This window comes from Rhizobium sp. SG741 (genome assembly GCF_012275435.1).
Lineage (GTDB): Bacteria > Pseudomonadota > Alphaproteobacteria > Rhizobiales > Rhizobiaceae > Rhizobium > Rhizobium lusitanum.
In genome coordinates, this window is the sequence record NZ_JAAZQP010000009.1 from 229,137 (window position 1) to 286,807 (window position 57,671).

General features: G+C 59.5%; 41 protein-coding genes and 3 pseudogenes (2 of these 44 cut by a window edge). 22 read left to right on the forward strand and 22 right to left on the reverse strand.

The annotated features are described in order from the left end of the window. From FHT29_RS22890 to FHT29_RS22900, 3 genes are all read right to left on the reverse strand, one after another. Nucleotides 1–718: the 5' portion of an aldo/keto reductase gene (locus FHT29_RS22890; protein WP_168600186.1), read on the reverse strand. Its footprint begins 215 nt before the window's first position; the window shows 718 of its 933 coding nt (coding positions 1–718); it begins with the start codon at nt 716–718; its stop codon lies off the left edge, out of view. A 227-nt stretch (nt 719–945) separates the two neighbouring features. After that, nucleotides 946–2,496 carry an MFS transporter gene (locus FHT29_RS22895; protein WP_047640067.1) on the reverse strand — a complete coding sequence of 517 codons (1,551 nt, stop codon included), beginning with the start codon at nt 2,494–2,496 and terminating at the stop codon, nt 946–948. Then, a complete protein-coding gene (locus tag FHT29_RS22900) occupies nt 2,489–3,451 on the reverse strand; it encodes an HlyD family secretion protein (protein WP_348644877.1) in 963 nt (320 codons plus the stop codon). Before FHT29_RS22900 ends, FHT29_RS22895 begins: the two co-directional genes overlap by 8 nt. A gap of 1,230 nt (nt 3,452–4,681) precedes the next feature. Between FHT29_RS22900 and FHT29_RS22910 the strand changes: the two genes are divergently transcribed. Then, entirely contained in the window at nt 4,682–6,643 is a 1,962-nt protein-coding gene (locus tag FHT29_RS22910) for an elongation factor G (RefSeq protein ID WP_168600163.1), read from the forward strand. Between the two features lie 279 nt (nt 6,644–6,922). Here the strand turns inward: FHT29_RS22910 and FHT29_RS22915 are convergent, their stop codons facing one another. Then, nucleotides 6,923–7,795, reverse strand: a complete 873-nt coding sequence (locus tag FHT29_RS22915) for an SDR family NAD(P)-dependent oxidoreductase (RefSeq protein ID WP_168600164.1) — start codon at nt 7,793–7,795, stop codon at nt 6,923–6,925. A gap of 26 nt (nt 7,796–7,821) precedes the next feature. Between FHT29_RS22915 and FHT29_RS22920 the strand changes: the two genes are divergently transcribed. After that, nucleotides 7,822–8,799, forward strand: coding sequence for a LysR family transcriptional regulator (locus tag FHT29_RS22920; protein ID WP_047557273.1), 978 nt, complete (start codon nt 7,822–7,824; stop codon nt 8,797–8,799). Nucleotides 8,800–8,978: 179 nt separating this feature from the next. Here the strand turns inward: FHT29_RS22920 and FHT29_RS22925 are convergent. The 6 genes and pseudogenes from FHT29_RS22925 to FHT29_RS22950 form a co-directional block, all read right to left on the reverse strand. Then, a pseudogene (locus FHT29_RS22925) lies at nt 8,979–9,112 on the reverse strand (IS6 family transposase); the annotation flags it as partial. A 96-nt stretch (nt 9,113–9,208) separates the two neighbouring features. Next, entirely contained in the window at nt 9,209–11,146 is a 1,938-nt protein-coding gene (locus tag FHT29_RS22930) for a beta-galactosidase (protein WP_047557266.1), read from the reverse strand. 26 nt (nt 11,147–11,172) lie between these two features. After that, nucleotides 11,173–12,270, reverse strand: coding sequence for a sn-glycerol-3-phosphate ABC transporter ATP-binding protein UgpC (gene ugpC / locus FHT29_RS22935; RefSeq protein WP_047557263.1), 1,098 nt, complete (start codon nt 12,268–12,270; stop codon nt 11,173–11,175). 20 nt (nt 12,271–12,290) lie between these two features. Beyond that, on the reverse strand, nt 12,291–13,145 hold the full coding sequence (locus FHT29_RS22940) for a carbohydrate ABC transporter permease (protein WP_047557260.1): 855 nt from the start codon (nt 13,143–13,145) through the stop codon (nt 12,291–12,293). Between the two features lie 5 nt (nt 13,146–13,150). After that, entirely contained in the window at nt 13,151–14,062 is a 912-nt protein-coding gene (locus tag FHT29_RS22945) for a sugar ABC transporter permease (RefSeq protein ID WP_047557257.1), read from the reverse strand. Nucleotides 14,063–14,084: 22 nt separating this feature from the next. After that, complete coding sequence (locus tag FHT29_RS22950) at nt 14,085–15,317, reverse strand: extracellular solute-binding protein (protein ID WP_047557255.1); 1,233 nt, start codon at nt 15,315–15,317, stop codon at nt 14,085–14,087. Nucleotides 15,318–15,445: 128 nt separating this feature from the next. Between FHT29_RS22950 and FHT29_RS22955 the strand changes: the two genes are divergently transcribed. Continuing rightward, nucleotides 15,446–16,306: a helix-turn-helix domain-containing protein gene (locus tag FHT29_RS22955; RefSeq protein WP_047557252.1), complete on the forward strand. Its 861-nt coding sequence runs from the start codon at nt 15,446–15,448 to the stop codon at nt 16,304–16,306. A gap of 124 nt (nt 16,307–16,430) precedes the next feature. Continuing rightward, a pseudogene (locus FHT29_RS22960) lies at nt 16,431–16,946 on the forward strand (IS6 family transposase); the annotation flags it as partial. Nucleotides 16,947–17,037: 91 nt separating this feature from the next. On the opposite strand, the gene FHT29_RS22965 reads toward FHT29_RS22960, so the two are convergent. Next, entirely contained in the window at nt 17,038–17,634 is a 597-nt protein-coding gene (locus FHT29_RS22965) for a TetR/AcrR family transcriptional regulator (protein WP_047557250.1), read from the reverse strand. A 197-nt stretch (nt 17,635–17,831) separates the two neighbouring features. Next, entirely contained in the window at nt 17,832–19,139 is a 1,308-nt protein-coding gene (locus FHT29_RS22970; RefSeq protein WP_246703080.1) for an MFS transporter, read from the reverse strand. A 316-nt stretch (nt 19,140–19,455) separates the two neighbouring features. On the opposite strand from FHT29_RS22970, the gene FHT29_RS22975 reads away from it, so the two are divergent. From FHT29_RS22975 to FHT29_RS22990, 4 genes are all read left to right on the forward strand, one after another. After that, nucleotides 19,456–20,415: a hypothetical protein gene (locus FHT29_RS22975; RefSeq protein WP_168600165.1), complete on the forward strand. Its 960-nt coding sequence runs from the start codon at nt 19,456–19,458 to the stop codon at nt 20,413–20,415. A gap of 197 nt (nt 20,416–20,612) precedes the next feature. Then, a complete protein-coding gene (locus tag FHT29_RS22980; protein ID WP_246703081.1) occupies nt 20,613–22,421 on the forward strand; it encodes a ShlB/FhaC/HecB family hemolysin secretion/activation protein in 1,809 nt (602 codons plus the stop codon). Between the two features lie 10 nt (nt 22,422–22,431). Continuing rightward, nucleotides 22,432–31,257, forward strand: a complete 8,826-nt coding sequence (locus FHT29_RS22985; protein ID WP_168600167.1) for an MBG domain-containing protein — start codon at nt 22,432–22,434, stop codon at nt 31,255–31,257. Between the two features lie 92 nt (nt 31,258–31,349). Further along, a complete protein-coding gene (locus FHT29_RS22990) occupies nt 31,350–31,883 on the forward strand; it encodes an invasion associated locus B family protein (protein WP_168600168.1) in 534 nt (177 codons plus the stop codon). Nucleotides 31,884–32,102: 219 nt separating this feature from the next. On the opposite strand, the pseudogene FHT29_RS34595 reads toward FHT29_RS22990, so the two are convergent. Together FHT29_RS34595 and FHT29_RS22995 are read right to left on the reverse strand one after the other, a co-directional pair. Continuing rightward, nucleotides 32,103–32,243, reverse strand: a pseudogene (locus FHT29_RS34595) (HlyD family type I secretion periplasmic adaptor subunit); the annotation flags it as partial. A gap of 225 nt (nt 32,244–32,468) precedes the next feature. Further along, the gene (locus FHT29_RS22995; RefSeq protein ID WP_246703082.1) at nt 32,469–32,921 is read right to left on the reverse strand and encodes a GNAT family N-acetyltransferase; all 453 of its coding nucleotides are present in this window, start codon (nt 32,919–32,921) and stop codon (nt 32,469–32,471) included. Between the two features lie 489 nt (nt 32,922–33,410). On the opposite strand from FHT29_RS22995, the gene FHT29_RS23000 reads away from it, so the two are divergent. The 7 genes from FHT29_RS23000 to FHT29_RS23030 all read left to right on the forward strand — a co-directional run bounded on the left by FHT29_RS23000 (nt 33,411) and on the right by FHT29_RS23030 (nt 40,775). Next, nucleotides 33,411–34,697, forward strand: a complete 1,287-nt coding sequence (locus tag FHT29_RS23000) for an FAD-dependent oxidoreductase (protein WP_047557582.1) — start codon at nt 33,411–33,413, stop codon at nt 34,695–34,697. Nucleotides 34,698–34,774: 77 nt separating this feature from the next. Beyond that, nucleotides 34,775–35,656, forward strand: a complete 882-nt coding sequence (locus FHT29_RS23005; protein WP_112442495.1) for an ABC transporter permease — start codon at nt 34,775–34,777, stop codon at nt 35,654–35,656. Continuing rightward, a complete protein-coding gene (locus tag FHT29_RS23010; protein WP_052212245.1) occupies nt 35,653–36,471 on the forward strand; it encodes an ABC transporter permease in 819 nt (272 codons plus the stop codon). Before FHT29_RS23005 ends, FHT29_RS23010 begins: the two co-directional genes overlap by 4 nt. Nucleotides 36,472–36,499: 28 nt before the next feature. Continuing rightward, a complete protein-coding gene (locus FHT29_RS23015; RefSeq protein WP_052212243.1) occupies nt 36,500–37,573 on the forward strand; it encodes an ABC transporter substrate-binding protein in 1,074 nt (357 codons plus the stop codon). 65 nt (nt 37,574–37,638) lie between these two features. After that, entirely contained in the window at nt 37,639–38,250 is a 612-nt protein-coding gene (locus tag FHT29_RS23020) for a cupin domain-containing protein (protein WP_047557238.1), read from the forward strand. Further along, a complete protein-coding gene (locus FHT29_RS23025; RefSeq protein WP_047557235.1) occupies nt 38,240–39,325 on the forward strand; it encodes an ABC transporter ATP-binding protein in 1,086 nt (361 codons plus the stop codon). The genes FHT29_RS23020 and FHT29_RS23025 overlap by 11 nt, the downstream gene beginning before the upstream one ends. A 25-nt stretch (nt 39,326–39,350) precedes the next feature. Then, nucleotides 39,351–40,775, forward strand: coding sequence for an aldehyde dehydrogenase family protein (locus FHT29_RS23030; protein ID WP_047557231.1), 1,425 nt, complete (start codon nt 39,351–39,353; stop codon nt 40,773–40,775). A gap of 136 nt (nt 40,776–40,911) precedes the next feature. On the opposite strand, the gene FHT29_RS23035 is transcribed toward FHT29_RS23030, so the two are convergent. Further along, on the reverse strand, nt 40,912–41,604 hold the full coding sequence (locus tag FHT29_RS23035) for a GntR family transcriptional regulator (protein WP_052212240.1): 693 nt from the start codon (nt 41,602–41,604) through the stop codon (nt 40,912–40,914). Nucleotides 41,605–42,031: 427 nt separating this feature from the next. Here FHT29_RS23035 and FHT29_RS23040 point away from each other — a divergent pair, with 427 nt between their 5' ends. The 5 genes from FHT29_RS23040 (at nt 42,032) to FHT29_RS23060 (ending at nt 49,015) form a co-directional block, all read left to right on the forward strand. Beyond that, a complete protein-coding gene (locus FHT29_RS23040; protein WP_047557228.1) occupies nt 42,032–43,858 on the forward strand; it encodes an ABC transporter ATP-binding protein in 1,827 nt (608 codons plus the stop codon). A gap of 44 nt (nt 43,859–43,902) precedes the next feature. Beyond that, nucleotides 43,903–45,438: an ABC transporter substrate-binding protein gene (locus FHT29_RS23045; protein ID WP_047557226.1), complete on the forward strand. Its 1,536-nt coding sequence runs from the start codon at nt 43,903–43,905 to the stop codon at nt 45,436–45,438. 62 nt (nt 45,439–45,500) lie between these two features. Then, nucleotides 45,501–46,424 (forward strand): ABC transporter permease, encoded by a 924-nt coding sequence (locus FHT29_RS23050; protein ID WP_047557222.1) that lies wholly within the window; start codon nt 45,501–45,503, stop codon nt 46,422–46,424. Nucleotides 46,425–46,429: 5 nt separating this feature from the next. Next, the gene (locus FHT29_RS23055) at nt 46,430–47,278 is read left to right on the forward strand and encodes an ABC transporter permease (RefSeq protein WP_168600169.1); all 849 of its coding nucleotides are present in this window, start codon (nt 46,430–46,432) and stop codon (nt 47,276–47,278) included. Between the two features lie 6 nt (nt 47,279–47,284). Next, the gene (locus tag FHT29_RS23060) at nt 47,285–49,015 is read left to right on the forward strand and encodes a M14 family metallopeptidase (RefSeq protein WP_168600170.1); all 1,731 of its coding nucleotides are present in this window, start codon (nt 47,285–47,287) and stop codon (nt 49,013–49,015) included. Here the strand turns inward: FHT29_RS23060 and FHT29_RS23065 are convergent. After that, nucleotides 49,012–49,884 carry a LysR family transcriptional regulator gene (locus FHT29_RS23065; RefSeq protein WP_047557215.1) on the reverse strand — a complete coding sequence of 291 codons (873 nt, stop codon included), beginning with the start codon at nt 49,882–49,884 and terminating at the stop codon, nt 49,012–49,014. The genes FHT29_RS23060 and FHT29_RS23065 overlap by 4 nt on opposite strands. Before the next feature lie 99 nt (nt 49,885–49,983). Here FHT29_RS23065 and FHT29_RS23070 point away from each other — a divergent pair, with 99 nt between their 5' ends. Next, nucleotides 49,984–51,222: a YbfB/YjiJ family MFS transporter gene (locus FHT29_RS23070; RefSeq protein ID WP_168600171.1), complete on the forward strand. Its 1,239-nt coding sequence runs from the start codon at nt 49,984–49,986 to the stop codon at nt 51,220–51,222. Between the two features lie 17 nt (nt 51,223–51,239). After that, the gene (locus tag FHT29_RS23075) at nt 51,240–51,722 is read left to right on the forward strand and encodes a nuclear transport factor 2 family protein (protein WP_092576368.1); all 483 of its coding nucleotides are present in this window, start codon (nt 51,240–51,242) and stop codon (nt 51,720–51,722) included. Between the two features lie 544 nt (nt 51,723–52,266). On the opposite strand, the gene FHT29_RS23080 is transcribed toward FHT29_RS23075, so the two are convergent. The 6 genes in view from FHT29_RS23080 to FHT29_RS23105 are tightly spaced (at most 25 nt apart) and all read right to left on the reverse strand, a layout consistent with a single transcriptional unit that may run on beyond the window. Further along, entirely contained in the window at nt 52,267–52,989 is a 723-nt protein-coding gene (locus FHT29_RS23080; RefSeq protein ID WP_245297599.1) for an Asp/Glu/hydantoin racemase, read from the reverse strand. Between the two features lie 25 nt (nt 52,990–53,014). Continuing rightward, entirely contained in the window at nt 53,015–54,445 is a 1,431-nt protein-coding gene (locus tag FHT29_RS23085) for an amidase (protein ID WP_168600172.1), read from the reverse strand. A gap of 24 nt (nt 54,446–54,469) precedes the next feature. After that, complete coding sequence (locus FHT29_RS23090; RefSeq protein ID WP_168600173.1) at nt 54,470–55,240, reverse strand: aspartate/glutamate racemase family protein; 771 nt, start codon at nt 55,238–55,240, stop codon at nt 54,470–54,472. Next, nucleotides 55,240–56,223, reverse strand: coding sequence for an ABC transporter ATP-binding protein (locus tag FHT29_RS23095; RefSeq protein ID WP_168600174.1), 984 nt, complete (start codon nt 56,221–56,223; stop codon nt 55,240–55,242). The genes FHT29_RS23090 and FHT29_RS23095 overlap by 1 nt, the downstream gene beginning before the upstream one ends. Then, nucleotides 56,220–57,182, reverse strand: coding sequence for an ABC transporter ATP-binding protein (locus tag FHT29_RS23100; protein WP_113102550.1), 963 nt, complete (start codon nt 57,180–57,182; stop codon nt 56,220–56,222). Before FHT29_RS23100 ends, FHT29_RS23095 begins: the two co-directional genes overlap by 4 nt. Continuing rightward, a protein-coding gene (locus FHT29_RS23105; RefSeq protein WP_112442474.1) for an ABC transporter permease crosses the window boundary here: on the reverse strand, nt 57,179–57,671 show its 3' portion. It continues 383 nt past the right edge of the window; only the last 493 of its 876 coding nucleotides appear in the window; its start codon lies off the right edge, out of view — the gene reads right to left on this strand; its stop codon occupies nt 57,179–57,181. The genes FHT29_RS23100 and FHT29_RS23105 overlap by 4 nt, the downstream gene beginning before the upstream one ends.

The window sequence follows — 57,671 nt, forward strand, 5'->3', positions numbered from 1 at the left end:
GCGTCTTATTGACGCGGTCGGCGATCCCGGTGATGACAGGGTCTGTAAGCAAGTTGGGCTCCATCGCATGGCCCAGTGGCGCAAACGCCAGCAGCACGATCCCATTGGCCTGGCAATAGTCGAGCAGCTCCCATTCGGGCAAGTAGGGATGGGATTCCACCTGTACGATGGCGGGCATGATGCGTGCGTTCGCGACGATCTCCTTCAGCTTGTCCGAGGTGATGTCAGATAAGCCTATCGACCGACAACGACCGCTTTCCACGAGCTCCTCGAGCGCGTGCCAGGTTTCGATCAAGCTGATCCCGGCATCATAGATGACCTGACCGTTCTCGTCTCGCGGATCCAGTTCCTCGCCCGGAAGAAAAGCATAAGGCGTATGGATGAGATAGGCGTCCAGGTAGTCGAGCTTAAGACGTCGAAGGCTTGCTTCAAGCGCCGCTTTCACCCGTTCCGGGCGGTGGTTTGTATTCCATAGCTTCGTTGTGACGAACAGATCCTCGCGCTGAACCGTTCCATCCGCGATCGCCTCGGCAATTGCCTCTCCGACTGCCTCTTCGTTGCGATATCGTTCAGCGCAGTCGAAATGGCGAAACCCAACAGATAGAGCCTTTGCAACGGCCCGCTTCGTCGTGGCCGGGTCGGGGATGAGGGTACCGAACCCAACGGCAGGCATTTCTTTGCCGCCTGTGGCAAGGGGGATTGTCCTGTGGCGCAGCATATAGGGGGCTTCCATCGGCCTACTCCTTTGACTTGAGAACAAAATTGAATGGCTGTGATCGTTTGCCGCTCTGCAAGAGCTGATCAAATAACGATCGCATGTTGAGATCCTTTGATTGGAGAGCGATCGGCTATTGGCCAACTGTAACACGATATCGACGGGTCTTGACGTCACGTTCGAAACCGAGGCGCTACGCGCCGCGATCGGCAAATTGTCGTGACCTTACATCACGCGGTCAGCGGATGCGCAGGGGAGGGCTTCATGAGGGCAACTACGATCAATCCAGCGACCGCGGCCGCGAACGTAATCCAGTACCCGTCGATATAGGCCGCGACATTGGCTTCGCGCTGCACGATCGTGGTTAGAACGCCGATCCCGCGCTTGGCAACGTCTGCTTTCGATTCCATCCCCATGCTGGACGCAAGTTGCGACAGCGTGGTTCCCCATCCGGGCGTCGTCCCGGTGACGTGGAGGCCGATAAGATAGGAATGCAATTGCTCGCGCTGTCTGATCCAGGTCACCATGATTGCCGCCACGGTTTCCGAACAGATCAATCTCATAACCTGCACGTAGGCCGTCAACGATATGGCTCGCGCGGGGTCTACGTTGCTGAAGAGGGTTGCGACGGCTGCAAGGAAGACGATTTCCTCTCCGAATGTCTGGAGGATCGTGATCAGTCGAAATTCGGGCAGTGACCACTGGCTCGTCAACTGGGTTCCAATCCAGGCGGACAGCAGGAAACATGTAAAGCCTATCGTCAGGGCGGCGCGCTGCTTGAGTTTCCGCACGAGCGCCACGGCAGTGAAGGTCGCGCCTGCAAGCAGAAGGATCGCATACGGCGCCTCGAAATCCCCAATCTGCTCAGGCCGCAATCGCGCCACCGAAGCAAGGAAGTTCGGCTCGATCAGCGAACTGCCGAGGCTTGTTGTCATGAAACACGCAATGGCGGCGAACCCGAGCGCTATGTTTCGCGTGCGAAGAACCGAGACATGGGCCCAGGGATGTTCGACCCGAGACTCGTGCCACAGAAACGCGCATATCAGAAAAACAGCCGAGGCAAGCAAGGACACGATGAGGCCAGACTGAAACCAATCAAGCCGATTGCCCTGATCAAGCGCGAAATACAGCGTCGTGAGCGCCGAGCCGAACAGTGCCATACCGCCCCAATCAGCACGCCTGAGAAGGGCATGGTCGATTCCAGCCGGTTTGGTCCCATACCAGAAGAGAATGCCGATCATCGGGGAGACAATAGCACCTTGCCAGTACAGCCATTGCCAGCCGATCGTCTGGGAATAGCTGCCGGCCGTATAGAGGCCGAGATTTTGCGCGAACGGGATCCGCAGGACGTAGAAGGAAAGAGCGATGATCCAATACCTGCGGTCAAGATTGCGGAAAGCAGTTAGCAGCGTTGCGCCGACGAACATGCCGAGGAAAACGGCCCTTAAAGCATGCAGCGCGACCAGGACATTGAATCCGTGGACGAACGGGATGACCACGGAGATCGCCGAATAGAGTATGGTCGGAGCGACCATGACCCGCTTCACCCCGAACACCGCAATCAACCAGCCGATCGACGGGGCCACAAGGATCTGTGGCGCCGTTGCGAAGGTGCTCAGCCACGCGCCCTCATCGAAGCCGAGCCCGAAGGCGCCACGCAGATCCGAGAGCCCAATGCCGGCAGTGCGGACGTCGAACGCTGTCAATATCGATGCCATGATCATCGCCACGGCGATGTAGCCCTGGCGAGAGAGGTCGCGCCGATGTAAGTTCTCAGACATGGTCTTCGCCCTTGGTGGCGATGCGCGTCGTGACCGACATACCAGGCCGCAGCCGATCGAAATTTGGCTGATCCGAGTCGAGTTCGATCCGAACGGTGAGACGCTGCGCGACCTTTGTGAAGTTGCCGGTCGCGTTGTCAGCGGGCAGCAGAGCAAAGGTTGACCCAGTCGCAGGGGATATTTTCGATACCGTTCCATGGAGTGCCGTACCCGGCAGCAAATCGACGGAGATATCGACCGACTGCCCTTCGTGAACCATGGACAGCTGGTTCTCCTTGTAATTCGCCAGGATGTAGATCTTCGGAAGCGGGACAATCGAGATCAGGGGCGTGCCCGCAGCAACGTAGTTCCCGACCTGCGCGTTTCGTCTGGCGACGATGCCATCGACTGGCGCCCGTACGTTCGTGTATCCGAGCTCCAGTTCGCGGGCGGCAAGATCTGATGCTGCGGTATCGAGATTTGCTTTCAGTATGTCGCGCTGTCTGGCGAGGACGTCGAGCTTGACCCTCTGAGCGGCGACGTTGGCACGCGCTACATCCAGGTTTGCAAGCGCCCGCTCGTGAGCGGCGGTCGCCTTTTCGAAGCTTTGGACCGTACTTACCCTCCCGTCGATGCCCAGCCTCGTCTGTCGCTGGAGCTCCTTCTCCGCCTCGACCTCTTCAGCGGCAGCCGCCTGTTGCTGGGCAATGGCCACGTCGATCTGCGTCAGTTGAAACGCGTGCTGGGTGTCGTTATCGCCAAGTTGAGCGTTGACGGCAGCGAGCCTCGCTTTCGCGCCACGAAGTGCGACCTCATAGGGCTTTCGGTCGATGGAGAATATCGGATCGCCCGCCTTGACCCGGGCGTAATCTTCGACCGAGATGGTCTCGACAGTGCCGCTGACACGGGCGCTGACGGCGGAAATATCGGAGTAGACCGCAGCGTCGTCTGTGGATTGAACGCTTCTTGTCGCCACCCATGTATCCCAACGCGTCGACGAAGCACCGACCGCAACGAACGCAATGATAATAGCGGTTGCCGGGACAATTAACGCCCGCAAATTTGCCGTTTCCGGCGCAGCGGACGGCGGTGCGCTCGCTTGCGAGTTGGCCGGTGCCGTCATGACCCGCTCTTCCGGCCGTTCATCTCTTTGGTTCCTATTCAGTAACCTGATCATATTCTCCACCATACCCCGGCCCATCGTCCGCTATAAAAAACGTCGATGCATGCTTAGTCATTGCGCCTCCAGGCGACTGACGTGTGGACGCTATATAAACGATACGTATCGTTTATACAAGGGACGCGTCGGATATTGGTGTACGGGTAGGCGGACCAATATAACGCTGATCCGACGCATCGGGCCTAGGTACGTGGCATAATCCCATTAATGCCGCAAAGGCGTTTGGCAGCCGGGGGCTGTGGAGCTTCGCTGCGATGCGAACCACACCACGCGGCGTCAGTTCGCGGAGAATCGCGGGGACCTTTGCCGCTTAAAGGCTCCGTAGAAAAGTTGGTCGCGATCAACTCTGCTAAACCTTTGTAGTCGCTAGGTTTTTGAATTTCGATATTTTTGAGCGAAATCACCAGCTGGAAGAAGGATATTCGAGTAGACCGAGGTGATCTCCGATAGGCAGCAGCGCCGGCCGGTGGGAGAGGCGAGCCAATCGTCGGATCATCGATCCTGTGGATCGGCCAAAGGCGCAGCATCGTGTGAAGAGGCGCTCGATCTTCCCACGCTGTTCGGCGTGTTTGACCGGATTGTCGTTCCTTAGTTTTTGCAGGTTGAGGATCTTCCAGCGGACGGCCGGCAAGGCGAGGGCGTGCGTCAGGCCGATAACCTCGAAGTCGGGATCGCCATCGTGAAGGGACAGAAGAAACGTCCGGGGCCGGCAAGAAGACTTTATAAAAATGGAGAAATGTCCGTTTCAAACGGACTTTCACACCCGATCATGCCGCGGCGCAACCTACCCGTCATCGTTCGTCTTGAAGCCATTTGGCCCAAAGCTGCAGGAAAGCGCGGTAGTTCTTCATGCCCACACGCAGAAAATGCAGGCTTTCGACCTCGCCGCTTTTCACGTTCGTACTCAGCCTCAAATGCAAGTCCAGGTCAAAGCGCTGTGAAACCGAACACCTCTGGCGCCTTGCAGCGGTTCAGGGCATCCTATGAAGGCTGAAAATTATGTTTATGACAGTTGGAGGAATGCCTATGCGCTGCTTTACCGTGCTTGGACCCTCGCAGACCGGAAAATCAACAGTCGTGGAAAAGCTCGGCTCCCTGGAGGGGGCGCCGAGAAAATCCAGCTCCCCTTATGGATTGAACCTCACAGAATTCACCTTTGGAAACGAGGCGTGGTGTGCGCTGGATGCGCCGGGATCCAGCGAAGCGTTGGTGCATGCACAGCACGCGCTTCTTGCCAGCGACGCCTGCATCCTGTGCGTTTCATCGGCACCCGAGGAGGCTGTGCTCGCCGCGCCCTATCTGCGCGTAATCGAGGCCTCGGCGACGCCGTGCATCCTCTTCGTCAACCGGATGGACGAACCGGGAGGGCGGCTGAGGGACGTGATCGCCGCGCTTCAAGACTACGCCAACCACACGCTTTTGCTTCGCCAGATCCCGATCCGCGAGGGGGACAGGATCATAGGCAGTTGCGATCTGATTTCGGAACGGGCGTGGCGCTATCGGGAAGGCCAGACTTCGGCGCTGATCGCAATCCCCGAAAGCGCGGCCGAGCGCGAGCACGAAGCGCGCAGCGAGCTCCTGGAACACCTGTCCGAATTCGATGACCGGCTTCTCGAAGAACTGATCGAAGATCGCGAGCCGCCCAGCAACGCGCTCTATGCCATTTCATCGCGGGTTCTCAGGGAAAACAGGATTATTCCAGTCCTGATCGGTGCCGCAAGTCACGGCAACGGCATGATGAGGCTGATGAAGGCGCTGCGCCACGAGGCGCCGCCGGTGGGGGTTCTTCGACAGCGCCTGGCTCGTGCAGGCAATGTCGATGAAAACAAGCTGACCGCCGTGAGCTTCCATGCCTATCATCGCCAGAATGTCGGTAAGACAGTGCTCGTGCGCGCGCTTGGCGAGGGACTGCGGCAGGGCGTATCACTGGGCGGCTCCAGCCTCGGCGCCGTACAGCATCTCGCAAACGGGAAGTCCAATTCGGCGGTTGTGCCTGCGCTGGGGGACGTCTTCGCGACGGTCAAGTCCGACCACTTGCCCGTCCCTTCGCTGTTGACATCAGACGCGGTGGCCGCCCCGCCTGAGTGGACGGAGCCGACCACCCCGATGCTTGAAAGGATCCTAGTCCCGGGCAGCGAGCGCGATGAAAACAAGCTCTCCGAAACACTGGCAAAACTTTCCGAGACGGATCGCGGCCTAACGGTCTTGCAGGAGGAAAGCACTGGCGCCCATCTCGTCTGCGTCCAGGGGCCGGTGCATCTGCGCGATCTCTGCCGAACCCTGTCCGACGTGTTCCATATCGACGTAACTGATCGAACGCCCAGCCCGATCTACCGCGAAACAATTGCGAAACCATCTGAGGTTCATTATCGTCACCGCAAACAGACCGGCGGTGCCGGACAGTTTGCGGATGTGAAGCTGAGCATTCGCCCCAATGAGCGCGGCCGGGGCTTCACCTTTAGCGAAACCGTCAAGGGTGGCGTCGTTCCGCGCAACTACATCCCTGCTGTCGAAGCAGGCGCGCGCGAAGCGATGGAGAAAGGGCCGCTAGGCTTCAAGGTCATCGATGTCGGCGTAACGCTGTACGATGGTCAGCACCATGCCGTCGACAGTTCGGAACACGCCTTCCGAACTGCGTCGAAAATGGGAGTACGACAGGCGCTTTCCCAAGGGGCGGCCGTTTTAATGCAACCGGTCTTCCGCAGCGAAATTCACATTCCTTCGATCTATTCCGGCAGCCTCGTCCAGATCGTCTCCGCTCTCAAAGGTCAGGTCCTCGGCTTCGAACGGGATGAAACCGCCAAGGGATGGGACATCTTCCGAGCACTCATTCCGGGCGTCGCACTTGACGATCTGGCACGGGCGCTGCGCTCGGCGACGCAGGGCATTGGTTATTTTTCCAAGACCTTCGATCACTTCGAGGAGCTATACGGCAAGGAAGCGGACGCCATCGTGAGGGCACACGAGGAACCAGGCGTGGCACACTGAAACGTTCGCACCATGTCATGCTCGTTCGCAGAATGGGGCTCATGTCGTTTGGCAGTCCGCCCGACTAGGCGCGCGGTGGCTTTCGGAAAACGCAAATAAAAGTTGCGCAGATAGCTATCCAAGTGTTGTGATTTTTCTCTATGAATGAGGTACCGGATGAGTTGAACGAGCAGGATTTCTTACGCCGCGAACCGCTAGATTTTTGACACCTCAGGCAGTAGTCCGACCGCTGAGCAGTGCGTGGCGCTATGCCAAGCGTGTGCTCAGCGGATTTCGAAATCAAGCTTTGAGCGTCAGCAAGTCGTCCACGCCGAATGCCCCGTAGATGCCGCTTGTCACCTGGGCGAGCTGGTCGTTCATCTTTTGCACCTCTTCTCCCATCCCGATGAAATCGACGACCGTCCGGTTCGGACGCGAACCCGCCGGGATCTGGACCAGGTTGACGATCGCCTCGCTGACCTTGTTGACGTCCTGCTCGGGTTTGGAAGCGAGGAACTGCTCGTAGCCAGCGAGGGCATGATCCGGAACCTTGGCGAATTGGCCGTAGCCCTCGAGACGCGCCTCGTCGTGCGGATGGACGAGATTGCCGATCCATGACGTCTTGAATCCGCCTGGTTCGACGAGGACTACGTCGACGCCGAACTGCGAAAGTTCGACACGGTAGCTGTCGCTCAGGGTTTCGACGGCGAACTTCGTTGCGCTATAGGGTCCATAGAACGGCATGCTCAGGCGACCAAGCAAGCTGGAGACGTTGATGACGAGACCGGAGCCCTGTCCGCGGAAGGTCGGCAGGACGGCACGCATCATGCGATGGACGCCAACGACGTTGATGTCGAAGAGACGCAGCATCTGCTCGGAGGTGAAGCCCTCCGTCAGGCCGTGCGTTCCGGTTCCGGCGACGTTAATCAAGACATCGAGACCGCCCACCGCCGAGATTGCGGCTTCGACGCCTTTCGAGACGCTGATGTCGTCGGTCACGTCAATATCCACGACATTCGCTCCGGCGGCACGAAGTTCGGCTGCGACAGCGGCGTTGCGCCCGTCCGGGTCACGCATGGTCGCAACCAGATCGTGACCGTTTTTCAGCAGCGCACGGGCGGCCAACGCGCCGAATGCGCCGTTCGCTCCGGTGATCAAAACTTTCTTTCCCATCATCGTCTCCTTTGGATGGCTTGAGGATGGGGGAAAATTATCAGTTGCGAGAAGTGAAACAATGTGGTTCAACGCAACACATGGTTCAGGAAAGCAGAACGATCGATTTGGAGGAGCTTCGGGTGTTCGCGGCCATCGCGCACTATGGGGGACTGACGTCTGCGGCGGCTGCCCTCGGGGTCTCCAAGTCTACGATATCGCATTCGCTGACACGGCTCGAGGAAGGGCTCGGGGGGCGCTTGTTCGAGAGAAGCTCCCGGCGGGTAGCGCTTACCCGGGAGGGAGAGCAGATGCTTCCGCGGGTGCAATCGCTTCTGGCCGAGGCCGACAATCTGTTGGAAGAAGCCGCGCGCACCTACACCACGCCGCGCGGGATAGTGAAGATTGCTGTACCACCCGCATTGGGGAGCGCCGTTCTCGAACGGCTCGTTCCTGAGCTACAGGAGCGCTATCCCGACATCGTGCTTGTCGTGTCTCCGAACTACGGGATGGACGATTTACAAGACCCCGTGTTCGACTTCGCGATCCGCGCCGGGCATGTCCATGACGATAGCCTCGTCGCCAACAGACTGGGGTCGTTCTCGCGCATCTTGGTTTGTGCGCCGACACATCCAGCCGCAAAGATCGGATCGACTGCGGATTTGAACGGTCTGCCGCTGCTTGCATTCTCGGGACGAGCACCCCGCGTGGAGTGGCGATTACAGTCCATATCGCGGCCGAAAAACGAGGTGTTGATCGACAGGCAAGCCAAATTTGCCGCCCAGGATTTCGACATGCTGGTGCGGCTGGCGCGGACAGGCCACGGGGTCGCCGAGGTGCCCGCGTTCATGGTACAGACCGACGTGAGGGATGGAAAGCTGGCCCACGTCCTGCCGGACTGGCGATCACCGCCGGTAGACGTAATGCTCGCCCACAGGGTCGGCGCAGCGCGGGTCAGTCGGGTCGCGGCGGCAATCGAGGTCGCTCGCGATTCCGTTGTTCAAGTCCTCGGAAAGAGCATTTGATCGGTCCTTGGAACCATGCATTTATGAGCGTCGAATGCAATCCAAGCCGACAAAGGGCCACGGTCTCGACATAGCGCCCTATAGATGGCATCAATAGTTTCGCGGCGGGCGTGTTGCAAATTTTCAGCGAGGCCAAAGGGACCGCACTGCGCGATTGATTTTCTTGCTTTGTTAACCTTTTAGAGCCCGAAGAGGCGTGCGAGTAGATCGTTTTGATCGTTGACGGTCCATTCGCCGTGAAGCCAAACCCCTTCCGCAGCCAGAGCATGGCTTCGAACCGAGCGATCGTTCGACGCGCGGTTTTGAAGGATCGGACCCAACGGGTCGTAGGTCCCGATGGGTACAAGCGCAAGAAGGGACAACGTATGGCCCGTCTCCACTTGAAATTTCTCCCGCTTCGGGCAGGACGTTAGCCGTCAACCCAGCAAGCGAAATCGTGAGGGCCTACAACTTCGCTGCCGATCTGAAACAGTATCCCTCCGAAAGGCACTGTCCACGGCATTGGGCCGTAATTAAAGGCAAACGTCAAGGCACCTCGTTTACGCAACCTGATGTGATCAGGCAGCTCGATCATGGCGACGCCCTCAGCCTTCAGGTAGTCCGCAAAGATCTGCCTGAGAAAATCACCGTCAATCCAGGCACCCAGATAGGAGCAGTTGCGTTGAGTGACCATTGCCGCCGAGCCGTCCTCATAGGTGAGATCGGCGGGAAGATCGGTCTCCAGACGCTCGGCCCAGTGGGTTGCCACGCCGGACGCCTTGCTACCGGTGAGAGAGAGCGAAACACCCGGTCGCAGCGACGAAACCTCGCTAACTTTTACTGAGACGAGCGATTGGAGCGCTCCGGGCGGCAATTCCCAGGGAACCGCATGAGATGTTGTCTTCGATCCTGTTCGCGGCCCGAAAATGATATGAGCGGTCGTCGCCTTGAAAGCAGCTAGGCTGCGGTCATCGATGATCGGCAAACACGGCACGAGCACAAGCTTGTAGCCCGCCAACGATTGTCCGGGTGCGACCACGTCTACGTCGACACCGAGCCGCCGGGCTGCCTCATACCACGCATGAAGCAGTAGCTTGTAGTTGAAGTCGTCACCCTGGGGCTGGATCCGGGTGATCCATGACGCTTCATAATCGAGGACGATCGCCACCTCCGCTCGCTCGACCGGGGGCAGATCGCCCATTACCTCTATTTCTCGCGCTACCTGCGCCACCTCCAGGCCGCCCGGAGACGGCTGTCGGTCGGGGCGCTGCAGGCCGGCGTGCATCTGTTCCTGCGCATAAGGCAACTGCCGCCAGCGGAAATAGCTGACGACTTCGGCCCCATGCGCGAAGGCCTCCCAGGTCCATAGACGCACCATGCCATTGGCAGGCGCCGGATTCCAGTGGGCCCAGTTCACGGGGCCGGGCTGCTGCTCCATGATCCAGAAGCGATCGTTGCGGATGCCACGGTAGAGATCGTGATGAAACGCCGAGAAATCCGGATGGGAGGTGTTGTACCAGCGCACCCGCTCGGCTTCGGGCAGTGGGAAATGCTCGACCTTGCCCAGGGGATAAGAATCCCAGCTGCAGAAATCTAGCGATTCAGCGAGCTTGAAATGATCGAAATTGTGAAAGAAGCCCATGAAGTTATGGGTTATGAAACGGTCGGGTGAATGCTTGCGGATGATCGCCGCCTGAAGCGCACAATACTCCGCCAGGCTGTCCGAGGCGTAGCGCCAGAAATCCAGGCGGGCCGCCGGGTTGGTCTCGGAGACTGCGCCGACCGGTGGAATGACCTCGTCAAAGGAATTGACTTCCATGGACCAAAAGACGTTTCCCCAGTCCTCGTTGAGCCTCTGCGGCGACTGATAGCGCTGGCTGAGCCAGTTGCGGAATCCGGCGGCATCTTCCGGTCCGTAGGAGAGGACGGTATCGTCACCGCCGAACTCGTTGTCGATCTGCCAGCCGACGACGGCCGGATGTCGGCCATAGCGTGCGGCCACCACCTCGACGATCCGTCGCGTTTCGCTCAGCCATTGCTCGCTGGCCGGCGTGTAGTGCCGCCGCGATCCGAACAGCCGCGCCTTACCGTCCTCGCCGACGGGCAGGACATCCGGATAGAGATCGACCAGCCATTTCGGCGCCGCAGCCGTCGGCGTGCCGAGAACGATCTTCAGACCTTCGGCGGCCAAAATCTCTATAGCCCGATCAAGCCAGTCCCAGTCGTAGCGTCCCTGTTCCGGCTCCATGCGGCTCCAGGCGAACTCGCCGATGCGCACGTAGCGGATGCCAATTTCGCGCATTTGCCGCGCGTCCTCCGGCCACCATTCCTCATTCCAATGTTCTGGGTAGTAACAAACGCCTAGCATGGACAAATTCCTGGGTAGTAAACGCGTTATTGTATGGAGTTGCGGACCAGCGCCGTGCCGCTGCTGTCGAATATCTGACAGTTGCCGGGGGTCAATCCGATTGCCATCGTTTCTCCGGTCCGGATCCGGTTGACGCCGTTGGTGCGCACCGTGATCGGCGTGCCCTCGACTGTCCTCAGGCTGAGCAAGGTATCGGATCCTAGATGCTCGACTAGTTCGACAACGCCCTGCATGACGGCGCTGGCTGCGCTGGCCTCGACGAAGTGCTCCGGACGCACGGCAAACGTCACCGCATCGCCGGCGGCAGCCCGTGCACCGTTTAGCGGCATGGCCATCAAGACCTCCGAGGGTAACCGAACGTAGGCAACATCGGCTTCTATTCTTTCGATCACCGTCGGAAAGCTGTTGATCTTGGGCGAGCCGAGAAATTGCGCCACGAACAGGTTGTCGGGGTTGAGATAGAGATCGAGCGGCGAACCGACCTGCTCGATCTGGCCGCGATTGAGCACGACGATCTTGTCAGCCATCGTCATCGCCTCGACCTGGTCGTGGGTGACATAGATCATCGTCGAGCCGAGCTCCTTGTGCAGCCGCAGAATCTCGATGCGCATCTCATGCCTTAGTGCCGCATCGAGGTTGGATAGCGGCTCGTCGAACAGGAAGACGCTCGGATCGCGGACGATCGCCCGGCCGATGGCGACGCGCTGGCGCTGGCCGCCGGAAAGCTGGGCGGGCTTGCGGTCGAGCAGCGGCTCCAGATGCAGCATTCTGGCCGCCCGGGAAAGCTTGTCGGCGATCTCCGCCTTAGCAACCTTGGCCATCCGCATCCCGAAGGTGATGTTCTCTGCCACCGTCATATGCGGATAGAGCGCATAGGACTGGAAGACCATGGCGATGCCGCGATTGGCAGAGTCGACATCGGTCATATTCACGCCATCGATCGTCAGGCTTCCGCCCGTCATGGTTTCGAGACCCGCGACCAGACGTAGCAGCGTAGACTTGCCGCAGCCGGAAGGGCCGACGAAAACGACGAACTCGCCATTATCGATGGTAAGATCGATGGCATCGATGACGCGGGTCTTGCCAAAGTCCTTGGAGACCTTCTCCAGTGTCACGTAGGCCATTGCGTTGGTGTTCCTCTAAATTAGCCCTTGGTCGCGCCGAATGTCAGGCCTGCTATGAACTGGCGCTGCATCAGGAAAAAGACGATGACGGGTGGCATCGCTGCCAGCAGCGAACCGGCCGAGACCAGATGCCAGGTGGTTGTCCAGGTTTCGCGCAACGCCTGCAGGCCTGCTGTCACCGGCCGGGCGGAATCCGATTGCACGAGCACCAGCGACCAGAAGAAATCGTTCCAGACGAAAGTGAAGACCAATACGAACAAGGCGGCCATGGCCGGGCGCACCAGCGGCACGATGACATGCCAGAAGATCTTGAATTCGCCGACGCCCTCGACCCGCGCCGCCTCGATCAATTCATCGGGCAGTTCGGCGATGAAGTTGCGCATAAATAGAGTGCAGAAGCCCGTCTGGAAGGCGATATGGAACAGGATCAGTGCCCATATGGTGTCATAGACGGGGATGACATGGATCGACAGATCTCGGACAGGGATCATTAACATCTGGAACGGCACGAAGTTGCCGGTGATGAAAAGCGCTAGCAACGCCGTGCTGCCAGGAAAGCGATATTTGCTGAGCGCGAAGCCTGCCATCGTCGCCAGTGCGATGGCACCGCAGACGGATACCAGCGTGATGACGGTGCTGTTCAAGAGAAAGCGCAGCATTGGCGATGAAGTGAAGACCTTGCGGTAATTCTCGACGAACATCGTCTCGGTCGGCCAGCCCCAATAATTGCCGGCGTTGAGATCCTGGACGGAGCGTATTGATGTCAATGCCACGGCGATGATCGGCAGAATCCAGATGATCAGGCCGATCCACACAGCGATGTGGTAGCCGGCCCGTGCCTTGGCCGACGCGTTGGTGATGGGAGCAGGAAACATCGGCGCTACCTCTTGTTGCTGGGCAGTGAGCGCAGCAGATAGATGACGACGCAGACATCCATCAGCAGAAAAAGGCAGGTGGCGATAGCCGCACCATAACCGATGCGCAGCGCGCCGAATGTCTGCTCATACATGTAATAGGCGAGCACCGTCGAAGAATCGTAGGGTCCGCCGCCGGTCATCACCGAGACCAGATCGAAGGATCGTAGCGCGCCGACGACCGAGACGATGACGGCGATCGAGGTCGCCGGCAGCAATTGCGGCAAGACGATATGCCACAACAGCTTCAAGCCCTTGACGCCTTCCATTCGCGCCGCCTCGATCAATTCCGGATTGATGGCCGTCAGGCCCGTGAGATAGAGGATCATGCAATAGGCGACCTGCGGCCAGAGACCGGCCGCGATGATGGCGAAGGTCGAGAACCTCTCGTCTTCGAGCAGGGCGATCTTCGGCAGGTCGAGGGCGGTCAGGATATGGTTCAGCAGGCCGAATTCGGCATTGAAGAACCAGCCGAACATCAGGCCGACGACGACCTGGCTGATGACGAACGGCATGAAGTATAGCGACTTGACGAAGCGCATTGCCAGCCCCGCCTGGTTCAGAAACAGCGCTAGAGCCAGGCCAAAGGCAGGTGCGAACAGAAAGGCGACGAGCCAGTAGATATTGTTCTTCAGCGCCGTCCAGAAGACCGGATCGTCGCGGAACAACTCGACGTAATTGTCCAGCCCGACAAAGCGGTTCTCGCCGATCCCGTCCCAGTCATGCAGGCTTAGCCACAGGCTTTCCAGCACTGGCCAGATGACGAAAATCCCGAACATGATCAAGGCAGGGGCGACGAACAGCGGCGGAGCGAGCCGTCGCTGATAGCGCTTCCATAGGCTTGGTGCGAAGGTGTTCGTGGACACATTGCTTACCATCGCAGGCTTATTCCTTGCATGCTCAGTTCGGGTATGCGCGTTTGGCGGCACGATCTATGTTCTGCAGGATGCGGCCAAGACGATCCGGGTGGACCAGAAACTCCTGGAAGCCGGTCATCGCGATCGTGGAGACGGCATCGGCGGTGTCTCGGTCGATAAACTGGGCATAGGACTGTGCGCCGGAAGCCAGCGACGCGCTTTCCTGCAGCAGGCGGTTTTCCGGCGGTTTTGCCTTCGGGTTGGCAGGGAGGATGTGATAGGCTTGCGTCATCTGCATCTGGACGTCGGCCTGGCCGAGATAGGCCAGGAATTTCTTGGCGTCCGGGATGTTCTTTGCCTTGGCTGGAATATGGTAGGTCTCGATCGGCGCATCCTCGGCGCGCGGCACGGTCGGGTCGATCGTTGGGAAACTCATCGCTTCCGTCACCGGCTCTGATTCGGGCGTCAGGCTGTCGATCAGATAGTTGCCCATCAGCATCATCGCTGCCTGGCCCTGGTTCATCATTGCCAGCCCTTCGCGCCAGGCGAGATTGGTGTGATTTTCAGCAAAGCAGTTGGCATCGACCATCTTCTTCCAGTCAGCAAACACTGTCTTGACCTTGTCGTCGGTCCAGCTGACCTTGCCGTTCATCAGATCCATATGAAAGGCGTAGCCGTTTTGCCTGAGGTCGATATAGTCGAACCAGCCGGCGAGCGGCCAGGGGGCTTTCGATCCCAGCGCCACCGGCGTAATGCCCTTGGCACGAAAGACCTTGCAGCTGGCGACGAGGTCGTCGAAGGTCTTGAACGGGGCGACTCCAGCGGCGGCAAATACATCCTTGCGGTAATAGATGGCCCAGGTCGAATAGGAAGTCGGCATGCCGTACTGCTTGCCATCGACACTGATCGAATCCACCATGCCCGGACCAAATTCCGCCTTCACCTGTGGCGTCCAGATATCGCTGACATCGGCGAGCAGGCCGGGCTTCACGAACTGGGCCATCTTGTTTCCGGCATACCACTTGATGATGTCCGGCGGACTTGTCGTCAGCCAGTTGCGGATGGCGGTCTTGTTGCTTTCCTCATCGTAGAAGTTCACCTCCACCTTGATGTCCGGATTGGCCTTCTCGAAGGAGGCGACAGCGCCGTTGACGGCATCGCGATCGGGAGCGCTGGCAACAGACGCATTGAGGACGACCGTTCCGGCAAAGGCAGAGGATGCCGCCAGAGCGCTCGTACCGAGAAGCAGGCAAGCCAAGGAATGGGAAAGCTTCATGAATCGGTCTCGCTGGTTAGGACGATGAAGTGGTGAAAAAAACATCACACTTCACCTCTATATAAATTTTGTGCATATGGTCGTCGCGGTTTGGTATAATTTATTCTTGGATAGTTGGATCTCCATATATGACAGTGAGGCGCAAGGCTCCATTCGGCGTTGCCGAAGATCGATTTTCGGCCGATCGGCGGGAATTGGTGCTCCCCATGGCAAAGCCGCACGCCCACAATCAAATCGAGATCAATTATCTCTACGCTGGTGCAGTTACCTATCTCTACAACGGCAAGATGGTGGAGGTGACGGAAGATGATTTCGTCTTTTTCTGGGGCGCGATTCCGCACCAGGCCATTGCTGTGAAGCCGCACAGTCGCTTCGTATGCATTTATGTGCCACTCGAAATGTTCATGTTCGCTCCGTTCAGTCCGGAGTTGAAATCAGCCATTCTGGCCGGTGGCTTCATCAAGATCGGCGAACGCCTGCCCATGGATGACGCCCTGATGCGGCAAATTCGCTTTGAACTGCAGACCAGCGATCCGTTCTTGTCCGAGCTTAACTATCGTCACCTGGAATTGCGCCTCAGACGCGCCGATACAAAAGGGTGGATCAACCTGGTTGACATCTCGCCTTCGCACGCCTCGTCGCCGGGCAACACGCACCGGAAGATCATCGAAATGACCCGTTACATCAGCGAGCGATCCGATTCTGCATTGACGGTGGCCGCGATTGCCGACGCGGTGTCGCTGCATCCGAAATATGCCATGACCTTGTTTCATAAATCGCTTGGGATGACGATCACACAATACCTCACCCGGCGAAGGCTTGTAACAGCACAAAGACTGCTGGTTACTAGCGAGAAGAACGCCGCAGCAATTGCCTATGAGTCGGGCTTCGGCTCCGTCAGCCGTTTCTATGCTGTTTTTCGCGACCAGATCGGGATGTCCCCGCGGGAATTCCAGGATGTTTATGATCAGAAGGGGGTATCGTCGTGATAGTGAGCAATTTCACCGGCCCCATAGGGGATTACTATCCGTCTTCTCTAGAAACGCGTGTCATGCCCTCGCGATGGCAACCACTTGGTTAAATGTCCGTGTTTGATGCTTCAATCTCTACCCCGCGGCGCTGAACAGATGGGTTGTGAAATATTCACCGCTTATTGCCTGTAAGGCTCAGCGCCGGAAATCTGCAACCAGCAGCTCCTGGCGGATGGACGAGACCTATATCCACGTCAAAGGCCGGTGGACCTATTTCTATCGTGCTGTCGACAAATTCGGCAAAACCCTCGATTTTATGCTGTCTGAGCACCGTGACGAGGTTGCGGCCAGCGCCTTCTTCGCTCGCATGATCGAGAACAAGGGGTGGCCCGAAAAGGTCGTCATCGACAAGAGCGAGACTAATCTGGCAGGCTTGCAAAACATGAACTGGATGCTGCTGTTGCAGGGATGGTTCTGGCTGATCGAGCAAGACCACCGGTTTATCAAGAAGCTGACCCGCCCGATGAAGGGCTTCAAATTTTTTCAGTCTGCGTCAGCGGCACTGGATGGTATCGAGGTGGCCCACATGATCCGCAAGCGGCAATTTTCAACCAATGGCCAATTCGCACTTAAGCAATTCACCGCGCTCGCTGCATAACTGTGCCCAGCGATAGCGTTTCTACGACCTTCCCAAGAGTTTGCGACAAAACCCACAAGCAGCTCTTCAACATCGAAGGCGACGGACAGCCTCACAGCCCAGCCGGCTCGGCACAGCCGAACAGGATTGCTTGGCTCATCTGCCGGTAGCGTGCGGTGATATCCTCAGGCGATGGTGCGAAAAAGCTTTGATTGGTTCCACGGGCGCCGTCGCAAAGCAGTTGCACCACGGTCTCGACCGAAATTGGGGGCCGAAGCGTCAATTGGCCATTTGCCATGATCTGTTGGAGTAATGCAGCGAAATCGGCCTGGAAAACTGTTGCAGCTTCGACCATCTCCGGACGACATAGGCGAAACGCGTAGTCATTGACTTCGAGCGCGAAGGGTGAAAGCACCAATTTTCTTCTCGTATCGCCATATCGAACATCAAGTACCGCTGTGACGATATCAAGCACGTCGGCGCCAGCCGAAAACAGCCTTGTGCCTTCACTAAGACTGCCTTGCCGGGTCCGTTGGTTGTTTTGGCGAACCATTGCCTGGAAGGCTTCTTCCTTGCTGCTGAAGTGATGATAGAGGCCTCGGCGCGTAATATTACAATATTTTGCCAGTTTGCTCATTGTCATGGCTTCATAGCCATGATCGAGAAAACTCTGGGTAATATTGGAAACCAGGACTTCGTAAGCCGACATGCAAAGCGCTTTCAACGATTCTCTCGGGTCAATCTATAAGATGCGTCGTGAATATGGAGCAAGAACAGCGAGCATTCCGTACGCGGCTGACGGTCCCTTTGAGGATTGTTGATAGTCATGCAAAGTTCTCGTCGGAGCAATCGAGTGAGCAGCCTGACGATCCTGATCTTCAAACCTTGTCTCAATAGGGTCGATTTTCATGCCGCGCGTGCTGCTGTGTTGTCCGGCTCAAGCTTGTAGTTGAAGATGGCTACCAGCGCCAAAGCCGACGAGACGATAAGAGCGGCAGTCGATACGACGCTGAGTGCGACGCCGATCTTGCTCGGATCCCCAAGCATGTCCTGGCTGAGAAACCCGACCAATGTGGGGCCGACGCCCATACCGACAAGCGTCACAATCAGGATGCCGACTGCGCTTGAGATGCCACGCATGCGTGATGGCGTGATGTCCTGAAGTGCGGGAGGACCGTTCGCAACAATGATTGTGGATAGGAATGTTGCGATGGCTATCAGGAAAAGCGCGGCGTTGAGGGTCGAAGCAAAGGGCATTGCCGCGGTGAACAGCGCCGCAATCAGCGCCGCGCCGCACATAAGGATGGGGCGAGCGGCTGCAATGCCGCGTCGAACCAGGCTATCGCCAAGTATAGCGCCAAAAATCAGCCCCGATACACTCGAGGCAATGAAGAGTGGCCCAAGGCTAAAGCCGACGGCGATGGGCTGCATGTGAAAGGTGCGGATCAACACAGTGGGAACCCATGCGCTGTAGCTATAGGCTTGGGTCGCCGCAAAGGCCAGGCAGAAATAAAGGCTCGCGAGTTCTACCCGATTATCCAAGAAATAGGCGCGGATCTCGACCGTGCCCGGTATAGGGCCCGGAGTAGCTCCGGAATGCTTGCGGGGTTCTTTAAGGCTTGCAGCCCAAAGGGCGACAGCGATGCCCGGCAGTCCGATGAAGACAAATACCATCTGCCATATGTGCTGCATGCCGGGCAGTACGAAGACGTTTCCTGCGCTCGACAATTCATGAAGAACCGTCGCTGCCAAAACGAGGGATAGACCGGCTCCGATGAACGCGCCTGTGCTGTAAATGCTTATTGCGAGTCCGCGCCGGCGGGTGGGGAATAAATCGCTGATCAGGGAATAGGCGGCGGGTGTGAGGGCCGCTTCTCCCAATGCGACACCCGTCCGGCACAGTAAAAGAGCTCCGAAACTGCCTGCAAAGCCACAAGCGGCTGTCATGATGCTCCAGAGTGCTATTCCAACGGCGGCAATCCGCACACGGTTTCCGGTATCAACCCAGCGACCCAGCGGCAATCCGGCGGTTGCCAGAACAATGGCGAAGGTGAAACCCTGCAGGAGGCCGATCTGCAGATCTGTCAGGTGAAGGTCCTGTCTCAGCGGCTCCGCCAGGAGACCAAGTATTTGCCGGTCGAGATAAGACAAGGTGGAGGCGATGGTCAGAACACCCAAGGTGTAGGACGGATTAATCGGTCTTGGTAAGGGCATTCGCTCAGGTCCTCTCGGCAAACCGGTGGTTTGGCGACGACGTGAAGCGCGCTTTAGAATTCTCCGCCTCAGCGCGCGAGCACCATTCGACACCGGTCGATTTCTCAGATTGCAATAATATGAGAAACATTCTCGTTGACAAGTGACGGGCGATCCGGCATTTACTTCTCATATTTTGATAATGTGAGAAGTTTTTTAATCGTCGCCAAAGAATTGCGGGTCGGCGCAGCGCTCCTGGTCAGCAAGTGGACCGGAACGATCTGACGAGGGCTTTTGGTGGTTTCGTTGGCGGATGCGCTAGCCGGAGATCGCATTCTTGGGGCAGATAGTAGAATTTCCGGAGGCATTTCCACCTCTTGCAGGCGAGGGAACAAACGATCTGCCGTGGGATAGCGTGAGCGACATGATTTCGCGCGTTGCCTTCCCGTCTGCGGTTTTTTTCCTGGCTTCGGCGATGTTCGAGGCTCATAAGCAATCACCGCGATCCGCAGCGCTGTTTGCAACACAGCAGCGTTGGCTCCTAAGCCACGCCGCAGTCGCCCACTTTTTTCGCCCCATCGGCGATGTAGAGCCGGGTCTCAGCCGTAGAAGCCTTGGCCTCCTGGCAACCTTCCTAGGTCTCGCGAGCCGCAATACAGCCTATACCTTCTTTGATGAATCGATGAAGTATGGCGTCATTCAAGCGATCGACAGTCAGATCGCTGGGCATCGTCGAGAGGCCAAACCATCGCTTGATTCCCTCTCTCTCCTCGCGCTCTGGTACAATCTGCATTTCCAGGCGCTCGATCTGCTCGATGGCGGACAAAGACACGTGCAATTCTCCACGCAATGGGAGAGCTTGCTTCCGTTGATCCAGCCGGTTGTGGCGAATGCTCTGTTCTTCACTCCCGAAGTGCGCACGCCAGGACCGCTCTACAGGATCTTCAGCTGGATCGATTCGGGTGGCTGGGTGATGGACCGGCTGATCGCAGGTGTCGATCAGCAAAGCTTCCCGGGACCGGAACGATATCTCACGGACGTCAACTCCATTGCATATCTGGCCCGAGCGACCGGTCTTTCGAGCGCGCATACAAGCCGCAAGATCTCGGAAGCTCAAGCGATCGGAGGACTTGGCTGGGCTGGACGGCCGGGACATTCGCCGATGTGGATTTCGCGCGGCTTCTACGACGAATATGCGGCGTTTCAGGCGCAAAAGCTGCTGATCCTCGATGGCGCGTTCGCGAACGCTTTAGGCAGTGGCTCAACGGTTTCTCGAGGAGCCCACAATTGCGAATAAGACGGTCTGTCTTCCTTGGCGTCTGCCGACATTCGCCTGCGGAAACTCCTCAAGATCTCCCAAGTCAAAAATGGATGCTGACCTCCACAGCCAACTTTATTAGTCCTGCTGCGGGAAGGGGTTGTGCTGGAAATTTTCGACCATTCCTTGCGGAATTCCTTCGAACAAGCCTGCGTACGCTGAGATTGAGGTTCATTTTGACTTTCGGATACCGTTTTTCCCGATACTGGGGACTGGCCGCGAGCGTTGCAGTGATGGCGCCGGCATGCTTTGCCTTTGCGCAGACGGCGTCGCAGGTGACGCCGCAAAGCTTCGAGCCACAGTTGCAGAAGCAGAACAGCGGCATCGTCATTCCCGAAGCGTCCGGTCCGGTCGCGCCCAAAGGGGCGGAGAAGCTCACCGTCCGACTGAAGGCCGTCAAGGTCGAAGGCGGGCTTCCAGGCTTTGCCGAGGATGAAGCGCACCTGAAGAAGAACCTGACTGGCAGCCCTGTGACGGCGGCCGCCCTCTTCGAGGCGGCGGGTCAGCTCGAGCGGGCCTATGGCGCCAAGGGATACGGCCTGGTGCGTGTGGTGCTGCCGGCGCAGCGGCTGATCGATGGCGCGACCTTGCGCATCGTTGTCATCAACGGCTTCGTCGAAAGCATCGACACCTCGCATCTTCCCGACAATATCCGCGAACGCATTGCGAAAATGTTGTCGCCGCTGGTGGGCGAGAAGGGGATGTCCAACGATGAGATCGAGCGTCGGCTGCTATTGGCCGGCGATCTGCCGGGCACGGTCCTGCGTTCGACGCTGTCGCGCGGCACGAAGCCCGGTGGCAGCGTGCTGACGATCGAGGCTCGCTACAAGCCGGTCACGGGCTTCGTCTCGGGCGACAACAATTCCACCGACGCGCTCGGCAAATACAACACCGGCGTCGGTCTGGACTTCAATTCCGTGTTCGGCTTCGGCGAGCTCTTCTATCTGAGAGCCTCTGGTGCGCCGCGTTTCGGCGGTGACGAAGGCTATTTCACCGGCGCGCCGCGCAACCGGTCCTTGGCCGGCGGTGTAACCCTGCCGATCGGCATCGACGGGCTGACGCTGAACCTTGAAGCCACCGGCTCGCGCACGACGCCGGAGGCGAGCGCATCCGGGCTGCAGTTCATGTCGGACTTCACCCGCTATTCGGCACGGCTTGCCTACCCGCTGATCCGCTCGCGCGAGTTCACATTCAACCTCAATGGCGGCTTCGATGCGCAGGACGAAGAACTGCAGCTTCTCAACGGCGGCGGCGCAACACTGTCGAAGGATCGGCTGCGCATCCTGCGCACGGGCGCGGATTTTTCCTGGTATGTATCCGGCGATGCGCTTGTCAGCGCCGGCCTGACTGGGTCTTTCGGCATCAACGGGCTTGGCGCACGCAGCGCGGCCGACGCCAATGGCAGCGGCACACCCTTGTCGCGCCAAGGCGCGGACGCCGATTTCCAGAAGGCCGAGGTCAATCTCGGCTATCGCCAGCCGATCGCCGAGCATCTGGTCCTCGATCTCCGCGCAAAGGCGCAGACCTCCTTCGGCCAGCCGCTGCTCAATTCCGAGCAGATCGGCCTCGTCTCCTCCTCGGGTCTGTCGAGCTTCCCGACCGGCTCGATGCAGGGCGATTCAGGCTTCGTGCTGCGCGCCGAGGCGCAGTTCCCTTTCATTGCCAGCTTCACCTTGCCGTTCGGCTGGCCGGAATTCCCGGCGCAGCAGGGAACCAGTCTGCCGGATGGAACGACCACGGCCGGCGGCGTGGTGGTTTCGCCTTACCTGTTCGGCGCCTATGGCGGCGTCAAGCTCTACCAGCCGACGGCGCTGGAAAGTGGCTTCTCGCGCGGCGCGGCCTATGGCCTCGGCCTGCGGCTGGCGGCGGCCGAGCAGGCGAGCTTCAACAGCACCAACGTCAATCTTGAATATGGCCGTGTCGAGCACTTCGGCGATGGCTCCAACGACAACCGCTTCACCGTTTCGGCGGCGTTTCAGTTTTAGGATAGCAGCGATGACCCCACAGACGAACCGCCGGACGTTTAGCAATGGAGTGCTTTCGCACAGAACCCGGACGCACAAGGTCCGGCTCGTCGCGCTTCTGGCGTCGACGGCGCTTGCCCACGCGACGGTGGCGCCGGCTCAGTCCCTGCCTTCAGGCGGGCAGGTGGCAGCAGGTAGTGCCACGATCGGGACGCCATCGGCCGGCGCCTTGACCATCAACCAGACGAGCGGCAGCGCCGTCGTCAATTGGAAGAGCTTCAATGTCGGCAAGGCCAATCGCGTCACCTTCGTCCAGCCCGATGCCAATGCCGCCATCCTCAATCGCGTGACCGGTGAGACAAGCTCGACCATATCAGGCCAGATCAATGCTAATGGCCAGGTCTATCTGATCAATCCGAACGGCATTGCGATCACCAGTTCAGGCACGGTCAAGGCAGGCGCCTTCGTCGCCTCGACGCTCGGCATCTCCGATGACGACTTCATGGGCGGCAAGAGGAGCTTTACTGGTAATGGCGCCTCTGCCCCGGTGACGAATGCCGGTGCCATCACCATCAATCGCGGCGGCTACATGGCGCTCATCGGCGGCACGGTCGCCAATGCCGGTGTCATCACCGTGCCGATGGGCAAGGCGGCCTTGGGATCCGGCGAACAGGCAACGCTTGATCTGTCCGGCGACGGCTTCCTGCAGGTGGCGGTGCCGACCAAGGCCGGCGGCAGTGGGGCGCTGGTCGACAACAGCGGCAAGATTTCTGCCAGAGGCGGCACGGTGCAGCTCACCGCCGCCGCGGCCAAGGACATGGCGCGGCAGGCGGTCAACATGTCGGGCACGATCGAGGCCAACGGCGTTTCCGGCAAGAGCGGCGATATCACGCTCACCGGCGGCGACGGCGAAGTGGCGGTTTCGGGTACGCTCGATGCCGGCAATGCCGCCGGTAAGGGCGGCAAAGTCACCGTGACGGGCCGGTCGATCAAGCTTGCCTCCGCCAGGGTCAACGCGTCCGGCAAGACCGGCGGCGGTACGGTCAATATCGGCGGCGAGCGTCAGGGGAAGGGCCCGCTGCAGCAGGCCGAGACGCTTGATGTCGACGCCCATACCGTCATCAATGCCGATGCAGTCACCACGGGCAATGGCGGCGATGTCGTGCTGTGGTCGGACGACCTGACGAACTTTGCCGGCACGATCACGGCCAAGGGTGGCGCAATCTCGGGCAATGGCGGCGAGGCCGAGGTATCGGGCAAGGCGAAGCTTTCCTATACCGGTCTCACCGATCTGACGGCAGCGCATGGTTCCTTCGGCAATCTGCTGCTCGACCCCTACAATGTGACGATCTCGACGGGGACAGGCAGCAACACGGATGGCGGCTTTAACGCCACCGGCAACGACAGCGTCATCAATGTCAACACGCTGACCAACGCGCTCGCGACCGCCAACGTCACGGTCACGACGGGTGGTTTTGGCAGCGCCGGATCGCAGGCCGGAGACATCACGGTAGCCGCTCCGATTGTTTGGTCCAGCGGCTCGACGCTGACGCTTAGCGCCTATCGCAATATCGCCGTCAATGCTGCCATTACCAATACCGGCGGTGCCAATGTCAACCTGCGCGCCGACAACAGTGGCCTTGGCAGCGGCACCGTGTCGTTCGGCACGAGTATCCAGGTGTCGACCGCGGGCGCGGTGAACATCTATTACAATCCGACCAGCAACCCGGCCACGGGAACACCGTCGGTCAACGCTACGAGCTACATGACGGCGACCGATTACAGCGGCTATGTCACAGGCGGCGGTGCGCTGAGCGCCTATATGCTGGTCAACAATGTCTATGACCTGCAGAACGTCAACAACAACCTGTCAGGAACTTACGCGCTCGGACGCGACATCGACGCCAGCGTGACAGCGGGCTGGAACAGCGGCGCCGGCTTCAAGCCGATCGGCACGCTGTCGATGAACGCCAGCTACGCTTATTCGGGAACACCTTTCTATGGCGTCTTCGATGGACAGAATTACGCGATTTCAAACCTGACGATCAATCGTCCGTCGACCAACGTTACTGGTCTGTTTACGGGCAACAGCGGCCAGATCAGGAATTTCGGCGTCACCAGCGGATCGATCACCGGCAATATCTATGTTGGCGGGCTTGTCGGCCAGAACTACGGCAACATCATCAACTCTTTCTCGGGCGCCAGTGTCTCGGGCTATCGGTATTCCGGCGGACTGGTTGCCGACCACGAGGGCGGCGTCATCCGATCGTCCTACGCCACCGGAGACGTGAGCAATACCCTCCGCGGCCAGGGCTCCGGCGGCGACAGCGCTGGCGGCCTCGTCGGCTACAACCGCGCGGCCGTCGTCGGCTCCTATGCGACCGGCAACGTATACGCCCAAGGGGGTATGGCGGGCGGTCTTGTCGGCCAGAATATCGGATCGATCTCGCAAAGCTATGCGACCGGAAGCGTCACCGCCATTTATGCGGGCGGCCTCGTCGGCACGCAGGTGGGCTCGATCACGCAAAGCTACGCGACCGGCCCTGTTAACGGCAGTTACGCCCCACAGAGCGGCGGGCTGATCGCCTACGAGGGCGCACCGGGCTCGAATGTCACCAATTCCTATTGGGATACCCAGACCACTGGCCAAAGTTCGGGCATGGGCGGCAGCACGAACGGAACCTTCCAGGCCACCGGCCTGACGACGGCCCAGTTCGCCAATTCGGCCAATATGCCCGGCCTCACCTTCGGCACCACCCCTGGTGCCTCCGGCTTCGTCATCGTCGACCCCGACGGCACGTTCAACAATGCTTCCGGGGTGAATGGCGCGACGCGGCCATTCTTGCTGAGCGAGTATTCCACCAGCATCGCCAACGCGCATCAGCTGCAGTTGATCTCCCTGGCGCCATCAGCGTCCTACACGCTGATGCGGAACATCGACCTGTCCGCGGCGCTCGGCAGCAGTTCCGGCAACTGGTTCACGTCCAACGTGCTCGGCGACGGCTATGGCTTCGTCCCGATTGGCGGCTCCGGGCACATCCCATTCCTCGGTACGTTCGACGGTGGCGGCCACGCCATCTCGAATCTGTCGATCAGCCGTTACGACTACAGCGGCCTGTTCGGCTATATCGGTACAGGCGGAACGATTCAGAACGTGGGCGTCGTGAACGGGACGGTGGCGGGAGGGTATTTCGTGGGCATGGTTGCCGGCCAGAACGAAGGCACCATCACCAACGTCTATTCGACCGGCACGGTCTCTGGATCTAAGTATGTGGGTGGCTTGGTCGGGTTCGACGCCAACACCATCTCGCGGAGCTATTCCTTGGCCGCGGTGACCGCCCCCTTTTATGCGGGTGGTCTGGTTGGCCAGGAAAACGGGACGATCAGCCAGTCCTATGCCGGTGGTTCGGTCAGCGGCCAGCAGTTTGTCGGCGGCCTCGTAGGCCTCAGTGGTGCCTCGGCGACTATCAGCGATGCCTATGCGAGCGGCGCCGTCACAGGCACCAGCCCTGGTACGAATGTCGGCGGTCTTGTCGGCTACAACTTTGGCACAATCACCCGCACCTACGCCACCGGCGCCGTCACCGGCTCCTCCGCCGTGGGTGGGCTGGTCGGCTACAACAATGGATCGATTGCCAATTCATTCTGGGATACGACGACAACCGGTTTGTCCCAGGGCTACGGCAGTAACTCGGGCACGTTCAACGCCGCCGGCCTGACCACCGCCCAGCTGCAGGATCTGTCGAGCTATTCGTCCACCTATACCGGTTGGGATTTTCAGAACGTCTGGGCGCCGCCGAACCAGGTCGGCCAGAACAACGGCGCCACCGTTGCGCACTATCCGGAGCTCTATGCTTTCCTCACGGTGCTGACCATCGCGCCGAACGCCGTCACCCGCAACTACGGCGACACCAACCCGGCGCTGACGGCGACCTATTACGGCAACCTGAGGCCTGGAGACAGCTTCGCATCCCTGGCCAGCCTGTTCACGTCGGCAGGCCAATTCTCCAATGTCGGCGACTACGCCATTACCGCGTCCGGCGCGTCGGTGACGAGCCCTTCGGGCAACGCCTACCGCCTGGTCTATATTCCGGGCACTCTGACGGTGAACGGACGCCCGCTGACGGTCACGGCCGACGCGAAGACCCGGGTCTATGGCGACACCGCCGATCCGACGCTGACCTATCAGATCACCGGCGGCAGCCTGCTGAACGGCGACCAGCTCACCGGCAACCTGACCACGCTGGCCAGCTCGACCATCGGCGTCGGCAACTACGCGATCAACCAGGGCACGCTCGGCAATTCCAACTACGCCATCACCTATGTCAGCGCCAACGAGACCATCACCGCACGGCAGATCACGGTGGCCGCCGATGCGACATCGCGCGCCTATGGAGACGTGAATCCGACCTTCACCTACATGGTCGGCGGCGCGGGTCTGGTCAACGGTGACACCCTCTCCGGGTCGCTGGCGACGTTGGCAACAGGGACATCTGGCGTCGGCAACTACCTGATTACGCAGGGAACGCTAGGCAATCCCAATTATTCGATCACCAGCTATACCGGCAACGATCTCCAGATCACGCCGCGACAGGTCACGGTGACCGCCGATCAGACATCGCGGTATTATGGCGACAGCAATCCGACGCTGACCTATAGCGTCGGCGGCGCAGGTCTCGTCAACGGTGACAGCTTCAGTGGATCGCTCCACACGATGGCGACCGTGGGTTCCGGAGTCGGCAATTACGGCATCACGCAGGGGACGCTGTTCAACAGCAATTACACCATCACCTCCTACACCGGCACCAATCTCATCGTGAGCCAGCGGCCGATCACGATCACCGCCGACGCGAAGTCGCGTTATTACGGGGATGCCAATCCAGCCTTGACGTATTCGGTTAGTGGTCCGGGTCTGGTCAACGGCGATACGCTCTCCGGCTCTCTGACGACATTGGCGGCAGCGACGTCCGATGTCGGCGCCTATGGCATAGCGCAGGGATCACTCGGCGCGTCGTTGAACTACTCGGTATCCTATGTGGCGGCAAACCTCTCGGTGACACCGCGGCCCATCGCGGTGACGGCGAATGCGCAAAGCAAGGTTTATGGCAATGCCGATCCGATGCTGACCTATACAGTCGGCGGGAATGGCCTGGTCAACGGCGACACGCTGTCGGGATTGCTGAGCCGTACCGCGGGTGAGAACGTGATCGGCGGTGGCTATGCCATCGGCCAGGGCAACGTCACCAATACCAACAACCCGAACTACGCCATCAGCTATACCGGAAACACTCTGACCGTGACGCCGCTAATGCTGACCATCACTCCCAACAGCGGACAGTCCAAGACCTACGGCAACGCCGACCCGACATTTACCTATGTCGCAAGCGGACAAGTGGTGAATCCGACGCTCGGAATTGACGACAGCGGGCTCGCCTTGACCGGCACGCTGGGACGCGCGGTTGGCGAGACGGTGGCCGGCGGTCCCTACGCATATACACTCAATACTCTGTCTGCCGGCGGAAATTACACGTTGGCGATGGCGACAAGCCCGGCCACGTTCACCATCAACCCGGCGACTCTGACTTATCTGGCAAATACCGCGACACGCCAGTATGGCTCCACCAATCCGCCGCTGTCGGGCACCGTGACCGGCTATGTCAACGGAGATACGGCGGCGACGGCCGTTACCGGCAGCATGACCTTCACCAGTAATGCCACCGGCGCATCCGGCGTCGGCGACTACGGCATCACGGGTTCGGGGCTGACGGCCAACAACGGCAACTACGTGTTCGCACAGGACACCGGCAACGCCACCGCGCTGTCGGTCACGCCACGCAGCATCACGGTGTTGGCGAACGCGCAGAGTAAGGTCTACGGTGCGGCCGATCCAGCGTTGACCTATACGGTCGGCGGCAACGGCTTGGTGAACGGCGATACGCTCTCAGGATTGCTCAGCCGCACTGCCGGTGAGAACGTGATCGGCGGCGGCTATGCCATCGGCCAAGGCAGCGTCAACAATATCAACAACCCGAACTACGCCATCAGCTATACCGGCAACACCTTGACCATTACCCCGGCGACCCTGACCTATGTGGCCGGTGCGGCTGCCCGGCAATATGGCGATGCGAACCCGGCGCTGTCAGGTATCTTGAGCGGCTTCGTCAACGGCGATACCCAGGCGACGGCCGTCAACGGCACCCTGACATTCGCGACCAGCGTCACCACCACCTCCGGTGTCGGCACCTATGCCATCACCGGTACGGGACTGACCGTTAACAACGGCAATTATGTGTTTGCCCAATCCCCTGGGAACCTCACCGCGCTCTCGATCACGCCGCGCGCCATCACCGTGACGGCGGACGCGCAGAGCCAGGCCTATGGCGACGCCAGCCCGGCCCTCAGCTATGCTATCGGCGGCGGCGGTCTCGTCAACGGCGATACGCTGTCCGGCAGCCTCGCTTCACTGGCGACGGCAACCAGCAATGTCGGCGGTTATGCCATCACTCAGGGTTCGCTCGCGGCATCGTCAAACTACGCGCTAACCTTTAGCGATGCGACACTGACCGTAGTGCCGCGCGCTATCACGGTGACCGCCGACGGCGTACACCGTACCTATGGCGATGCCAATCCGGGCCTCACCTATACCGTCGGTGGGAGCGGCCTCGTCAATGGCGATGCGCTTTCAGGGGCGCTGGCCACCTCCGCGACGACGGCGTCAGGGATCGGCAACTACGGCATCACGCTCGGCACGCTTGCTAACTCGAACTACAACATCAGCTTTACCGGTGCCGACCTGGCAATCAGCCCTCGGGCGCTGACGGTGACGGCGGATGCGAAATCGAAGACCTACGGCGATGCAAACCCGGCGCTGACCTATACAACCTCAGGCTTGGTCAACAACGACACGCTCTCCGGATCGCTTGTGACTTCAGCAGGACAATATTCCGGCGTGGGCGGCTACGGGATCACTCTCGGCAGCCTTGGCAACGCCAATTACGCGATCACCTATAATGCGGCCAACCTGACGGTCACTCCGCGTGCGATAACGGTGACGGCGGATGCGAAGTCGAAGACCTATGGCGATGCAAACCCGGCGCTGACTTATACAACCTCGGGCCTGGTCAACGGCGACATGCTCTCCGGATCGCTTTCGACCGCGGCTGGGCAATATTCGAATGTGGGCGGCTACGGGATCACTCTCGGTGGCCTCGGCAATGCCAATTACGCTATCACCTATAATGCGGCTAACCTGACGGTCACTCCGCGTGCGATGACGGTAACGGCGGATGCGAAGTCTAAGACCTATGGCGATGCAAACCCGGCGCTGACTTATACAACCTCGGGCCTGGTCAATGGCGACACGCTCTCCGGATCGCTTTCGACCGCGGCTGGGCAATATTCGAATGTGGGCGGCTACGGGATCACTCTCGGTGGCCTCGGCAATGCCAATTACGCGATCACTTATAATGCCGCCAACCTGACGATCACTCCGCGTGCGCTAGCCGTTACGGCGGATGCGCTGTCGAGAGCCTATGGTGATGCCAATCCGACGCTGACCTACACGACCTCGGGCCTGGTCAACAACGACACGCTCTCCGGCTCGCTTTCGACATCAGCAGGGCAATATTCCGACGTCGGCGCCTATGCGATTGCCCAGGGTACACTGGCCAATGCAAACTACGCCATTGGCTATACGGGCGCCAACCTGACGGTCACCCCGCGTGCGCTGACAGTGACGGCGGATACGCTGTCGAAGATCTATGGCGATGCCAATCCGACGCTGACCTATACCACGACCGGTCTGGTCAATGGTGACACGCTGTCCGGATCCCTCGTGACCACGGCGGGGCAATATGCCAATGTCGGCAGCTACGCCATCACCGACTCCTTCTCGGCGTCAAGCAATTACGCGCTGACCTATGTTGGAGCCAATCTGAGCGTGAATCGACGCGCGATCACGGTCACGGCGGATACGCTGTCGAAGACCTATGGCGATGCAAACCCGGCGCTGACCTACACAGTCGGAGGAGCGGGCCTGGTCAATGGCGACATGCTGTCCGGATCACTTTCGACCATGGCGGGGCAGTATTCTAACGTCGGTAGCTACGCCATCACCGGCTCCTTCTCGGCGTCAAGCAATTACGCGCTAACCTATGTCGGAGCCAACCTCAGCGTGAACCGACGCGCGATCACGGTGACGGCGGATACGCTGTCGAAGACCTATGGCGATGCCAATCCGATGCTGACCTATGCTGCGACAGGCCTGCTGAATGGTGACACGCTCTCCGGTTCGCTTTCGACCACGGCGGGGCAATATTCCGATGTCGGTGCCTATGCGATCACGCAAGGGTCGCTGGCCAACGCCAATTACGCAATCAGCTACATGGGCGCAGACCTCACGGTGAACCAGCGTGCCATTGCGGTCGCCGCCGACTCACTTAGCCGCCGCTATGGCCTCGCCAATCCGGCACTGACCTATACAGTCGGGGGTGCGGGCCTGGTCAACGGCGACAGGCTTTCGGGAGGGCTCGCCACGTCCGCGACCGGTCTCAGCGAGCCGGGTGCCTATGCGATCACCCAGGGCACGCTGCTGGCGTCCGCCAATTATCGCATGAACTTCGTTCCAGGCGTGCTGACCGTGGAAAAGGCCGCCAACCCCGAACCAGGCACACAGGCAAGCTCCGTGATGCCGAGCTTCGATGCCGGCCGCTTTGCGCCGATCCGGCCGGTCTCCGACAACGCCGAAACCGCGGATGGCAGCCACGACGTGATCACCGATCCACGCTTCGAGGGCACGTTCGTCTGCCTCGACAATGGCAACGGCTGCGTCTCGCTTCCGGGCCAGGCGACGCCGTAGCCACGATATACAATCCGCCGGACGCTGGCCGTCCGGCGGACTGAGCCGTCATGCACGGTCTGATCCCAACCATATGAAAGGAACCTATTCCAATGACCTCATCCCGCTATTTGCCGAAGGCTTCAGTGCTGGCGGCAATGCTCGCTCTCGTCGGCGGTACCGCCACCGCCGCTCCGCTGCCGGGCGGGGCCAGCTCGCTGGTCGAGACCTATGACGATTGGGGCGTCGTGTGCCAGATGCAGGCCAACGCTCCATCCTGCCTCGCCCGACAGGTCCAAACCAGCAATCAGATGAAGCAGACCGTCCTGGCTGTCGAGATCGGCAGGGCCTCCGACGGCAAGTTTCGGGGCACGCTGGTGCTGCCGCTCGGACTTGCGCTGCCCCAGGGTGCTCAGTTGAAGATCGACGACGCCGTTCTTGGCAATACTCTGCCGTTCTCGACCTGCCTGCCAGAAGGCTGCCTTGTGCCGCTGACCTTCGAAGCAGACACGATTGCAAAGCTCAGGACCGGCAAGGCGCTCAACGTCACCGTTTCCGCTGCCAGCCCGGCCCAACCGCTGGCCTTGGCCGTCTCGCTAAAGGGCCTTGCCGGCGCGCTCAATCGCATCGCCGACCTTACCAAATAGCGCTCCCACCCTCCGATGGCTGCAAGCATCTGGAAGTTCAGAATCATGGGAAGTCTGCTACAGCTGCCGGCGATAATCTCTAAAACGCCATCACGGATGCCGACGCATGGGGAGGGTATCAGACAAGATTGTATTGACTTTCAATTGCCTGACTGAGGACTCAGGGGGCGGAAAATGTGGGTCTTCGGTTCACCCGCCTTCAAGAGCCGCAATTCTGTTCTAGCGCTCATGCATTGCGTTCTCTGCCACTTCGACCAAAGGCGAAAAAACATGCTCCAGAATGCGCCGTCTACCCGTCCTAATTTCGCCCGTAACAGCCATGCCAGGCGGTAGGTTGATCGTCTGGCCGTCGGCGACGATCCAAATGCGTCAGCCCGCGCCCGCCCTCGGTAACCAGATAGGTTTCGGCTGACTTCAATCCGTGGACATTTGCCAGCGTCGCACCCGCTTCTGACCGGGCTGAGACGAAGAGGAAAGCTTGGTCGCGCTCGTGTTCGAGGATGAGCCCTACCCAGGCAGAGCATAGAACATAGTCCGTGTCGAAAATGACGATACTGTCTTCGTCTCGCTCACGAATCTATGTTGCTATTCGCAAATCACCTTTTCCATCTGGACCGCTCCTTGAGCAAGACCCACTAATTCTGTTGGGTCCCAAAGCTTCTCAGACCACCCAGCCTTCAGATAAAAGCCTACCGCGTCAGGGGCAGCATTAACGCGGAGAATGCGGACCCCGCGTCTTTTGGCCTCTGCCTCAATGAAATTGTTTAGCCTGAGACCGTATCCCTTTCGTTGTTTGTGCTGAACGATAGCAACAAGTCTCACTATGCCAGTTTCGCCCCGTTCATCCAGCCGCGCCACCCCGAGCGGCTCTTCGTTCTCAAACAGAAGGAAGGGTGTATTTCCATCGGCGCGATCATCCGGGTGGTTCTCATCGTAAGAGATCGAATGCCGACCCGGCGCAAACAGCACCTTTTGCCGAATGTCGTGCATCGCGCGCCAGTCGTCCGGTGTCATAACGGCTCTCAATTCATACGACATCGATCGTGCATCTCCCTTATCTTTCTCGGACCGTACCCCGTCAGCGCCTTTCTTGATAGATCATGGACCGGCGAAGCCACTGAGCAGCTTCAGCGGGTGGCGCGTTCCTCTCGACGTAGAGAATTCCGTGCCTTTGTTTGCATAGCCAGATCCCACGGGAAATCGCCCAAGAATGCATTGTACTCCCACCCGCCCCCGGCGCTGGCTGGGCACCAGTCGGCCTGCTTATCACACGTGAATGTACTCCGCAGGTCACGCATGCTGCCACTCAATCAGCTTCACCACCACACAAAGTGAGGAACACCCGATTAAATACAAAACGACAGCCGCTACATCGGCTGGATCGGCAGCGTGTCATCCGCACCGATGCGTTGGTGGTCAGCAGCTTGAATCGCCTGAGTTCGCGATTGCATCGTTTCCACGCAAGATTTCTATTTTCATATCTATGAAATTAAGTTAGTGATTTTCAGGTTATTGCCGGAGATCAAAATGCCATTGCCTCTTGAACTTCAGTCCGCTTGGCGAGCCAATGCGCGAAGGACAGCCATCGACGTGCCGCTTTCCCCGGCAGAAAGTGTAGACGTCGTCATCGTCGGAGCAGGCTTTTTGGGGTTGTCGGCCGCGCTTGATCTGGCGCGGCAGGGCAAGAGAGTGAGGGTGCTCGAGGCGAAGGCCGTGGGCGAAGGTGCGTCCGGCTTGAACGGCGGCCAGGTCATTCCAGGATTGAAATATGATCCGGATTGGCTGCTTGAGAATTTTGGGGAGGCGCGGGGACAGACTTTGATCGCGTTTGCGGCCTCGACGGCGGATTGTGTCTTCGATCTCATTAGTCGAGAGCTTCTCGACGTTCCCCGGGTTCGAAATGGTTGGATCCAGGCCGCCCACACCGAAAAGGCACTTGCAGCTGCGCGACGGCGCGATGCGCAATGGCGCGCCCGAGGAGCCGATGTGCGCATGTTGGACGCACGCGAGATCGAATCCCTGACTGGCGCACGCGGCTATCTCGGCGGCTGGCTCGATGGTCGCGCTGGCATCATCAATCCGTTATCCTTCGTCAGCGAGTTGGCGGCGGCCGCTGCTAAGGCAGGTGTTCAGATCGCCGAACGCACGAAGGTGCGGTCAGTCAGGCAGGAAAATGGCGGCTGGGTCGTTCAGGTGGCCGATGGCCGATCCGTAAGATCGCGGTTCGTCATCATCGCCACCAATGCCTATAGCGACCAACTTGTGCCGGGCCTTGCCCGTTCCATCGTGCCGCTGCACTCATTTCAGATCGCGACGGACCCGCTGCCAGACCATTTGCGGCGGATCATTTTGCCCGACGAACAAGCCGTCTCCGATTCCCGCAGAATCCTCGTCTACTATCGCAAGAGTGCGGACGGGAGGCTTGTGCTCGGCGGCCGGGGGCGCATGGCGGAGCCAAAAAGCAAGAGCGATTGGAAGCATCTGGAGCGTGCGATGCGGCGTCTTTATCCCGAGCTTGCCGACATTCCGATTGCCAGGCGCTGGTTTGGCCGGGTTGCGATGACGCCCGATCACTTGCCGCACATCCATGAGCCGGAGCCCGGATTGCTGACCGTCGTCGGTTGCCAGGGGCGCGGCGTCGGCGTGATGACAGCGCTCGGCCAGAGGTTTGCCCGCTACATCGACACCGGAGATCGCGCCGTGCTGCCTTTTCCCGTCACCCCCATCCGGCCTATCCCTCTTCACGCGTTCCGGCAGGTCGGTGTCGCCGCGACGATTGCCTGGTATCGGCTACTGGATGCTCTCGAAAAATGAGCATGGAATATCACGCTTGACATTTTTCATAAAAATGAAAAATATAAACCAGATTTCATTTTATTGCAGGCCGCACCATGATCAATGAAGGCGTTCCGTCTCGAATATTCGACAGGACACGGATCTTCCGCGGCGCCATGCTATCGCCAGGCGCGATAGTAACCTTCGTGCTGGTGCTCTTTGCCGTCAGCCTTGTGGTGTTCCTGTCGTTTCGTATCAATGATGGTTCGTTGTTGGGTGCCGGCATCTCCGTGCAGAACTTCGCCACTGTCATTTCGGATCCGCTCTACGGGCTCGTAGTGTTGCGGTCGTTGACGATCGCTGGGCTCGTGACGCTTGCAACGGTCGTGACAGCCTATCCGGTCGCCTATTATCTCGCGTTTTATGCCGGCCAGCGCCGCAGCCTGATCCTCTTCCTCGTTACGCTGCCGTTCTGGACGAGTTATCTGCTGCGCGTGTTCGCCTGGAAAATCGTGCTTGCCTACAATGGCGTGCTGAATTCGGCGTTGATGCTCTCCGGTCTTTCGTCCGAGCCGTCAACATTGTTTCTGAATACCCCGTCGGCCGTGGTGCTGACGCTTGCCCACGCCTATGCCCCCTTTGCCATCCTGCCGATCTTCGTCGCGCTCCAGACCATCCCCAGATCGTTAGTGGAGGCGGCGGCGGATCTCGGAGCGCGGCCGTTCACGACATTTCGGCGAGTCATATTGCCCAATTCCATGCCGGGGGTACTGTCGGCGGCCGTCGTCGTCTTTGTGCCGACAGTCGGGGACTACGTCACGCCGGCTCTGATCGGCGGGCCGACAAGCACGATGATCGGCTCTTTGGTGCAGGCGCAGTTCGGGAAGGCTAATGACTGGCCGTTCGGCGCCGCTCTGGCGGTTATGGTCATGCTGGTCATTCTTGCCGTGGTTCTCGTTGTCCGCCAGGCGGACCGCCTATTTGGGAGCCGGACATGAAGCGCCGGCAAATGAACGCTGCAAGAGGCGGATGGCTACGTTGGTATGTCGGGCTTTACCTGGTCTTCCTGTATTTGCCGGTCGCGCTGATACCGCTCTTTTCTTTCAACGATTCCATACAGGCCGCCTTTCCGCTGAAGGGTTTCACCTTCGCCTGGTATGAAACATTGATCGGAAACGAGACACTGACTGGCGCGCTCATGACCAGCATCTCGATCGGTCTCGCGGCGGCAGTTATCGCTACTCTTTGCGGCATCACCATCTCATATATGGATACGCAGGTTCGTTCTCCCTTCGCCAAGCTTATCTCCGGTATCGCTCGCCTGCCGATCCTCATTCCCGGCGTGGTGGTCGGCATTTCGCTGCTGATCCTCGTGAACCTGCTGGGCTTTGGTCCCTCGCGGCTCGCGATCGTGCTCGGCCATGCTCTCGTCTGCCTGCCGACCACGGTCATCATCATGCGCGGCCGTTTCGCGTCCATTCCGCGCAGCATTCCCGAGGCCGCCGAGGATCTCGGGGCAGGGGAGTTGATCATTTTCCGGCGCATCATGCTGCCTCTGGCGCTACCAGCCATCGGCTCGGCCTTTATGCTCGCCTTTCTCACCTCGTTCGACGAATTCATCGTGGCTTTTTTTCTGGCCGGCACGCAGCCGACCCTTCCACTCTACATCTGGAGCCAACTGCGGTTTCCAAAATCGCTTCCGACAGTGATGGCTCTCGGAACGGTCATTCTCGCGGTGTCGATCATCATTGCCGGATGCGCCGAGCTTTTGCGGCAGCGCGGGCTTTCGCGTTCTACGTCTTCCAGTGCCTGAAATGAGAAAAATCACAAGAGGAACTGCCATGAAACATGATCATCGAGGAAGTTTCGCCAGAGGTGCATCGCGCGCCCTCACGGCTGTGGCCCTTTCGCTGTCGCTTGGCCTGCCGGCCTTGGCTGCCGATAAACTCACCTACTTCACCTGGTCGGGCTATGAGCTTCCCGACTTTCACAAGACATTCACTGCGGCCCATCCCGACGGCGTCGACATCTCCGTCTTCGGCGACGACGACGATGCCTTTACCAAGGTGAAGGCCGGGTTCCACCCGGATCTTGCACATCCTTGCTATGACAAGATTGCCCGCTGGAACAAGGAAGGCTTGCTGCAGCCGATCGATACCGCCAAGATCAAGAATTGGGACAAGATCTTCCCGGTCTTCCGCAACCTGCCGGATATTCAGGCCGGCGCGGGCAAGGTCTGGATGGTTCCTTGGGATTGGGGCAACACCTCTGTGCTCTATCGCACCGACCTCGTGAAGAACCCTGAACAGAGCTGGAACCTGTTGTGGGACAAGCAGTATGCCGGCCGCATCGCAACGATCGATGCCGTGCACGATACGCCGGTCGTCGCCGCGCTCTTGGCCGGCGTCAGCCCCTTCGATATGACGCAGGAACAACTGGGCAAGGTTGCAGACAAGCTGCGTGAGCAGCGTCCGCTCGTCTCGGCCTATACGACCGACATGACCTCCGTCGAACAATCGCTCGCAAGCGGCCAGTTAGTTGCGGCGATGACCTGGAACGCATCCGCAGTCGCATTGAAGAAGCAGGGCGTGCCGGTGGAATTCATGAAGCCGAAGGAAGGCATGCTCACCTGGGCCTGCGGCTTCGTCATGCTCAAGGACGCGAAGAATACCGATCTTGCCTATGACTTCATCAATAGCCGACTTGAGGCGGAATCGGGCAAGGCACTCATCGAAAATTACGGCTATGGTGCGTCGACTACATCCGCCTTTGCTGCTGTTCCAAAGGACGAGTTGGAGAACTTGCAGCTCCCGCCGGATCCTGAAACCATGCTGAAATCGACCGTCTTTACCGGCCCGATGAAGCAGAACGACGATCTTGCCAAAATGTTTGAGAAGGTTAAGGCAGGCGGCTGAGCCTGCTATTCTTGGCCCGGATGCGATTGTCCGGGCCATTTCCAATATTTGAATATGGAGAGCCGATGGACGCGGACGAATTGACGAGCAGGGCGGAGCGTGAGGCGGATGAGGCCGATGTCCGCGTAGGCCGGCGCGTGCGGGCCTTGCGGCTCGAAAAGAACCTGTCGCTGGCGGATCTTGCGTCCAGAGCAGGAATATCGATCGGAGCGCTTAGCCAGATCGAACGCGGTATGTCATCGCTGCGCGTGCGTGTCATCTGGCCGCTGGCCGCAGCACTCGACGTGGAGCCGTCAGCGCTGATCGCCGACGGCAGTGAGCCCGTGAACGACCTCTACTGCGTGCGGGCAACCAGCCGTCGTCCCTTGCCGGTCCATTCGGAAGGGATTACCAAGGATCTTCTGTCGCCTCCCGGTGCATCCCTGACCGGCATGGTCGTCACCGTCGAGCCCGGTGGCGGCACGGATGCCTATGCCCACAGCGGCCACGAATTCGGTATCGTCACGACCGGCGAGGCCGAACTGGTAGTTGATTCCACGCGATATCTGCTGAAGACCGGCGACAGTTTCGCTTTCAAGAGCACCTTGCTGCATTCTTTCCGCAATCCCGGCACGGAACGCTGCACCATCGTATGGGTGAATACGACGAAGCCTTCGGAGGCGCGTGATGGCGACTGATGCCTTGCTTCGCCTGGAGAAGGTCTCCAAGCATTTCGCAGGCGGCATTGTCGGCCTGAATAATATCGACCTTTCGATTGCCGAAGGAGAGTTCCTGAGCCTTCTCGGTCCTTCGGGCTGCGGCAAGACCACCACGCTGCGTGTCATCGCGGGCTTCGAAGCTCCGACCGAGGGAGAGGTTCGGCTCGACGGAAGAGACATTACGCTCCTTCGCGCGTTCGACCGTCCGGTCAACACGGTGTTCCAGGACTATGCGCTTTTCCCGCACATGTCTGTTGCCGAAAATGTCGGCTTCGGCCTGTCGCTCCGAAAGATTGCCGGCCCCGAGCGCCGTAAGCGCGTTTCCGCAGCGCTCGACATGGTTGGCCTGGCCGACAAGATCAATCAGCGCGTTCAGGCGCTTTCCGGCGGTCAGCGTCAGCGCGTAGCGCTTGCAAGAGCGATCGTCTGCGAACCACGCGTTCTTCTTCTCGACGAGCCTCTTTCCGCGCTCGACGCGCATCTGCGTGAGCAAATGCAGGTGGAGTTGAAACGGTTGCAGCGGGAGTTGGGCACGACATTCGTGATGGTCACGCATGACCAGACCGAGGCTCTGTCGATATCCGATCGCATCGTCGTCATGAACAAGGCTGCTATTGAGCAGATCGCCTCGCCATCAGTGCTTTATGATCAGCCGGCGACGACCTTCGTTGCAGGATTCATCGGGACGATGAACCTGCTGAATGCACGCCTGGTCAGCCGCGAAACGGGGACACTGCGCTTCGCCGCCGGCGCTCTCTCCCTCGATATGCCGGCAACCGGAGCCATCGAGCTGCGGTCGGGCGATGGCGTGATCATAGGTGTTCGTCCTGAGGATATTCTGGTCTCGCACGAACGCAGCGAAGGTTCAGTCGGCGTCGCTGTGGAAGGCGTCGTTTTCCATGGGCGCAGTTTGCGAGTCCATCTTCTCGCCGAAGACAAATATAGCCTGACGGCCGACATACCCAGGCAATCAGCGCATGCCGCCTTGGCAACCGGCGACCGCTTCTTTGCCTCGCTCCGATCAGGCGCCTCTTGCCCGATACTTCCGGCCTGAGCCCACCAACGACAATGGAGAACACATGAACAATCACCTGAAATTCTTCATCGACGGTTCCTGGGTCGATCCCGTTGCCCCCAAGACGATTGAGGTCATCGATCCATCGACGGAGGAAGTCTATACCGCAATATCCGCCGGCTCGGCTGCAGACGTCGATAAAGCGGTCGCGGCGGCAAAGAGCGCCTTTGCGAGCTTTTCATTGACGTCCAAGGAAGAGCGTCTGGTGCTCCTAAAACGGATTCTCGAATGCTACAACGAGCGCTTCGAGGATATCGCTCAGGCAGTCAGCCAGGAAATGGGCGCGCCTCTTCCGTTCGCGCGGGATTCCCAGGCATGGGCCGGACGCGGACACATGGAAGCGACCATCGCCGCTTTCGAGGACTATCAGTTCACTGAAAAGCGCGGCTCAACCACTGTCATCAAGGAGCCGATCGGAGTCTGCGCGCTGATCACGCCGTGGAACTGGCCGCTGAACCAGATCGTTTGCAAGGTTGCGCCGGCGATCGCGGCAGGATGCACCGTGGTTTTGAAGCCCTCGGAAATCGCGCCGATCAGCGGCATCATCTTTGCGGAAGTGATGGCGGCGGCTGGAACGCCGAAGGGCGTCTTCAATCTGGTGAACGGCACCGGTCCCGATGTCGGGCAGGTCATGGCGGGGCATCCCGATGTTGACATGGTCTCGTTCACGGGTTCTACGCGCGCCGGTATCATCGTCGCCAAAACTGCCGCCGACACAGTCAAGCGTGTCGCTCAGGAACTTGGCGGCAAGTCGGCCAATATCATCCTGCCCGACGCGGATTTCGAGACAGCTGTGACCAAGGGCGTCCAGGGTTGCTTCAGCAATACCGGCCAGTCTTGCGATGCGCCGACCCGTATGCTGGTGCCGGCCGACCGTCATGAGGACGCTTTGGCAATCGCCGGGAAGGCTGCCGAGGCCTTCAAGACAGGCGATCCGCGCGCCGATGGCGTCGATCTTGGGCCAGTCGTCAGCCAGATCCAGTACGACAAGATCCAGCGGTTGATCGAAAGCGGCATCAGCGAGGGTGCGACCTTGGTAACGGGCGGCCTGGGCCGGCCGGAGGGATTGAACCGTGGCTATTATATCCGCCCGACGGTTTTCGGACACGTGACGCCCGAAATGACGATTGCGCGCGAGGAAATCTTCGGCCCGGTTCTGTCGATCATCTCCTACAAGGACGAGGAGGATGCCGTGCGCATTGCAAATGACACCGTGTACGGCCTTGCTGCCTATGTTCAATCGACGAACATCGATAACGCACGCGCCATCGCGAAACGCATGCGCGCCGGCTCGGTCTATCTCAACTATCCAGCCTGGGACACGTTCGCACCTTTCGGCGGCTACAAACAATCGGGAAATGGGCGTGAATATGCCGACTGGGCAATCCACGATTTCCTGGAAATAAAGGGTGTCGTCGGTTGGGCCTAACCGGGTGGCAGTCAGCGCGAGGCGCTGGATATCCTTCCGTCAAAGCTGATCGAGACGCAAATGCTTGTATTGCGCTTGTCCCCTTCGGACGTGGATTGTCCACATCATTCATCATATTAACGACGGTAGGCGGGCTTCAGCCAGGCATTGCTCGCGAATAGGCAGCCAGAATGAAGCGTTCGGCCTGGAATAGGTATTTTTCCAACGCGTCGGAGGCACTCGCCGGCGCCCCCTCCTCCAGATGCGCGAGAATAGTCGCGTTCTGGCCGACATAGGGAGCGTGCAGATATTCGGGATCGCGGATCAGCCCGAAGACGAGACGCAGCTCAAGCGAGATCTGCGCATAGAAGGCCGAAAGCCTGGGACTGTCGGCAAGCTCGACGATCGCGGCATGAAAGGCGATATCGGCGCTACCGACCTCCAGCCATTCGCCACGTTCACGATGCTGAACGGCAGCATCGATGGCGGCACGCATCTTGGCAACGCTGGGGTGACGGTGATGCGCATTGGCGAGTGCCGAACACTCGATCAGACGACGAATTTGGAAAATATCCATGATCGTCGAGATGCTCGGCGTGGAGACGAAGACGCCGCGATTGGCCTCATGGCGCAGCACGCCCTCTTTCGTCAACAGCCGGAAAACCTCGCGCAGCGTGTTGCGCGAGACCTGCAACTCCTCGCAAAGAGCCGCCTCGGATAGATGGCTGCCAGGCGAGAGCGTGCCGCTGATCACGCGCTCGCGGATGCGGGCGGCGGTCAGTTCCGCAACCGTCTGCCCTGTCTCCGCGACAATCGTCGGCTCGATGCTGGCAAGATTTGTCTGCTTCATTCGCTCTCCCGGCATCTGCACTCAATCGTCTCCGACGCCCGCTATATCAGGCACTTGCTGGAAACCGAGTGGTTATTCCGCGTGTCTGCGGCTATCGGCCTGTCAACGGCAAGGTCATAAGGACGATTTTGCGCAGATTTGCCCCCATTTTTGATTGGCAACACGAAAATTGTTGAACAATATAGACCATATTGTCGTTTGATGCTATCTCACGTCCTCACAAATATAACGGGAACGCAGACACAGATGTTCATGAGACGCCTGTTTTGTAGAAAAACATCGCCTGCCTTTGTCAGGCTGCAACGGGTGTCGGCATGAGCGTGCAGCGGTCCGATCTCTGCGAATGCTCCTGCATCATCGATGCAAGGAACAACACGGCTATCATCTCGGATGCCATGACCGATCTTCCCAATGCCGAGGTAAGCGCATGACCACGCCCGCAGACGACAACAAACCGCTTCTGTCCGTAACGGATCTAACTGTTCGGTTCGGCGAAAATCGCGTGGTCGAAGGGCTTTCCTTTTCGGTCGAGCCGGGGCGAACGCTCGCAGTCGTCGGTGAATCCGGCTCCGGCAAATCGGTGACATCGCTTTCCATCATGCGCCTTGCCGACATGATGGGCGCGCGCTTCGAGACAGGCACTATCCTCTTCAACGGCAAGGACATTCTGAAACTCTCGCAGAAGGAGATGCGCGCCGTTCGCGGCAAGGAGATCGCCATGATCTTCCAAGAGCCGATGACCTCGCTCAATCCGGTCTTCACTATCGGCGACCAGATCTGCGAGATCCTTCTCCTTCATGAGAAGATCGGCAAATCCGCTGCCATGGCGGCGGCGCAGCGCCTGCTGGAAATGGTGCGCCTGCCGGATGCGCAGGCGCTCTTGAACCGCTATCCGCACCAGCTTTCCGGCGGCATGCGCCAGCGCGTCATGATCGCCATGGCGCTTGCCTGCCGCCCGAAGCTGCTGATCGCCGACGAGCCGACCACCGCGCTCGACGTGACGATCCAGGCACAGATCCTCAACATCATGCGGGACCTGCAGAAGGATCTCGGCATGGGCATGATCTTCATCACTCACGACATGGGCGTGGTTGCCGAAATGGCTGATGATGTCGTGGTCATGTGGAAGGGCAAGAAGGTTGAGGAAGGCCCGGTTCGTGAGATATTCGCCAATCCCAAGCACCCCTATACGAAGGCGCTTCTCGCCGCAGTGCCGAAGCTTGGCAGCATGACCGGCCAGGATTTTCCGAAGCGCATGCCGCTGACCGTTCTCGACGGCGGCGAGCCGAAGATCGTTGGTGAGGAACGGATCCAGAATACCGCCCGCTACGACCAGCAGCCGCTCCTGTCCGTGCGCGACCTCTTCGTGCGCTTCGATATCAAAAAGAATATATTCGGCAAGGTCACGCATCGCTGTAGTGCCGTCCAAAAGGTCGCTTTCGATATTCATCCCGGTGAAACCTTGGCCCTTGTCGGCGAATCCGGCTCCGGCAAGTCGACGATTGGCCGCACCATCCAGCAGTTGCAGAAAGCGCGCTCGGGCGAAATCACCTTCAACGGCAAGAGTTTTGCCGCCATGTCGGCGCTGGAGCGATTCCGGCTTCGCCGTGACGTGCAGTATATTTTCCAGGATCCCTTTGCTTCGCTCGACCCGCGCAAGACAGTTGGCTTCTCGATTGCGGAACCGATCAACACCCATGGCATCATATCCGGATCAAAGGCGGTACGCCGCAGGGTAGACGAGCTTCTGGAGCGCGTCAGCCTGACGTCAGCCCATGCCGATCGCTATCCGCATGAGTTTTCCGGCGGCCAGCGGCAGCGCGTCTGCATTGCCCGTGCGCTTGCCTCCGATCCGAAGCTCATCATTGCCGATGAGGCGCTTTCTGCCCTCGACGTGTCGATCCAAGCCCAGATTATCAACCTGCTTATGGACCTGCAGGCCGAACGCGGGCTCGCCTATCTGTTTATCAGCCATGATATGGCCGTCGTGGAGAAGATCAGCCACCGCGTCGCCGTTCTCTATCTCGGCCAGATCATGGAAATAGGCAGTCGCCGGCAGGTCTTCGAAACACCCATGCATGCCTATACGCAACGCCTGATTTCAGCCGTGCCGATCGCCGATCCGACGCAGGAGCGCCGAACCGCCCTGTTGGAAGGCGAGATCCCCAATCCCGTCCGCCGGGTCGGCGACGAGCCGCCGATCCTGGCTCACGAGGAAATCACCTCAGGCCATTTCATCGCCAAGAGCGCCTGAACGACCGCAAACCGCAATATCGATCTGAAGAGGAAACAGGTTCAATGAAAAAAATGAAATGGGGACTGAAGACCGCTCTCACAGCACTTGTCATGTCGGGCGTCGCGATCAGCGCCGCTCCGGCTTTCGCGGCGGGCAAGCTGACGGTTTCGTCGTCGCAGGATCCGGGCAGCTGGGATCCGATCGACACCTTCCTGGTGGCATGGGCCGCCGTTTCGACCAACATTTTCGACGGGCTCACCTATCGCGGCCCCGATCTCAAGCTGGTGCCCGGTCTTGCCGAATCCTGGGAGGAACTGGATCAAGGCAAGCGCATCCGCTTCAAGCTGCGTCATAACGTCAAGTTCCATGACGGCGAGCCCTTCAATGCCGAAGCGGTGAAGTTCACCTTCGACCGCCTGCTGGGCGAACAGGGCGCCAAGGGACCGCAGCGCTCGAATTACACCGCGATCGAAAGCGTTGACATCATCGACGACTATACGGTCGACATGAAGCTGAAGACGCCCGATCCGGTGCTTTTGACGAAGCTCGCCGGCTACGGCGCGATGATCGTTCCGCCAAAATACATCAAGGAAAAGGGTGAGGATTACTTCAACCTCAATCCGGTCGGCACCGGCGCCTTCAAGTTCGTTTCCTATACGCCGAAGGTGAACATCAAGCTCGAAGCCAATCCTGATTACTGGGGCGGCGCGCCGAAGCTTTCGGAGCTCGAATACCGCTTCATCGGCGAGCCGGCGACGGCGGTTGCCGAGCTTCAGGCAGGCCGCGTCGATATCGTCATTCCGCCGACCATCCCAATCGGCATGCTTCCGGTCATCCAAGGCGATTCCAAGCTCGAAATCGCCAGCGTTCCCGGCCCGACGGTCGATGCATTGCGCTTCAACACCCGCGACGGCATCACGGCCGATCCGCGCGTGCGTAAGGCCATCATCATGGCCGTCGACCGCGACACGATCGTCAAGTCGATCCTCGCAGGCCAGGGAACCGAGATCGTCAGCTTCCAGAACTCACTGTCCTTCGGCTACGATCCCGACCTGAAGCCGCTTCCCTATGATCCCGCAGGCGCCAAGAAGCTGCTTGCCGAAGCCGGCGTGAAGCCGGGCGCTGCATTGCAGATCGACATTCGGGGCAATGACGCGACGATGAACGAGGTGGCGCAGGTCGTGGCAAGCTATCTGCAGATGGTCGGCCTCACCGCAACCATCAAGCCGTATGAAACCAACGTTCTGCTCAACGACATTATCCCGCAGGGCAAGACCGGCGCGATGTTCCAGCAGAAGTGGGGCGGCTGGACCTTCGACTACGACAACACCGCCTATTCGATGTATCACTCCGGCGAAAAGTGGAATCCGTATGAAAAGGATGCCGCTCTGGACAAGCTGTTGGAATCGCAACGCCCGCTCACCGATCGCGCCGAGCGCGAAAAGGTGCTGAAGGACATCGGCAAGTATGTCGCCGACAAGGCGCTCGAACTGCCGCTCTACAACAGCAATGCAATCTACGGCGTAAGCAAGCGGGTCAAGGGCTTCGTGCCCGCACCCGATACCCGCATCAAGTTGAACGAAGTCACCGTCGACTAATCATCAAGCAGACGCCGCCGGCCCGGCCGGCGGCGTCATCCGAAAGCTCTCGGGGTAAGAACGTGGCCGGTTTTCTCATCAAGCGATTGCTGCAGGCGATTTTCGTTGTAGTCGCCATCACTCTTCTCGTTTCCTTCGCTATCCGCCTCACCGGCGACCCTGCCGTGACGATGTTTCAGGGCGGTGGCAGCATGACCGAGGACGACCTGGCCCGTATCCGCACAGCCCTTGGCACGGATCAACCTTTCCTTGTGCAGTATTTCACTTTTCTGAAGGGGCTGCTGACGCTCAATTTCGGCCGCAGCTTCACCGGCGGCACGCCGGTTTCCCAGCTGATTGCCAATGCCTTGCCCGCGACGCTGCTGCTTGCTTTCATCTCCATGGTCGTGTCGATCGCGCTCTCCATCCCGCTCGGCATCAAGGCGGCGACGGCACGCGGCAAGACGGCGGATCAGATCATCCGCGTTCTCTCGCTGCTCGGCCTCTCCTTCCCGAACTTCTGGCTGGCGCTGATGATGGTGCTGTTGTTTTCCATCACGCTAGGCTGGCTGCCGCCAAGCGGCATGGTCGGGATTTCGAGCTACGTCATGCCGGCCGTGACGATGGGCGTTATCCTGACGGCAACGAATGTGCGCCTGGTGCGTACCGCCATGCTGGAGACGCTGCAGTCGCAATATATCATGGTCGCGCGGGCCAAGGGTCTTAGCGAAAGCAAGGTGCTGTACAAGCATGCGCTGCGCAATTGCGCGATACCACTCATCACCTATTTCGGCATCCAGTTCGGTGGGCTGCTCGGCGGCATCGTCGTCATCGAGCGCGTCTTCAACTGGCCCGGTCTCGGCACGCTGGCATTCGACGCCGTCGGTGCCCGCGACTACCCCGTCTTGCAAGGCGTGATCACCGTGCTGGCGCTGTTCATCGTCGGCGTCAATCTTCTCGTCGACATCGCCTATGGCCTCGTCGACCCACGTATCCGCACGGAGTAATGTTGATGGCCGCCACGATTTCACGCCGTTCGCGTTTCTACAGCTTCGAATTCATCGCTGGAGCCCTGATCACCGTCATCATCTGCCTTGCCGTGCTTCTCTCCGATGTGCTCTTTCCCGGCGGCGCCGAAAAAATCGATCTGATGGCAAGGCTTGCAAAACCCTTCGCTAGCCTCGCCCATCCCTTCGGCACAGACCCGCTCGGGCGCGATGTGCTGGCTCGCGTCGTCGCAGGTGGCAAGATATCGCTGACCGTCGGCCTCACCTCCGTGATCGGCGGCGTGGTTCTCGGGGTGCTGGTCGGCCTTGCCGCGGGTTACTATCGCGGCATCTGGGACATGCTGCTGATGCGCTTTGCCGATATTCAGCTCGCCATGCCCTTCATTCTGCTGGCGATCACCTTCATCGCCATCGTCGGCGGCAGTCTCACCAATACGATCATCCTCTTGATCGTCTCGCAATGGGTGCAATATGCACGCCTCGTGCGCGGTTCGGTGCTGAGCCTGCGCGAGCGGGAATTCATCCTCTCGGCACGGGCTATCGGCGTCAAAGACTGGCGCATCATCTTCCAGCATCTGCTGCCGAACCTCGTCGGCCCGGTGATCGTGCTGATGACGCTGAACATTGCCAACAACATCCTTCTGGAGAGCAGCCTCACCTTCCTTGGCATGGGTGTCGACCCGACAATTCCGAGCTGGGGCGGCATGCTGGCCGACGGACGAACCTATCTGCAGACAGCGTGGTGGGTCAGCCTCTTCCCTGGCCTTGCAATCCTTTTGACCGTGCTCGGTCTCAATCTCCTCGGCGACTGGCTGCGCGACAGCCTCGATCCGACCGGCAGAACGGCAAGGTAGGATATCATGACTATGATTTTCGAGAGACGTTTTCAGCGCACGCTGTCGCGCCTTGTTGCCGATGCCAAGCCTGGCCAGAACTTCGAAGCCTGGACCTTCGATGACAGAGAAAGCCGCCAGCAGGCAGAGCGCGAACTCAGGGAAAAGGGCGTGCAGGCCCGCTTCCGCAGCGCCTACAAGCCGCTGGTCAATGCCTTCATCGAGGAAATCGACCTGCATGATGTGAGTGCGATCGAGATCCGCTATCCGGTTCATCCCAACGCACCGGATAACCGCTTTCGCCTCGAAGCCTATCCGCTCGCTGCAATGGTGGGAAATCGCGAAATCACCTTTGTCGCAAGAGCCGACAGCGACTTTCATTATGACGTTCTGCTGAAAGGCAATGCCGGCCAGGAACGTCGATCGAAGGTGCTGGCGCCCAATCGCGTGCATGTCGACGCGGCCAAGGAAACCAGCGTTTCTCCGACCGGCTGGCTGATCCGAGATGGCGATGCGGCAGGCGAACGGCTCGCCACGGACTATGGGCAGCTCTTCGAGGAGACGATCAACGCGGTCACGCACTTCGACTGGGGCGCAAGCGAACCCTATTTCGAGGAACTGAACATTCGCGTTGCCCTGCCGGCGCTGGACGAGGCCTTGCCCATCGGCGACGAAGTCATGAGCCTTCGCGAGGCGCTGCATGAGGACTTCTATTTCTCGCTGCTCGAATTCTTTCAGAAAAAATCCGGCCGCCCGCTCGGCGACCGCGGCTTGAAGCCGGGTCAGATCGTTCCGCAGATCCTGCTCTCCTCCGGCGAGATTTCCGTCCGAGTAGGAACGCAGCCGCTGACGTCTCGCTATTGGGATGGAGCCGGACAGCAAATCGAGACGGCAACGGAACCTCTGGCCGTGCAGCAGATCGAGGCCGAGCTTGACGAGATTGGCGGCGAGGCATTTGAGGCCGTTACTCGCTCTGGCCGCACAATCAGAGCCCGCTATATCAAGGGCCGCGACGCGGCCGTGATGATCAGCGGCGGGCAGCACGCCAACGAGACGACCGGTGGGGCAGGAGCCCTGCGTGCGGCGCGTCGGCTTGCCAAGCTCGAAGGCGCGCATTTCACCATCTCGCCGCTGGAAAACCCGGATGGCTACGCCCTTCATCAGCGCCTGCGCCAGGACAGCCCGCGCCACATGTATCATGCCGCCCGCTACACCGCGCTCGGCGACGATCTCGAATATCGGACCGAAGAGACCGCCGGCCCCTATCTCTTTGAAAAGAAAATCCGCTTCCAGGCGGAAAGGCTGAGCGGAGCGGAGCTGCACGTCAACCTGCACGGCTACCCAGCCCATGAATGGACGCGCCCGCTTTCCGGCTACGTTCCGCGCAATTTCGCCATGTGGACGCTGCCGAAAGGCTTTTTCCTGATTGCCCGATATCATTCCGGCTGGGCCGCTCAGGCGGAGCAGCTTCTGGACAAAGTCACGAGGCATCTCGGCGCCATACCGGGTCTGCTGGATTACAACGACCGCCAGATCGCACTCTATGAAATCCATGCAGGCGAAACAGGCTTCCGCATCATCAATGGCTTCCCCTGCCTCGCCAATATCGACGATCGCCATACGGTGCCTATGACCTTGATCACCGAATATCCGGATGAGACCATTTATGGCGACGCATTCATCGCCGGCCATACCGCACAGATGGAAACGGTGCTTTCCGCCTACAGCGCCTGGCAGGAAATCATGGCTTCGAGCTAGTCCGTACGCGTCGAACGGAGCATATCGAGAAGCGCGGTCATGGCGCTCGTCGTATAGGCGTCCGATCGGCGTACGAAGAGCGTATCCACCATCGACCGTTCCGGCGAAAGCTCGTGGATCGCAACCCGGCCATCCCCGCAGGCGGCGGCGACAACACCCTTTGGCAGCAGCGTGACACCGACGCCCGCCGACACGCAGCTGATGATCGTGTCGAGGGAGCCGAATTCCAGCGGCTTCGATGTGATTATGCCCATATCGGCCAGAAGCGCCTCCAGCCGCTGCCGATAGGAACATCCGATCTGGAACACGATGGTCTTCAGATCGACAATGCCGGCCAGATCTTCTACTCCACGAATGGCGGGCGTTGTCACGAGAACAAGCTCCTCTTGAAAGATCACCTCGTGATCGAGATCGGGGTGGTTGACGGGACCCGCCACGAAGGCGCCCTCGACCCGGCATGAAACGACATCGTCGATAAGCCGGCGGGTCGTGCCTGTTGTCACGACAAGACGTACCTGTGGATAGGTCTTGGCGAATTGGCCGAGAAGCGGCGACAATCGCAATGCCGTGGTTGTCTCCAGGCTACCGAGGGAAAGCGTTCCGCCCGGCTCACCATCATCCTTGGCGGCGGTGCGGGCATCGGCCAGAAGCTTGGTGATGCGACCGACAAATGGCAGAATTCGTTGTCCCGCCGGCGTGGTCGACACGCCTCTTGCATGCCGCTGGAACAGGCTGACACCCAGCTCTTCTTCCAGCGCCCGGATCCGCGCCGTCACATTCGATTGAACCGTATGCAGCTCCTGCGCCGCCCGGTTCATGCTGCCGTGCCGCGATACCGCTTCGAATACCCTAAGATCGGATACGTCCATAGTTATCACCAATAGAGATAGCTGCTCTCATAATAATTCAGTTTTTATGATATAACGGGTGGCGTATTCTCTCAAGCACTGATCGCTGAGAGATTTCCCATGACCGACGCTGCTACGCACGAAACCGATCGGAACCATCATGATGCCCGGATGGCATGGCGTGCCATCCTGTCGGCATTCTGCGCTTGCCTGATCGGCATCGGCCTTGCCCGTTTCGCCTATACGCCGCTTCTGCCTGCCATCGTCGATGCCCACTGGTTCGAAGCTTCGGCAGCCGCCTATCTCGGTGCCGCAAATCTTTCCGGTTATCTGGTCGGCGCTCTACTCGGACGCCCGGTTGCTGCTCGTATTTCCAGTGTCCTGACGCTCAGGATCATGATGCTTGCCGCAACGGCAGCCTTCTTTGCCTGCGCCTTTCCTGTCAGCTTTCCATGGTTCTTCGCATGGCGTTTCACAGCCGGCATTGCCGGTGGCGCCCTGATGGTACTCGCGGCGCCGACCGTCCTGCCGCTGATCGCACCGTCTCGCCGAGGGCTTGCCAGCGGGGTGATCTTCATGGGCATCGGCGCCGGTGTTGCCCTATCGGGCACATTGGTTCCGCTGCTGCTGCAACAGGGGCTGCGCGAGACATGGCTTGGCCTCGGCGCCCTATCGCTGCTGCTCACCATCATTGCCTGGGCCGGATGGCCACACGCCGTCTCCGATCACCCCACCGCGTCCCACCATGCCACACATGTGCCAAAACGTTGGACGCTGCGCGCGCTCTACGTTGAATATGCGCTGAACGCCGCCGGCTGGGTTCCGCACATGATCTTCCTCGTGGATTTCGTTGCCCGCGGATTGGGAGAGGGCTTGCAGGTCGGCGCCGAATACTGGGTGCTGTTTGGCCTCGGCGCCACCATCGGCCCGCTCCTTGCCGGCCATCTGGCTGATCGCACGGGTTTTGCCGCAGCGCTGCGGTTCGCCTTTCTTCTCGAGGCTGTCGCAGTCGCCATTCCCGCCTTTGGCCTCGGGCAGGCTTGGCTCATCGCCTCGAGCCTGATCGTCGGCGCCTTCGTGACCGGCACGGTTCCCCTGATGCTCGGCAGGATCGCAGAACTGCCGCCGCACCATCCGGCGCAACAGAAAGTCGCCTGGAGCCTGGCAACCGTATTCTTCGCACTGTTTCAGGCAGCCGCCGCCTATGGACTTTCCTTCGTCTTCGCCCGAACCGGCGGAAACTACGGCATGCTCTTCTTGATCGGGGCCGGCGCCATGGTTCTTGCCCTGGCGATCGACCTCTCCGTCGCAGTGTTTATCCGCACCCCGCGGGAGCACGCCCAGGATCATGATTCATAACAGCAGGAGAATTAGACATGGCAGAACTTTTGACTGAGATTACCGGCAGCGAAAACATGGTGGGAGATGGCAGCGCCCTTGATGCGCTCATCGGCTTTTATCGCGCCTTCAATGCCGGCGACCTGGAAGCACTTGCCGCCAACTGGGCTGATGGCGACAGGCCAAGCATGGACAATCCGATCGGAGGCATCCGGCGCGGATGGCCGTCGATCCGCGAGGGCTATGCGAAGCTGTTTGGTGGGAAGGCGAAAGTCCGGGTCGCATTCCACGATTTTACCAGCCAGGGCGGCGATGACTGGCACCTGTTCGTCGGTCGAGAGAGAGGAAGCTGCGTCACGGCCGGCAGGAGTATCGAGCTTCGCATTCGCACCACGCGCTGGTTCACCCGGATCGACGGCGTCTGGCGTCAGCTTCACCATCACGGCTCCATAGAGGAACCTGCCCTGCTTGCCGCCTATCAGGAAATCATCTTCGGCGCGCCATTGGAGCGACCGGCGTAGAGATTGTCACGAGATTTGGCCTACGTTCCAGAATCGGTTGCTCGGTGTCGAAAAGCTGTGGCCCGACGATTGCGTGCTAATGCCCGGGTTCAGGCCGCAAAAGACAACCTTCACCCCGTTCTCGAGTATGTCGGGCTCATAATCGGCCATGTCGATCCGGCTCGAAAGATCGTCGATGCATCCGAGGAAATAAGTTTCGATCTCTTCGAGGACCTCGGCGGGCAAGGCGCCCGTTTCGGCAGATGATGGCACCTAATTTGAGATTTTTCAGCGCGACTTTGGCGCTTGGCGCCTTCCGGTTTGGCGATAACAATTTGTTATAATTAGTATTTTCGGATAAAGATTGGCCGTAGGCAGCCATCCTTCCTACGGCGGCGAATCTCACATTAAGTGCCAAAATCGAAGCCAGAATCTCAAATTAAGTGCGGCGCTGTCTCGTTGAAATTATTGCATGCGGAGTCTTGCGATTAAATGCAAAACGACACCTTGCATGATCGTCAACGATTGCGCTTCGACAGTGCCATCCCAACGCGACAACAACCTCTCAGGCTTTGGAAAACATCTTTCCGAAGCCTTTGACATGCGAGCAGTCGTAACCGATCGTCGCCAGCGCACCGTAGATGGCCGTCGCGACGCTGTCGTGGATTGCGATACCGTAAGCGGCTTCCAGCTTATCGACGAGAGGCGCTCCAGCCAGGTTGGTGCAGAAGACAGCGACCGAGTCCGGCTGCGAAGGAACCAGTTCGGCAACCATCCCAGCGATCGTTTCGGGACCAACCTGGCTAAAGCTGAAATTGTCCCGGATGCCCTGATGCCTTTCGCAGATAACCTCGATCCCCTCATTCGCGAATGATTCTATGATGGCAGCCTGCACATCGGACGTATAGGGCGAGGCGAGACCGATCCGGCTCTCCTTCCTCTGGTGCATGACATCGAACAGTGCAAGGACCGACGTCGACGCCTTTATGCCGGTCACCTCGGTAATACGCTCGCAAAGCCGACGATCGCTGTCCAGACCCAGCCATCCGGCACTGGTGCCATTCCAGACGATGACATCGACCTTCGCGTCGGCAAGCAGCTCTGCCGCCGTCATCATCGGGCGGTCGTCGAACTGGTTCAGCAGTGCGGCGTCAAGGCCGATTGCGGTAACTCGGAACCTCGAAAAATGCGCAGTCACGTCGGGCAGGTCCTTGAGCATCTGCGTGGTGACCGGTTCGAGGACCGTGTTGGATGAAGGGGTGAGCATTCCGATGCGAAGCGGGTTCACTGACGTGTCCTGAAGATGAGATGGGTCAAGCATGAATGGGTGGCCGGCCGAGCTTCGGCAAAACAGCCTCGAAGGCTGCGGCTGCGGACAGCACCTTGGCGTCACCGAGATGCTGGCCGACGATCTGCAGCCCGACGGGCAAGCCATCGACCAGGCCGCACGGCACGCTGGCCGCCGGCTGTCCCGTCAGATTGAAGGGTGATGTGAACGGGCACCATTCGTAAGGCGCTATGGTTTTGCCATCAATTGTCGAGGGACCATCCTGGTCCTTGGCGAAGGCGGTGACTGAAAGGGTTGGCGTCAAGATGAAATCATAATGGCTCATGACCTTGGCAATTTCGTCGGCAAAGGCCTTGCGCGCGGTAATCGCGTCCGTCGCGTCCTCGAACGGGCGTGATTCAGCCAGAAGAGCGGTCACCGCCTGCGAGACCGCTACCGGCTTGTCTTTTAGCAGCTTGCGCAAGCCGGTGAGGTCGGTCTCCAACGCCACCATTGCCTTGAATGTCGCATGCACGTCGATTTCGGGCGGAGCGCCAACGGTCAGTTGGAGACCACAGGCTTCAGCCAAAAGAGCGACGGCCTTGTCTGTCGCGTCCTTGAGGCCCTGCGCGATTGTCTGATCATGCCATGTTGGCCAGTAGAGAACCTTCGTGCCAGGGGGCAGCGGAGCAATATCGGTCCATGAAAGGTCTGCGCAGGGGATCGACCAGCGATCGCGCGGATCGGGACCAGCGATGACAGATAGCATGAGGGCGGCGTCAGCGACATCGCGCGCGATCGGTCCGATATGCTCGATCGACTCCCAGCCGGAGACCCCCGGAAGTGATACGTCGCGGCATCCCGGCCACAGCGGAACGCGCCCCATTGCGGCCTTGACACCGACAAGCCCCGAGAGGGCGGCCGGTAGTCGGACAGAACCGCCACCATCGCTTCCGATTGCGATGGGGCACACGCCGGCCGCGACAGCGGCGGCCGAACCTGCGCTGGAGCCGCCAGGAGAGCGATCCGTGTTCCATGGGTTTCCGGTTGCCGGAAACAGGAGATTATTGCCATGTGCCCCGAAGCCGAATTCGGAAACATTCGTCTTGCCGAGGATGATGGCATCGGCCGCCTTCAGTCGCTCGACGACGATGTCGTCTTCATCGGGAATATAGTCTGCATAGAGGTTGGAGCCGAACGTCGTCCTGAGACCCTTCGTCAGAACGAGGTCCTTGATGGCGACGGGTACACCCGCCAGCGGGCCGACCGGCTCGCCACGCACGATCCGCTGGTCCAACGCATCGGCGGTTTTATAGGCTTCCTCGCGGGCCAACGTTGCAAAGGCGTGGATAACAGACTCGACCTTGTCGAGCGCCGCAAACGCAGCATCAAGGACGGCGCGTGCCGATAGCGCTCCGGATGCGACCTGTTCAGCGATATGACGCGCTGTCATGGTTGGGTATTCATCGATAAGCATGGACCCCTCCTTGTGGGGAAATATTCATGGTGATGGCGCTTTTTCGGCCGGCTCAGCCAGCAGCAACCGCTCAAGCGCAGGGGAGAGGCCGAGTGAGGCTTTTGGATCGGGGCGTCTGAACGTGCCAGCGGATGCCTTTTTCGGATTGAGCGCGGCCAGCAATTCTGCTTGCTTCACGGCCGCGACGATGGATTCGACGACGGGGACGGAAACCCGTTCGCGTACACGCGATGCGAGGCCTGCCAGAGGGGCGCCAGCGAGAATGATGACATCGGCACCATCTTCGTCGATAGCTTTTCTGGACAAGTCGATCAGAAGCTCTTCCTTTTCGTCCTGTACATTCGCCAGCGATGCAAACGGCTCGTCGAGCAACCTGATGCTTGCCAATCTTTCCACAAGCCCGTGCATTGCAGCACATTCGCGGAACCAAGGACCCAGTGCCCGCGAAAAAGAAACAATCGAGAAGCGTTGACCAAGCATGCAGGCGCTGAGCATTGCAGCTTCGGCAAGTCCAATGACCGGGACGGACATCAGCTCCCGGGCGCCTCCGAGGCCCGGATCGCCGAAGGCAGCGATGATCGCAATATCAAAACTGCCTTCCCGCTCAGCAAGGACATCGAGCACAATGCCGGACGCGATCGCGGCTTCAGCCCGCGTGGCAATATAGGACACGCCCCGCGGAGCCGTAACTGGGACGAGTGTCGATCCCGGCGAAAGGAAGGGCTTTGCCACACGAACGAGCAGGTCGGTGACTTCTGCCGAGGTGTTGGGATTGAAGAGCAGTATGCGGGTCATCAGGGATTTCCTCCGGTCGCGCGGTGACACGCGACGAGGCTGCCAACTCCATGAGATGTGAGAGGCGGCATTGCCGTGGTGCATATGGGTAGCTCTACAGGGCACCTTCCGGCGAAGCGGCAGGCGTTCTGATCGGGATCGATGGGACTCGATGCAGAGCCTTCGAGCTTGGTTCGATCGTCACTTTTACGCTCCGGATCCGGGATCGCGTCAATGAGCGCGCGTGTGTAGGGGTGACGGGGTTCATGGAAGACCGACTTCGACGGGCCAAACTCGATAATGCGGCCGAGATACATCACCGCTATCTTGTCGCAGAGCAGGCGCACGACATTGAGGTCATGCGAGACAAACAGATAGCTCATGCCGCGTTGCTTCTGCAGCTTGGCGAGAAGGTGCAGGATCAAAGACTGCACCGAGACATCAAGGGCCGAGGTCGGCTCATCCAGCACAAGCAGCTTGGGCTTGACTGCTATGGCGCGCGCAATACCGACGCGTGCTTTCTGACCACCGGACAGTTGATGCGGATAGCGACTGCCGTACTCCCGTGGAAGGCCGACATCGTCCAGTGCCGCAAGCACCATGGCGGAAATGCCTTCCTTTGAACCGCCCACAAGCCGCCTCAAAGGATCAGCTATGGCCTGGAATACTGTGAAGCCGGGATTGAGGCTCTCGGTCGGATCCTGGAAGACGACCTGAATATCGCGTCTGAGCGAGGAGGCGCCAAAGTTCCTGGCGGGGATCTTGCCGATTTCGACGCCTGAGAGCTCTATCTCGCCGACGGTCGGATCGACCAGGCGCGCCAGGACGCGCGCCAGGGTCGACTTTCCGCATCCGGATTCGCCGACCAGGCCGAGGCACTCACCTTCGCCGATCGTCAGATCGACCTCGTCGACCGCGTGCAACATCTTGCGCCTTAGTGTCCCGACGGGAAAGCGCTTCGAAAGGCCACGAACCTTCATCAAGGGAGTATGGGAAACTGTCATAGCGGGTGCCTGCAGCGGACTGAGTGATCATTGCCCAGGGGCGCGAGCGCGACATGCCCGGTTTCGCAATCCGGCTGGCGCCTGTCGCAGCGATGGAGAAACCGGCAGGAAGGGAGGTCGCGCGTGAGGTCGGGGAGACTGCCGGGTATCGAAGACAGGTCCTCAAGCTCGGTATGAGCAGTCGGCGTGGCGGCGAAAAGCCCTTTTGTGTAGGGGTGCGCAAAATGTGCCCGAAGCTCATTGGCGGGTGCCATCTCAACCATATGGCCAGCATGCATAACGACGATGCGGTCACAATATTCTCCGGCGAGAGCCAGATCGTGGGTGATCAGGATGGAGGACATCCTTGTCTCTCGGACAAGATCGCGCATGAGATCCATGACGACGGCCTGGGTCGTGACATCGAGGCCTGTGGTCGGCTCATCTGCGATCAGAAGAGACGGCGAGCAGGACAGCGCCATTGCGATCATCACCCGCTGGCACATTCCGCCCGAGAGCTCGAAGGGATAGGCATTGTAACGTCTTTCCGGGTCGGGAATGCGCACCTTTTCCAGTGCCGCGATGGCAGCCGCCCGGGCATTCGAGCGGGTCACGGGGCCGTGCCGCCTCAACACGTCCTCGATCTGCCTGCCGACCTTCATGATCGGATTGAGGGCCGTGCGCGGGCTCTGGAAGATCATCGACAGTTCGCGCCCACGGATGGAGGCAAGCGGCGAGTTCGGTCCGGCAAGGTCGATACCACCGAATTCGATGGCATCGGCCTTGATTTCGGCATTCTCGTCTAGAAGTCCCATCAGTGCGTAGGAAAGGACGGATTTCCCGGAACCGCTTTCACCCACGATGCCGAGCACTTCGCCCTTGCCGAGAGAGAAGCTGACGTCGTCGAGCACCTTGACCGTGCCGGATCGCGTTTTGAAGCTGACACTGAGGTTTTTGACTGAGAGCAGAGGGACGGTCATGTGCGTCTCCTTGGATCGATGATATCCCGGAGGCCATCACCGATGAGATTGAAGCAGAAAACGGTGATGACGAGGGCCGCGCCCGGAAAGACAAAGGTCCACCACTCGCCCGAGAAAATGTAGGACGCGCCTTCAGACACCATGATCCCCCATTCTGGCGTCGGCGGGCGCACGCCGAGGCCGATGAAGGAAAGGCCTGCCGCATTCAGGATCGCCCAGCCGAGATTGAGAGAACCCTGGACCATCATTGTCGGCAGAATGTTCGGCACGATGTGAAAGGTCAGCAGCCGTAACGAGCGGTTGCCACCCATTCGGGCTGCCTCGACGAATGTCATATCGCGCCGGACATTGACCTCACTGCGCGCAAAGCGCGAGTAAAAGGGCAGGTTGATGATCGCCGTTGCCAGCACGATGTTCTCGACGCTGTTGCCGAGCGCAGCAACGATACCCATCGCCAGGACAAACAGCGGGAATGCCATGATCGTGTCC

What these genes read in the sequence shown, in the direction of transcription:
- FHT29_RS22895 (WP_047640067.1), bottom strand. Translation starts at nt 2,496, where the DNA reads ATGTCTGAGAACTTACATCGGCGCGACCTCTCTCGCCAGGGCTACATC.
- FHT29_RS22910 (WP_168600163.1), top strand. Translation starts at nt 4,682, where the DNA reads ATGCGCTGCTTTACCGTGCTTGGACCCTCGCAGACCGGAAAATCAACA.
- FHT29_RS22915 (WP_168600164.1), bottom strand. Translation starts at nt 7,795, where the DNA reads ATGGGAAAGAAAGTTTTGATCACCGGAGCGAACGGCGCATTCGGCGCG.
- FHT29_RS22920 (WP_047557273.1), top strand. Translation starts at nt 7,822, where the DNA reads ATGGGGGAAAATTATCAGTTGCGAGAAGTGAAACAATGTGGTTCAACG.
- FHT29_RS22930 (WP_047557266.1), bottom strand. Translation starts at nt 11,146, where the DNA reads ATGCTAGGCGTTTGTTACTACCCAGAACATTGGAATGAGGAATGGTGG.
- ugpC (WP_047557263.1), bottom strand. Translation starts at nt 12,270, where the DNA reads ATGGCCTACGTGACACTGGAGAAGGTCTCCAAGGACTTTGGCAAGACC.
- FHT29_RS22940 (WP_047557260.1), bottom strand. Translation starts at nt 13,145, where the DNA reads ATGTTTCCTGCTCCCATCACCAACGCGTCGGCCAAGGCACGGGCCGGC.
- FHT29_RS22945 (WP_047557257.1), bottom strand. Translation starts at nt 14,062, where the DNA reads ATGGTAAGCAATGTGTCCACGAACACCTTCGCACCAAGCCTATGGAAG.
- FHT29_RS22950 (WP_047557255.1), bottom strand. Translation starts at nt 15,317, where the DNA reads ATGAAGCTTTCCCATTCCTTGGCTTGCCTGCTTCTCGGTACGAGCGCT.
- FHT29_RS22955 (WP_047557252.1), top strand. Translation starts at nt 15,446, where the DNA reads ATGACAGTGAGGCGCAAGGCTCCATTCGGCGTTGCCGAAGATCGATTT.
- FHT29_RS22965 (WP_047557250.1), bottom strand. Translation starts at nt 17,634, where the DNA reads ATGTCGGCTTACGAAGTCCTGGTTTCCAATATTACCCAGAGTTTTCTC.
- FHT29_RS22970 (WP_246703080.1), bottom strand. Translation starts at nt 19,139, where the DNA reads ATGCCCTTACCAAGACCGATTAATCCGTCCTACACCTTGGGTGTTCTG.
- FHT29_RS22985 (WP_168600167.1), top strand. Translation starts at nt 22,432, where the DNA reads ATGACCCCACAGACGAACCGCCGGACGTTTAGCAATGGAGTGCTTTCG.
- FHT29_RS22990 (WP_168600168.1), top strand. Translation starts at nt 31,350, where the DNA reads ATGACCTCATCCCGCTATTTGCCGAAGGCTTCAGTGCTGGCGGCAATG.
- FHT29_RS22995 (WP_246703082.1), bottom strand. Translation starts at nt 32,921, where the DNA reads ATGTCGTATGAATTGAGAGCCGTTATGACACCGGACGACTGGCGCGCG.
- FHT29_RS23000 (WP_047557582.1), top strand. Translation starts at nt 33,411, where the DNA reads ATGCCATTGCCTCTTGAACTTCAGTCCGCTTGGCGAGCCAATGCGCGA.
- FHT29_RS23005 (WP_112442495.1), top strand. Translation starts at nt 34,775, where the DNA reads ATGATCAATGAAGGCGTTCCGTCTCGAATATTCGACAGGACACGGATC.
- FHT29_RS23010 (WP_052212245.1), top strand. Translation starts at nt 35,653, where the DNA reads ATGAAGCGCCGGCAAATGAACGCTGCAAGAGGCGGATGGCTACGTTGG.
- FHT29_RS23015 (WP_052212243.1), top strand. Translation starts at nt 36,500, where the DNA reads ATGAAACATGATCATCGAGGAAGTTTCGCCAGAGGTGCATCGCGCGCC.
- FHT29_RS23020 (WP_047557238.1), top strand. Translation starts at nt 37,639, where the DNA reads ATGGACGCGGACGAATTGACGAGCAGGGCGGAGCGTGAGGCGGATGAG.
- FHT29_RS23025 (WP_047557235.1), top strand. Translation starts at nt 38,240, where the DNA reads ATGGCGACTGATGCCTTGCTTCGCCTGGAGAAGGTCTCCAAGCATTTC.
- FHT29_RS23030 (WP_047557231.1), top strand. Translation starts at nt 39,351, where the DNA reads ATGAACAATCACCTGAAATTCTTCATCGACGGTTCCTGGGTCGATCCC.
- FHT29_RS23035 (WP_052212240.1), bottom strand. Translation starts at nt 41,604, where the DNA reads ATGAAGCAGACAAATCTTGCCAGCATCGAGCCGACGATTGTCGCGGAG.
- FHT29_RS23040 (WP_047557228.1), top strand. Translation starts at nt 42,032, where the DNA reads ATGACCACGCCCGCAGACGACAACAAACCGCTTCTGTCCGTAACGGAT.
- FHT29_RS23045 (WP_047557226.1), top strand. Translation starts at nt 43,903, where the DNA reads ATGAAAAAAATGAAATGGGGACTGAAGACCGCTCTCACAGCACTTGTC.
- FHT29_RS23055 (WP_168600169.1), top strand. Translation starts at nt 46,430, where the DNA reads ATGGCCGCCACGATTTCACGCCGTTCGCGTTTCTACAGCTTCGAATTC.
- FHT29_RS23060 (WP_168600170.1), top strand. Translation starts at nt 47,285, where the DNA reads ATGACTATGATTTTCGAGAGACGTTTTCAGCGCACGCTGTCGCGCCTT.
- FHT29_RS23065 (WP_047557215.1), bottom strand. Translation starts at nt 49,884, where the DNA reads ATGGACGTATCCGATCTTAGGGTATTCGAAGCGGTATCGCGGCACGGC.
- FHT29_RS23070 (WP_168600171.1), top strand. Translation starts at nt 49,984, where the DNA reads ATGACCGACGCTGCTACGCACGAAACCGATCGGAACCATCATGATGCC.
- FHT29_RS23075 (WP_092576368.1), top strand. Translation starts at nt 51,240, where the DNA reads ATGGCAGAACTTTTGACTGAGATTACCGGCAGCGAAAACATGGTGGGA.
- FHT29_RS23085 (WP_168600172.1), bottom strand. Translation starts at nt 54,445, where the DNA reads ATGCTTATCGATGAATACCCAACCATGACAGCGCGTCATATCGCTGAA.
- FHT29_RS23090 (WP_168600173.1), bottom strand. Translation starts at nt 55,240, where the DNA reads ATGACCCGCATACTGCTCTTCAATCCCAACACCTCGGCAGAAGTCACC.
- FHT29_RS23095 (WP_168600174.1), bottom strand. Translation starts at nt 56,223, where the DNA reads ATGACAGTTTCCCATACTCCCTTGATGAAGGTTCGTGGCCTTTCGAAG.
- FHT29_RS23100 (WP_113102550.1), bottom strand. Translation starts at nt 57,182, where the DNA reads ATGACCGTCCCTCTGCTCTCAGTCAAAAACCTCAGTGTCAGCTTCAAA.